Raw genomic sequence first — 57,671 nt, 5'->3', positions numbered from 1 at the left:
CGTATTCAATCATCCATTCAGGATGTTTAAAAAAGTCGTGTCCAGGACTTAAAAGATTTTTATTTAAATCGAAAGTAGCGCGATACGGATTTAGCCAAGCGTGAAATTCAAATCCGCGATTGTGCGCTTGTTCGATCATCCACTCTAAAGTGTCGTAATATGGGTTTGGAGCCAAGCCTTCTTTTCCAGTCAAAAATCTAGACCAAGGCGCAAATTCAGAAGGATAAATAGCATCGCCAACACTTCTAATCTGAACAATTACAGCATTATAATTTAGTTTTTTGTAAGCTTCTAAAATTTCAAGATAATCAGCTTTTTCTTTTTCTACGTTGTCTGTTGCTTTTTGTGGCCAGTCAATGTTTACGACTGTTGCAATCCAGACACCTCTAAATTCATTTTTAGGATGCGTTGTGCTTTCCTGAGAAACAGATTTCCATCCAAAGAAAATTAAAAATAGGAGAGAGTATAGTAAGTGCTGATTTTTATGCATTTCAATCTTTATTTTAACAAGAACCAAAAATAGGCTTAATTTTTTTTCTGCCACGAATTCACGAATTTTTTTTAATCAAAGTTTTTCCGCTACGAATTCACGAATCATTTTATATAATCCAAGTAAGTTAATTCGTTTAATTAATCATGTTTTTTCCGCATAGATTTTTAAATAAATTCGTGAATTCGTGGCTATCTTTAATCAGGGAAAGAAATTTTCCCCATTGTTACTGATGGAATTCCTTTTTGCGAACCAAAATTATAATTTCCGCCAGCAACAGTTTCATTGGCCAAAACAGCAAACAAAACGGCTTCTTTTGCATCGCCTGAAATTCCGAGAACATCGCTTTTTTCAAATTTACAAGATAACAATTCCTGTAACCAGCTCACCAATAACGGATTTCGTGCGCCACCGCCAGACATATAAATTGTAAACTCTTCGATTGGTGTTTTAGTATTTTCTACAACAAACAAAACCGCTTCTGCAATCGTTTCTGCACTCAGGCGTGTTAAAGTTGCCAGCAAATCTGATGCCGAAATATTCTGTAATCCTAATTTTACTAAAGCTGAATTTACAAAATCGTGATTAAATAATTCCTGACCAATCGTTTTTGGGAAACTTTGTTTGAAAAAAGGATCACCTTTTAATTCGCTTAAAAGTTCTTGATTTACCGTTCCTTGTTTAGCAATCTCTGCATCTTTGTCGAAGCTTTTTTCAGGAAAAAACTGTTTGGTGAAAATATCGATTAAAGTATTTGCAGTTCCGGTATCGGTTACAAAAACCTCCTCAGCATTTTGTGAAGCTGGCAAATAAGTAAAATTTGCAATTCCGCCCATGTTCAGCATAATTCGGTTTTCACCTTTTTTACTGAATAACAAATAATCGCCATAAACTGCCAAAGGCGCGCCTTCGCCACCTGCAGCAACATGTTTTTGTCTGAAATCTGATAAAGTGATAATTCCCGTTTTTACCGCAATATGATCGCCATCGCCTATTTGCAAAGTCGCGTTTGGAAATTTTTCCTGTTGATGCAAAAACTTTGGCGCATGCAAAACCGTTTGTCCGTGTGAGGCAATCAAATCGACTTCGCTTGCGGGAATATTCCATTTGCCAAGACAATCGTTGATCATTCCGGCATGCAGGTTTGCAATCCATTCGTTTAATAAAACCAAATGTTGAAAATCGATTGTTTTTTTAGCAAATACTTTTCTGATTTCAGTTTTAATATCGTCATTATAATCGATGGTTTCAAAGTGCTGGATTTTTACAACCGTATTTCCGCCTTCTCCCGAAACTTCGCAAAGCGCCAAGTCTAGTCCGTCAAGCGAAGTTCCTGACATTAAGCCTATTATTTTTCGAGTCTCTTTTTGAGCAATTTCGTAAAGAGCTTTTATATTTTTATTCATTTCAAGTAATCTTAAAAACGCAATTAATTTGGAAACGCTAAAATGGGATTATTTTACATATAAATTTATAAAAAAGGTAAATTATTGTTTCAAGTTGCAAGAATTAACAAAAATATGATTGGGATGAAATATTTATAGCGAAAATAATGAAGTTTAAAAGAGTCCGTCGGAATGAAATATTGATGTTTGAAAAATGCTCTTCTGTTGATACTCAATGTAGATAATCTGAAATGTTGAACTTTTAGGACGTTTAATAAGATGCAATAAAAGACTTCGAGTCCAATGCGTATGAAATTTTTGCTTTAAAAAAGTAAGAAAAAGAGATGTAAAAAAGAGTTTATATTTATATTTACGAAATTAAACGAATAAAAAAAGAAGAATAAATTTGTAAATAATAGTATTAAAAAAGTGTTTTTAAATGAAAAAGATATCTCTCTTAATGGCAATTGCTTTAATTTTTTTCTCATGTGATAAAAAGGCAAAAGAAAATCAAGACAATAAAACTTCAGAGTCGCAAACTACTGAAGAAGTTCAAAAAAAAGAAAATGCTTCGGCAGGCAAAATTAATATTGAAGACATTCCTTATTCAAATAGTGATCTTGGTGAATTTCCGTTTTTTACTCTTCCTAAAGGTTTAGTGAATCAAAACAAACCTTTACAAAAGAATTTCGATGTTTGTTTTTTTCCTGTTAATGGTATTATGACTCCTTTTGAAGGAAAGCTTTATAAAACAAATGTTGTTAGCGCCGAAAATGAGGAATTCTCTAAAATGTATTTTGAAAAAAGTCTTGAAGATTATCTAAGTTCTATTGGAGCTGTTAAGGTGTACGACGGAGAAATAACTGAAAGTGAATACAACCGATATCAAAAGCAAGACCCTAATAAAGGAAATGAGGGTGATATGGGATATGCCGATGAGCAAATTAAATTTTATGTAATTCGCACTAAGGATAAAGGAAATATCTATATCCAATTTTCAGCCAATAGTGCATCTGGAAAACTAAACATTCTACAGGAAGCAAATCTGAAACAGACTATTCAAAAAATTACAGCTGATGAAATTGTGAAAGATCTGTCTGAAAAAGGAAAATCTATTCTTTATATCAATTTTGAAATTAATAAAGCCGATTTGACAGAAGATGGAAGTAAAACAATAAATGAAATTTTTCTTGCGCTTAAAAAAGATCCATCGTTAAATATTTCAATTGAAGGGCATACAGATAATACTGGTGATGCTCAAAAAAATAAAAAACTTTCGTTAGATCGTGCAAATTCGGTAATGAATGCATTGGTTTCAAAAGGAATTAATAAATCAAAATTGACAGCAAAAGGATTTGGCTCTGAACATCCATTAGTTTCAAATGATTCTGAGGAAAATAAAGCAAAAAATAGACGCGTAGAATTAGTCAAAGTTAAATAAACAGCTTTCGAAGAAAAAAACAGAAACCCTCGATTTTTAAAATCGAGGGTTTCTCTTTTTAAATTTTACTCCAGCTCCAAATAAGGATTTAAAGTTTCAGCCAATTCATTGAGCCAGTAAAAGCTGTCTCTTAATTTGATGATTTCGCTTTGAAATGTTTCATGTTCGCTCAAAACGCATAAAGCGAGTGTAAAATTTACTTGCCTTAATGTTTTTGCCATTTCAACAGGATCGATTCTGTCGTTGAAGAAATTCAAAAGCTTGATTTCGGTTTGTTTTGAAATTGTGTTTGCATTCATAAAGTCGTAGTTTTAAAATAATAAAACCCTTGTAAATTAGTGGTTCTAACGCCTACGACAGCGCCACGGTCGTTTCCGATACCGTCCACATAATACAAGGGCAAAGCCTATTTAGTTCTTAAGGTCGTAGTTTAAGAGTTGTAAAAGTATCAAAAAAAACGACAAAAAGTAAGAAAAATAATATATTTTTAAAATTCACAAAGTAAAGTTACAGGGTATTTTTCTTCACGAAATATTTTCATATGATTATCAAGATCAGAAAATATGTTTTCAAATCTATCAAAAGAAGATTCATAACCATAACTTCCATCTTTTTTGAAACTTTCTTTAATTTTAAGTGCACCAATAACTTCAAATTTATCTTTAAAAGATATAATATCTCTATGAGTTACTAAATGATAGCAAAGTCCAAATAAAAAATTATCTTGATTAGCATATTCCCAAATTTCATCTACATTTGGTTGTTGCTCTAAAATGGTTTTCCAATTATAAGTTGAAGGAATTTTTCTGCCAGAAATGAAACAAGATTTTAAATCTTCAACAGTTGGCTTGTTTATGCCTTTATATGTTGTGACAGCCAAATCATATGAACATTGTCCTCTTTGTTGTGTAACTTTGGCGCAAATTACGGCATAATAATTATTGTCTGAAAGTTGGAAAGTTAACAAATCATTTGGCTGAAAATATAGATTTTTAATAATCCTGTATTTTTTTCTTTTTCTAACTTTTAAATTTGGCTGACTTATTTTCTTTAAAAGTTTATCAAGCTCTTTTTGTCTTTTTTTGCCTTCATTGGCATCGCATTCCTCAGTCCAGATTTTTACCCCAGCTTTTATTTCAATAACACGTTTTACTTCTTCAAGAATTTCTTCGGTTAATTCACCAATTTCCCAAAAAGCAAGTGCATAAGAAGTTACAAAAATTTCGTGATAGAAATCGGTATCGTCGCCATAATTTTCTATGATAAAAGGAATTTCTTTTTTAATGGTTTCTATAGTTGCGTCGCTGTCATATAAATCCATTATTGATTCGTAAGTATCTCGAGCTAAATCACCATCGATTATTTTTACGCCGTCTGTTGCCATTGTATTTTTGGAATTATTTTAAAAAGAAAATCAGGCTAAATATAAAAAGTTTTGGATATTTGTTTTTAATTATGATCGAAAAAATCTTAACCGACTACATTACATTTATTAGAAGCTTCGAAGCTTTATTAAAAGATAAATACCAAAAAGACATAAATCCATGTTCGTTTTCAATTACTTTCTTTGAAAGAGTAGGTTCAATTGAGGGGATTGAATATTATTTTCATGGAAGTGGATGCACCGCTAAAAAAGATGGAATTATTTATACTTATGATATTTCAATAAATGAAATTACTTTCACACAATGGGATCTTACAGAGCTTATTAGAACTCATCCAGAATATCAGAAACTAAATTATAGTGAAGATTATATCGAGTATGAACTTTACCAACTTATAAATAAAGGAATTTTAGAATGGTTGACTTTCGAAAGGATTGAAGGAAAGGCTTTTGGATGTGTTTTTAAATGTTATAGAGTTGTTCAGGAATCTTTTTTTCTTCAATAAACCTTCTTATGAAACCAAATGCCCTAGCCCTAATGGGAGCGGCATCCTTTTGTGGTGGGGTTCACCACAAAAGATATAGCGGACAGCAGGAAATAGCTTCTAATTAGAATTCCAAAAAAGAAATCCCAAATTCCAATTCAAAAACAATCTCAAAGAAAACCTTTGTCACTTTGTAACTCTGAACCTTTGAACCTAAAAAAATAACTATTTTTGTATTTCAAAAGAAAGCAAGAATGTCAATACTTAAGGATTTAGAGCAATTAGCCAGCGAACTCGAAGGCACACTTTTATACGATGATCTTCATAAAACACTTTATTCGACAGATGCGTCGGTGTATCGGATTCTGCCAAATGCGGTGGCTTTGCCTAAATCTACAGCTGATATTAGCAAGTTAATTCGCTTTGCGGGAAAACATAATATTTCGATTACGCCAAGAACTGCAGGAACTTCATTGGCAGGACAAGCGGTTGGAGACGGACTTGTGGTGGATGTTTCTAAACATTTTACCAAAATATTGGGTTACAATGCTGAGAAAAAAACGGTTACGGTTCAGCCAGGCGTTATCCGCGATGAATTGAATTTATTTTTGAAACCTCATGGTGTTTTCTTTGCGCCAATTACATCGACTTCAAACCGCGCCATGATTGGCGGAATGGTTGGAAATAATTCCTCTGGAACAACTTCAATTCGTTACGGTGTTACGCGTGATAAAATTGCTGAGGTAAAAGCGATTTTGAGCGACGGAACTGAAGTGGCTTTTGGCGAATTGACTTCAGCGGAATTTATCGAGAAAACCAAAGGAGATTCTTTAGAAAATAAAATCTACAAAAGCGTTTACGACGAACTTTCGGTAAAAGAAAATCAGGAAGAAATTATAAAAGAGTTTCCGAAACCAGAAATTCACAGACGAAATACGGGTTACGCTGTTGATATTCTATTAAAGTCAGAATTATTTGGCGGAACTGAACCCACAATAAACCTTGGAAAATTGCTTTGCGGAAGCGAAGGAACCTTAGCTTTTACAACCGAAATCACTTTAAAAGTTGACGATTTACCGCCACCTCACAGTATTATGGTGGTGGCGCATTATCATACGATTCAGGAATCTTTGGAATCTGTTGTGGTGGCTATGAAACATCATTTGTACACTTGCGAAATGATTGATGACACGATTTTGGATTGTACGAAAACGAATCGTGAACATATTAAAAACCGTTTCTTTTTGGTTGGCGAACCAAAAGCAATTATGCTTTTTGAAGTCGCTTCGCACACTTTAGAAGATGCCGAAAATCAAGCGAATGATTTAATTGCCGATTTAGAGAAACACAATTTTGGATATGCTAGCGTTAAGTTATTTGGAGCTGATATTGACAAAGCCAATGAATTGAGAAAAGCAGGTCTTGGACTTTTAGGAAGTATTGTAGGTGATGATAAAGCAGCTGATTCTATAGAAGATACAGCAGTAGAATTAAGCGATTTACCAGCGTATATTGCAGAATTTTCGGCAATGATGTTACGCCACGGACAAGAAGCGATTTATTACGCGCATGCGGGTGCGGGAGAATTGCATTTGCGTCCCGTTTTGAATTTGAAGAAAACGGAAGATCTAAAATTATTTAGAACCATTGCGACCGAAGTAGCGCATTTGGTAAAAAAATATAGAGGTTCGCTAAGTGGTGAACACGGCGACGGAATCGTGCGCGGTGAGTTTATTCCGTTTATAATTGGCGATAAGAATTACGAATTGCTGAAAAGAATCAAATTGGCGTTTGACCCGAATTCGGTTTTAAATATCGGGAAGATTGTCAACGCTTTGAAAATGGACGAAAATCATCGTGTAGTTTCGGGAAGGGTAGAACCAGATATTAAAACGTTTCAGGATTTCTCAGACAGTTTAGGAATTTTGCGTGCTGCTGAAAAATGCAACGGTTCTGGTGATTGCCGAAAAATGCCATCGGCAGGCGGAGCGATGTGTCCGAGTTATCGTGCAACTAGAAACGAGAAAGAAACGACTCGTGCGAGAGCAAATGCATTACGTGAATATTTGACATATTCTGAAAAAGAAAACAAATTTGACCAGAAAGAATTATACGAAGTTTTTGAGTTGTGTGTAAGCTGTAAAGCCTGCGCCAGCGAATGTCCAAGTAATGTGGACGTTGCGACTCTTAAAGCGGAATTTTTATATCAATATCAAAAAGCAAACGGATTTTCGACCAGAAATAAGATTTTTGCGAATAACGCCAAATTGAATAAAATGGGAAGTTTGTTTCCGTCGATTACGAATTTTATTTCGAATCAGTCTTTGGTGAAGAAAACAATGGGAATTGCGCCTGAAAGGCAAGTGCCGCTTTTGGCGAAAAAGACGTTTAGAAAATGGTATGAAAATAACAAACCTAAAAACGGAGATTTTACAAACGGACAATTGTATTTGTTTGTAGATGAATTCACGAATTATTACGACGTAAATATCGGAATTGATGCTTTTGAATTATTGACGAAATTAGGTTACGAAGTTTTAATCGTAAATCACGAAGAAAGCGGAAGAACTTATTTATCTAAAGGATTTCTGGAAGAAGCGAAAAAGATCACGGATATCAATATCAATATTTTCAAAGATTTGATTTCGAGCAATACGCCATTAATTGGAATTGAACCTTCGGCGATTTTGACTTTTAGGGATGAATATTTGCGATTGGCATTGGATAAAGAAAATGCAGAACGTATTTCGCAAAATGCTTTTACGATTGAAGAATTCTTCAAGAAAGAAATCATCGACGGAAAAATAACTCCAGATTCATTCTCAGATGAAGCGAAAGAAATTAAAATTCACGGGCATTGTCATCAAAAGTCATTAAGTTCTGTTGAAGCGACTTTCGCAATGCTGAATCTTCCTAAAAATAATACAGTTACGATTTACAATTCGGGTTGTTGCGGAATGGCGGGTTCTTTTGGTTATGAAAAAGAGCATTATCAAGTGAGTATGCAAATGGGAGAGGATACGCTTTTTCCAAAAGTGCGTAATACGGCCGAAAACGTAAAAATAGCTGCTGCAGGAACGAGCTGTCGTCATCAAATTTACGACGGGACAAAACGTGAGGCGCAACATCCGGTTAGTATTTTGAGAAACTGCCTTAAATTTTAGATTTTAGACTGTAGATTTTAGATTTTTTGCGACAGATTATTAAGATTAGAATGATTTTGTTTCACGCAGATTTGGCAGATTGAGCAGATTTAATTTTATTAAAGATTGGTGTAATCTTCTCACCAATAAAAATCAGCTATATCTGCTAAATCTGCGAGAGAAAAATATAAACACAGATAGAAAAAATAATTCGCGAATTCGTGGCGAAAAAAACTTCATCGAAAACAAAATCGTTTTATATATTTGAAATCAAGATAATTTTTGCATTATTTGCAAAATAAAACAAAAAGAACTGAATTAAATTAATTTATAACAGCAAAACATTATATGGCATTTTCAAGTTTATTCCGAAAGAAAACAGTACAGGATATTCTGAAGCAGGTTGCACAGAACGAAACAGACGGTCATAATGCATTAGGAAAACACTTGACAACTAGGGATTTAACGGCTTTTGGAATAGCGGCTATTGTTGGAGCGGGAATTTTTAGTACTATTGGAAAAGCCAGTGCAGATGGAGGACCAGCTGTAATTTTCTTATTCTTATTTACTGCTTTGGCGTGTAGTTTTGCTGCTTTTGCTTATGCAGAATTTGCTTCGATGGTTCCAGTTTCAGGAAGTGCTTATACCTATTCGTATGTTGCTTTTGGCGAATTAATTGCTTGGATAATTGGTTGGGCTTTAATCATGGAATATGCCGTTGGAAATATAACCGTCGCCATATCGTGGAGTGATTATTTCACGGGACTTCTACAAAGTGGTGGCATTCATTTACCACAATGGATTCAGATGGATTACCTAACTGCTTCAAACGGATTTAACGATGCCGAGGCCTTAATGCGTGGTGGTAAATCATTCGAAAATTTAAGTGTTGCTTTACAGCAAGCGCATACTGCTTGGACAACTGCGCCAACAATTGGATCTTTTCATTTCGTAACCGATATACCAGCATTATTCATCATTATTCTGATTACAGCTTTGGTTTACAGAGGAATGAAGGAATCTCGTAACGCCAGTAATTTAATGGTTGTAGTAAAACTTTGTGTGGTTCTTTTAGTTATTGCAGTCGGGATTTTTTATGTAGATACAGCAAACTGGGATCCGTTTGCTCCAAATGGTGTTAGCGGAGTTTTAAAAGGAGTTTCTGCTGTTTTCTTTGCTTATATTGGTTTTGATGCGATTTCGACCACTGCCGAAGAATGTAAAAATCCGCAACGTGATTTACCACGCGGAATGATGTGGGCAATTATTATTTGTACGATTCTTTATATAGCTATCGCTTTGGTTTTGACAGGAATGGTAAAATATCATGAATTAAATGTTGGAGATCCTCTTGCATTTGTTTTCGATAAATTAAATTTAAAATGGATGTCTGGAATTATTGCTGTAAGTGCAGTAGTAGCTATGGCGAGCGTTTTATTGGTTTTCCAGATGGGACAGCCACGTATCTGGATGAGTATGAGCCGTGATGGTTTATTGCCAAAGAAGTTTTCTACCGTTCACCCAAAATTCAAGACACCATCTTTCGCAACTATTGTTACAGGATTTGTAGTAGCAGTTCCAGCGTTATTCTTAAACCTGACAATGGTAACCGATTTATGTAGTATCGGAACTTTATTTGCTTTTGTGTTGGTTTGTGCTGGAGTTTTAGTTTTACAAAACAAACCTGAAATTCCAAGAGGAAAATTCAAAACACCTTATATCAATTCAAAATTTATTCTGCCAGCTTTAATGATTGCAGGATTGTATTATGCTTTTGCTTTCAACAATAAAGCTACAATGGCGTTTATTAATAACGATCCGCAGATTTACGATGCAACATCAATTGTGACTTCTTTAGATAAATCAGAATCAGAGCAGGTTTTTAACTATTTAGAGAGTATCGAAGTAAACAATAAAACAGCTGAAACTTCAGATTTAGAACATTTATTGGGACAATACCAAGACGACGAAGTAAAATATGCTGAGGTTGTAAAAGGATTGCCAATTGCTGATTCTGCAAAATATGAGTCAGGATTTAGCTTATTCAAACACAAAATTCCAATGTGGATATTCTTATTGGTTTTGGTTGGATTAGCTGTTTGGGCTTTCAGAAAAAATCTGTCTTTAATTCCGCTTTTAGGATTAATCTGCTGTCTGTATATGATGGCCGAATTAAGCGTTTGGAACTGGATTTATTTTACAGTTTGGTTAATAATCGGATTGCTGATTTATTTTGGCTACAGTCGAAAAAATAGTAAATTGAATACTGAAAATATAGTTTAAAAAGTAAAATTTTTATAGAAAAGCCGTTCTGAGTACTTCATAACGGCTTTTTGTTTTTTGGATTTTTTATAGAAATATTCTTATGTTTTAAAAACACTTTTCCTTAAGTTTGTTTTCAGTAAAATTTTAAATTTAATTAGTAATACATGGGTTTTCTCGATAAAATATTGGGCAAAAAAGAAGCTTTAATACAATCTAATGCTGATTTTTGGAATTGGTTTTTAAAACATGAAAAAGAATTTTTTAAAATTGTAAAAGACAGACAAAACATCCATCAAGATTTTTTTGAAAAACTGGCGCCAAAACTGGATGAAATTCACAGCGGAATTTATTTCTTGACAGGAATGTTAGACGATAACACAGTCGAGTTAATCTTAACGCCGGACGGAGCAATTAGAAATATTTATGCAATTGAAGAATTGGTAAATGCAGCTCCTAAAATTGAAGGCTGGAAAATTACGGCATTAAAACCAGCATCGGATATCAAAGATATAGGAATCGATTACGAAGGATTCCAATTCAATAAAGACAATTTGAGATTTTATCCAAATATTCATGAAGGATATCCAGACGAAATAGACTTAACAGTTATTTATGATGATTTCGTTGAAGAAAAACGTCAAGCTATAGTAAACGGTGTTTATATTTTCTTAGACAATTATTTAGGAGAACTGCATTCTGTTACTTTGATTGATAACATGAAAATAAATGGTTCTAATGCTATTTCGGAAGAATTAATTCCGATCGAAAAATTAAAAGATTACCTGATTTGGAGAGAAAAGGAATTCGTTGAAAAATACGAAGGCACGAGGCATAATACAGAAAATGACAGCTACGCTAATTTTGAAGGTAAAAAACAAGATGGCTCAATAGTTTTAGCTTTAATCAATACAACACTTATTCAGTGGGATAAAAAAGCATCACACCCATGGATTTTTATTGTGACAATTCCGTTTGACGACTGCGATAATGGCGGACTTCCAGATGAAAAAACCTATAAATTATTAGATAGTATTGAAGAAGAAATAATACAAATTTTGCCAGATTCTGATGGATATTTGAATATCGGGAGAGAAACAGCTGACAATAAAAGAGAAATCTTTTTTGCTTGTAAAGATTTTAGAAAACCAACCAAAGTTGCCGATGACTTAATCAAAGAATACGATGGCGTTTTTGAAATTAGCTACGAAATTTATAAAGACAAATATTGGCAAACATTTAGACATTTTGAGTCAAGATAAAGTACAAAAAGCCGTTTTGAAGTTATTCAGAACGGCTTTTTAAATTAAAGTAATCTTATTTTTTTACAATCTTTTGCATAGTTTCTACGCCATTTTCTAGACGAATAGTAATAAAATACAATCCAGAACTTAGACGGCTTACATCAATAGTGCTAGTATTAGATTTTCCTTCCTGAACGATGCTTCCTTGTGCAGAAATTATGGTATACTCACTTATTGCAATGGTAGAGTTTACTTGCAAGGTCTGGCTTACAGGATTTGGATAAAGGCGTACAGCAAAGGTTTCTTCTTCTTTTTGGGTATCGGCATTAATTGCCATTTTTGAGGTAGTTGATCCCCATGTGTAAGAGTAGCCATCAGTTTTATTTAGCAAGTCGGCAGTTTGATTTGCTGAACCGCTTGAGCCATTATTGAAAATTACATTTATAGAAGTTGGTCCCGAAATGGTGTATTTGTAAAAACCATTTGTATCGGCTGTCATTGTTACGCCTGGCCACGTTGTATTAGCAACACTTCCTGTTGGAACAGCATTCCAGTAATGTACTTTTGGAGCGCCTGTCCAGTTTGTTGGAGGTTTAAAATAAACAGTAAGCGTTGGAACGGCAGCAAAAGTGTAAACTTCTGTTTTTACAGATGAAGCTACTCCCGCTAAGTTGACCACAAATGCTTTTAAAGTTGTATTTGCCGTAAAAGCAAATGATTTACTTCCAATTGCCGACGTAGAGCTTGTAGTAGGAGTTGTTCCATCTAAAGTATAATACAAAGTTGAAGTCGTTTCATTTGCCGTTAGAATAACATTAACAGTCGTTCCTGTTGTAAATGTTCCGCCAGGTTTAGAGTTTGTAAAATCTGGAGCAATAACAGGACATCTATTGGCTGGTTCACCACTTAGCCAACCAGAATCATAAAATTTAATTCCTGCGGTAGTGCTTAAATCTCCAGTTTTTAAATTTCCATCATTAAACAATAAATTGGAAGCGCTTACTGTTGACGGAAAAGTATATTTATACCAATCTCCGCAATCTTGAGTCATTGCAACTCCGGGATAAGTTACAGCAGGGGCAGTTCCTGTTGGTGACCAATAATAAATTTTAACAGCAGAATTCCAATTAGCTGGTTTTTTGAAATATACAGTAAAAGCAGCTGCGGTACTAAAAGTATATGTTTCTGTTTTTATGGCAGAATTAATTCCTGCGGCATTTTTGACAAAAGCTTTGAGCGTTGTTGTGCTGTTTATTGCAATTGTTTTTGAACCCACAGAAGATGAGGAAGCTGTAGTTGGAACTGTTCCGTCAAGAGTATAATAAATTACCGAAGCACTTTCGTTTGCTGTTAAAGTTACGTTTAAAGTGGTTCCTGTAGTAAAATTTCCTCCTGCTTGCGAAAATGTAAAATCGGGGGCGACAGAAGGGCATCTATTTGCTGGTTCACCGCTTAACCAGCCATTATCATAAAATTTGATTCCACCAGTTGCATTTAAATCACCCGTTTTTAACGAACCATCATTAAATAATAAATTGGAAGCGCTTACCGTAGATGGAAAAGTGTATTTGTACCAATCTCCACAATCCTGAGTCATTGCAACTCCTGGATAAGTTACTGCAGGAGCGGTTCCTGTTGGCAACCAATAATATATTTTTACAGCAGAATTCCAGTTGGCAGGTTTTTTAAAATAAACTGTAAATTCAGGAATTGCACCAATAGTATACGTTTTGGTGACAATATCAGATTGGTTTCCATCCTTGTCTACTGCAAAGGCTTTTATAGTTGTAGTTTGTGTAATATTAATAGTTTTTGTAGACTCAGCAACTGCCGAAGTTAGAGTTGGAGTAGAACCATCAAATGTATAATACAATTTAGGTTTTGGGTCTGTGCTATCTGTTGCTGTAATGGTAACATCTATAGCTGTAGTTGAGTTTCCAGCTTCTGGAGTAAAAGCGATTTTTGGAGCAACATCTAAATTTTTCCCAACCCAAACATGCTGAATTTTAGATTTAGTGGTATTTCCTTTTTTATCGGTTACTTCGACATAGTAGTCTAATAATTTTTCTGATATTCCTGCAATTTCAGCAGAATATTGATTAGCAATTACATCTGGAAGCATGTATAAATCTGCCTGCGGATTATTGGTAACATTTCCTTTCGGGAATACTCGTTCAGCCATTGGCAGCGTTATCCAGCTTCCTACTTCATTACCACCCGCATATGTTTCATTTTGATTGGAGTTAAGATTATTTTTTCCATCGGCATCAATTCTATATTTTAATTCTGCCTTTTCAATACCGCTCACATCATATGCAAAAGTATAGACAGTAAAATCTGCAGAGTTTAAGAAATCTTTGTAAGCGTAAGGCGCTCCATATCCTTTTTCGCCAGGATTGTACGGCCAGCGTTGCGGAATAAATACAGATGGTTTTGTATTATCTACTCCAGGATGAGCATCCAAAGTAGGTTTTGCAAATTGTACGCATCGATTAACAGCAAGTGTCGTTTTTATTTCAAGATCTTCTGCTAATCCATAATAAGCATTTCCACTGTCATAGCCCGCCATTAAGAAATGCCATGCTTTTTCAGCAGGACTTATAGCCGATGTCGGGTTTACAATCTCGCTCATTCTTAAATTGCTTCCTTCCAGTTGCTCGGCCATAATAGCATGATTTTCTCCAGCTGTTGTTATAGCTTGATTCATCATATCTTCAGTCCATCCATTTGGGTTGAATTTTTTTGAAACTGGATCAAAGAAAGGCCATAACCAATTGGTAAACTGTGGATGTCCAAAATCGCCATCGGCATTTACCCATGCACCATCTTCAACGTGCACAACTGCCGATTCGGGAACTGGATTATCATATAAATATTGCGGAATCGTAGTTGCAATATTCCCATTGGCAGATGATGCGTGAGAGAATCCTGTTACCGATTCGTTGTAATAAGACGATCCGCCACCCCAAGCATTATCGCCATCATGAGCAAATAATACAAGTGGAGGTCGAGGTGAAGTGGATGCCTTTGCAACAATTGGCGCAATTAAAGAAGTGCCAATTGTGGCATATCCATCTTCGTAGCTTTCATAATCAGCCATTGGGACTACCGTGATTTTATATTCCTGAGCAGTTTCTGGATCAACATATTTTGCTTTGTAAGGAAGATAAGAGTATGGCACAGCAAACTGTCCGCCACGAGCATCTTTCTGAGCAGAAAACCAAGTACCACCAAGAGTTTCTACCTGATCTGCTTTATTTGGAAGATCACACATAGTTCCGCCAGAACCATACTTTATAGGATAATCGGCCAAGGTTCTCGATAAATGGCTATTTGCAATTACAGACCATTCTATACCACATTCTGTAAGGGTTTTTATAATTCTTTCAGAAAAAGCACATTCTGCTGGCCAATATCCTTTAGAATCATGAGATCCAAATAATTGAGCGCTATAATATTGATGTGCTTTTATTTCTTTCTTCAAAGCTTCGTCGCTTAACAAAGGAGAAAGTGCATGATGCATCGTAAAAGAAACTACTTCCATACGAGAAAATCCGCCAGAAGTTTTCCAAGCTTTTGCATCTTTAATATTCTGTGTCCAAGAATTCGAATAGCCCCATTGATTTGCTTGGGCCAATTCGTTAACATTTTCCATCAAAGAACCGCCATAAGTAATTTGTGCCCCAGCTTTGGCCAAATCGCGAATCGAATTAATAGCATTTTTTGGCGCAAATTGATAGGCAGCAACTCGATCGCCTGCTCCAAAAATTTCTTCAAGATTGTTTGTTGGGTGAGCCAGTCCGTTTTTGTCATTATTAGCACCAGACATTTTTAAATCTTGAGACTCTTTTACGATTTGGTATCGGTTTGGATTTTTTTTGCTCACATCTCCCCAATAAGTTGGCTGGTGCAAATGCCATAAATAAGAAGTGTTTACTTGCGCCTGCAGAAATGCAATGGGGAAAAAAAGCAGGGTGTAAAATAAAAGTAGGTTTTTCTTCATAATTTCATTTTGTTTAGTTAAGTGGTTAAATTTTTGATAAAAGTATATTTTATTAACATTGAAAATATATAATAATTTGTAATTCAATTACTACAACGTTTTAGTGTTTAAAACTTTATCTGAAATAATGAGTTAACAAACTTTAATCATAAAATTTGTTAGGTTTTAATAAGAAATCTGTTTTTTGTGTTTTTAAGTTGTTGTAAATGAGTTTGTAAATAAAAAAATCCGCTAGAGAGATCTCCAGCGGATTCAAACAAACTAATAAAAAATGTGCAAATTTATTATAGAGGAATGTTTTGTTTTTATAGTGAATGTTTTTCTCGCGCAGATTGTGCAGATTTAGCAGATTATCATTGTAGATTTCGATAATGCATCGGCATAATTCGCCAAATCTGCGTGAGAAAAGTTTTTAATGAATCTCTTTAATAGCTTCCTTACGAACCTTTCCAGCATTCAAAATTCCAAGTTCAACCATACATTGTTTCATCATTTGGTAAGTGCGGTCAATATCATTATCCAAACCAATAGAAAAACGAATTAAACCGTCTGTTAATCCCATTTCTTTCTGTTCTTCCAATGGAATTTCGCTCGAAGTTGAGGTTCCAGGCGCACTAAAAAGCGTTTTGTAAAAACCTAAACTAACAGCCAAATAACCTAAATTGCGTTCCTGCATCAATTCCATTAATTCATTTGCTTTTGCTAAAGTTCCGACATCAATTGTCAGCATTCCCCCAAAACCATATTCAGGATTAATCATCGTTTTGTACAATTCGTGACTTGGATGGCTTTTTAAACCCGGATAAACCGTTTTTAAACCGTCTTTCTCAAACTGATCAGCCAAAAAATGCGCATTATGACTGTGCTGTTTGATTCTAATATGAAGTGTTCTCAAGTTTTTCATGACACTTGCCGAACGCAAACTATCCATTGTTGGCCCCAAAAGCATACTCGCTCCAGAATTTACATTCTTCAATGAATTAATAAATTCTTTAGAAGCACAAGTTACTCCGCCAACCGTATCACTGCTTCCGTTAATATATTTGGTCAAACTATGAATGACGATATCAGCGCCTAATTTTGCAGGAGAAACAGATAAAGGAGAAAATGTATTATCGACCACCAGTTTCAAATTATACTTTTTAGCAATTTGCGCCAAACCAGCAATATCAGCCACTTCAAGTAACGGATTGCTAACTGTTTCGCAATACAAAACTTTGGTTTTAGAAGTAATCGCAGCTTCTACAACGTCTAGTTTAGTGATATCAACAAAGCTTGTTTCAATTCCGAATCTTGGTGTAAAGTTTTTAAGGAAAGCATAAGTTCCACCATAAATAGTTCTGCTCGAAACAATATGGTCGCCCGCACCGCACAATTGCAAAAGAGTAGGAGTGATTGCGCCCATTCCCGAAGCCGAAACATTTGCCGTTTCTGTTCCTTCCATCGCCGCTAAAGCCTGGTCTAAATATAAATTACTTGGAGACGAATGGCGCGAATACAAATAACAGCCTTCCATGTTACCTTCAAAAGTATCAAACATAGTTTTGGCCGAAAGAAAAGTATAAGTCGAAGAATCAGAAATCGACGGATTCACACCGCCAAATTCACCAAAGTACTGCAAATCTTGAATTTTATCTGCTGGGTTGAAGTTTTTCATATTAGTTAGTTTTTTTGTTTTGTTTGCTTCGTCCATTCGGCTTTCAGCCTCGGGTCAAGTTTCAGGCTTCAAGTTCCAACAACCTGAAACTTGAAGCCTGAAACTTGAAACGGATAGCAGGGCTAGGGCATCCATTTTCAAAAGAAATTCTATTCAAAATAAGATCTAATAAGAAAATTAATCAACTGCTAGTTTAATAATTAGATTTTAAAACTATAAATATGATTTTATAATGATTTTTAATCTAAATTTGATTCTAAAATTGCAATTCAGTAGATTTTATTTCTTTTTAATAGCCATCAACTATCAACCAAAAACCATCAACTAAAAATGACTTTAGACGCTACAGATAAAAAACTCTTGGTTTTACTTCAAACCGATAGTAAAAAAACAACCAAAGAATTATCCTTAAAACTAGGTCTTTCTGTTACAGCAGTATATGAAAGAATCAAGAAATTAGAGCGCGAAGGCATAATAAAAAACTATGTTGCCTTAGTCGATAAATCTAAAATTGAGAAAGGTTTTGTGGTTTTCTGCCACTTAAAATTGATCCAGCACACTAAAGAATTCTTAACTAAATTCGAAAGCGAAGTCATTAAACTCAACGAAGTTTTGGAGTGCCATCACGTAAGTGGTGATTACGATTATATTCTGAAAGTCTTAGTAAAAGATATGGAGGCGTATAGAGAGTTTTTAGTCACAAAATTAACGTCATTACAGCATATTGGAAGTACACAAAGCATGTTTATGATTAGTGAAGTGAAGAACTCTACGGTTATTTCTTTTTAAGGAGTTACAAAGGTTCAGAGTTACAAAGGTTCAAAGGTTTTTTTGTAGAGACGCACTGAAGTGCGTCTAACGTCCAGTTTGTCATCCTGAGGAACGAAGGATCACACACGGAACTCTACAAAGATTGGTGATTTTGCATGTGGAACTTCTAGTGTGATTCTTCGTTCCTCAGAATGACAAGCTTGCATATAAACTTTGCGGCGCTGCTCCCGATAGTCATCGGGATTGCGGGATTATACAATCTTAACATTCTTTTCTACTAAAACAGGCTAATATTTCACACAAAAAACATTGAAATTTAAACCTTAAACAGAACTTTATTGCTTAATTTTGTAACCGCTAAAATAAAAACAAATTACTATGAGTTCATTTGACGTAGTCATTATAGGTTCAGGTCCTGGAGGATATGTATCAGCAATTCGTTGCGCACAATTAGGTTTCAAAACTGCCATTGTAGAAAAATATAATTCATTGGGTGGAACTTGCCTTAACGTAGGTTGTATTCCTTCAAAAGCATTATTATCTTCTTCTCATCATTATGCTGAAATTGCTCATTTTGCAGATCACGGAATTGAAGTTTCAGGAGATGTAAAAATCAATTTAGAGAAAATGATCGCACGCAAACAAGCTGTTGTAGATCAAACAGTAGGTGGAATCAACTACCTAATGGATAAAAATAAAATTACTGTTTTCAATGGTTTAGGTTCTTTCGTAGATGCAACTCACATTGCTATTGCAAAAGCTGACGGAACGTCTGAAACTATCGAAGCAAAATATACTGTAATTGCTACAGGATCAAAACCATCTTCTTTACCATTCATCAAAATTGATAAAGAAAGAATCATCACTTCTACTGAAGCTTTAGCTTTAAAAGAAGTTCCAAAACACTTAGTTATCATTGGTGGTGGAGTTATCGGAATCGAGCTTGGACAAGTTTACTTACGTTTAGGAGCTCAGGTTTCTGTAGTTGAATTCATGGACAGAATCATTCCTGGAATGGATGGTGCTCTTTCTAAAGAATTGACTAAAGTGTTGAAAAAACAAGGAATGAAATTCTACGTTTCTCACAAAGTAAAATCAGTTGAAAGAAACGGTGATGCTGTTGTAGTTCAAGCTGAAAATGCAAAAGGAGAAACAATCACACTTGAAGGAGATTATTCATTAGTTTCTGTTGGTCGTCGTCCTTATACAGACGGATTAAACGCTGACAAAGCTGGAGTGAAAATTTCAGATAGAGGACAAGTTGAAGTAAACGATCATTTACAAACTAACGTTCCGAATATCTATGCAATCGGTGATGTTGTTCGTGGAGCGATGTTAGCGCATAAAGCAGAGGAAGAAGGAGTAATGGTTGCTGAAATTTTAGCAGGTCAAAAACCACATATCGATTACAACTTAATTCCTGGTGTAGTTTACACTTGGCCAGAAGTTGCAGCAGTTGGACAAACTGAAGAGCAATTGAAAGCTGCAGGAGTGAAATACAAATCTGGAAGTTTCCCATTCAAAGCTTTAGGACGTGCAAGAGCAAGTGCTGACTTAGACGGATTCGTAAAAATCTTAGCTGATGAGAAAACAGATGAGGTTTTAGGAGTTCACATGATTGGAGCACGTACAGCAGATTTAATTGCTGAAGCGGTTACTGCAATGGAATTTAAAGCTTCTGCTGAAGATATTTCAAGAATGAGCCATGCGCACCCAACTTTCGCGGAAGCGGTAAAAGAAGCAGCTTTAGCAGCAACTGAAAATAGAGCTTTACACGTATAATTTTTGCGTTGAATCATATTTAAAACCGTCAGAGCAGTCTGGCGGTTTTTTTATGCAATATTTTTAAGCGTTATATAATATAATAATCAAAAATAATTTTGTAAATTAGATGTGTAGTTCAGGTGCTATCTTTATGATAATTAAAAAGATAGTGTTATGAAAACTAAATATGTAGTTCCAGTTTTGATTGGAGCAGGAATCGGAATCGCGTTGTACTCATGCGGAGGAGGAATTCCAAATAAAGCAAAAGCTGTAACAAACTTTGACAGCGCAAAATATCTCGGAAAATGGTATGAAATTGCCAGATTAGATTACAAATGGGAAAGAGATTTGAACAATGTAACTGCCGAGTATTCTTTGAACGAAGATAAAACTATAAAAGTCGATAATAAGGGCTATAATGTCAAAAAAGACAAATGGGAACAAAGTGTCGGGAAAGCTAGATTTGTCAAAAAGGACAATATTGGTATGCTGAAAGTCTCATTTTTTGGTCCTTTTTATTCTGGTTACAATGTCGTAGCAATCGATCCTGATTACAAATACGCACTTGTAGCTGGAGAAAATTTAAAATACATGTGGATACTTTCTAGAGAAAAAACAATTCCAGAAAGTATAAAAGCAGACTTTCTTATCAAAGCTCAGGAAATTGGGTATAAAGTAACCGATCTAGTTTGGGTAAAACATGATAAGACAAATTAAAAATAAAAAGTCCGTCAGTGTTATATCTGACGGACTTTTTATTTTGAGTCAAAAGATGTTTAGGCAGTAAAAACACTTTTGTAATTATCCCAGTATCTGTAGATCAAGAATAAATTTCCTAGAAAAAGAAGAGCCGCAATAGGCAAGCCATCTGGCGTAAGGAAATAATTGATAAACAAAATATTTACCGTAATCGGTAAGATCAAGATGTTTGCTAAAGTTACATAACGCCCAGTTACAAATGCAATTCCACAAAGCAATTCGATAGATTTTGCTAGAGGCATTAAATACGTAGAAGCCATTAAACCAACATTAAAAGCTTTAAAGTCTCCTGTAGTTTCTGGTTCAGGCATAAGGTGGAAAAAATAACTGATAGAGGCGAAAAGCAGCAAAAGACCGATTAAAACGCGGACAATAATTGTGGCAATTTTCATAATACTTAGGATTTTTTAAGGGTTAAAAAATATAATTAAGTTATTGGAAAAGATGCAATCTAAAGCTCAAACGAGAATCTCAAATTATTTTTTTTGAGGTTCTTTTTTAAGGATTTTACAATCAAATTAATGCTGTTTTAGGATTAATCTAAATGTATATCAAATATAACGAATTTTTTCTTATAAAAAGTATCTGTTTTTAACAGTTTTGTAATGCAATTCAAAACGTTGGATTATTTTTTTGTTTTCTGCTAATGAAATAATTTTGTCGTAATTTTGACCTTTAAAATTACCATTTTTGAGAGTTTCCATCCGTAAAAATATTGCCAATCCGAAACTGTTTAAAGAACAGCTTTTAAGTTGGGCGCAGCAATTTCGCGAAGTCGTTTTTTTAGACAGTAATTCTTATCCGCAGCAGTATTCTAGTTTCGACTGCATATTCGCAGTAGATGCTTTTACGTCTTTAAAAACAGATTATTACAATGCTTTTGAAGATTTAAAACAATATCAGCAAAACACAAAAGACTGGCTTTTTGGATATCTTTCTTATGATTTAAAGAATGATATTGAAAATCTTCAGTCAAATAATTTTGATGGTTTGGACTTTCCTGACTTGTTTTTCTTTCAGCCTAAAAAAGTTTTTATTCTAAAGGGAAATGAACTCGAAATTCAATATTTAATGCTTTGTGATGATGAGGTTGAAGAGGATTTTAATGAGATAGTCGAAAGTCAAACTGAAACATTTGTCACACTGAGCGGAGTCGAAGTGAAGCAACGTATTTCGAAAGAATTGTACGTTGAAAAAGTAAATAAAATGCTTCATCATATTCATATTGGGGATATGTACGAAGCAAATTTCTGTATGGAATTTTATGCCGAAGATGCTGTTATAAATCCGTTAGAAAAGTTCCAGAAATTGAATGAAATTTCACAAGCGCCTTTTTCAGTTTTCTTTAAAAATTACAGACAATATTTGCTTTCTGCTTCACCAGAGCGATATTTGAAAAAAGAAGGAGATAAGATTATTTCACAACCAATCAAAGGAACTTCTAAGCGTTTTGCAGATCCGATTGAGGATGAAAAATCAAAGAATATTTTGGCTTCTGATGCTAAAGAACGAGCTGAAAATATTATGATAACCGATTTAGTTCGAAATGATTTGTCGCATACGTCTCAAAAAGGTTCGGTTGAGGTTGAAGAACTTTGTGGGATTTATTCGTTTTTACAAGTGCATCAGATGATTTCTACTATAACTTCAAAATTAGATCCGCAATATTCTGCAGTAGATGTTTTGAAAACAACATTTCCAATGGGAAGCATGACAGGAGCTCCAAAGATTTCAGTTATGGAAATTGTCGAAAAAATAGAAGAAACCAAAAGAGGATTATATAGCGGTGCGGTTGGTTATTTTACTCCAGATGGCGATTTTGATTTTAATGTTGTAATCAGAAGTATTTTATACAATCAGGAAAATAAATATATTTCTTTTTCGGTTGGAAGCGCTATAACATCACTTTCAATTCCAGAAAAAGAATACGAAGAATGTTTGCTGAAAGCAAAGGCAATGCACGAAGTTTTGCAGTAATTTTTGTTTGCCACGAATTCACGAATTTTTTCTTCAATTCGATAAAAAAAAATATAGCCACAGATTAAAATGATTAAAAAATCTGTGAGAATCTTTTTATCCCGATAGCTATCGGGAGAGGCAAAAAAAAGAATTCGTGAATTCGTGGCAGAAAAAAACAACGCTTAACATTTCGTTTAAAAATAGATCGAATTTAATTTTTTACTTTTATCAGATGTTTTCAAAATTTCAAAATCATATCGTTTCAAGATTTGCCTTTTTAGCCGAAAAAAAACTTTTTCTGGCTGTAAGCGGTGGACTAGATAGTATGGTTTTGCTGCATTTAATGAATCAATTGCCTTATGAAATTGCGGTTTTGCATTGCAATTTCCAGCTTCGCGGATTAGAAAGTTTTGGAGATCAGGAATTTATTAAAAAGTATTGCGATCAGAATAATATCCCGATTTTTACGACTCATTTTGATACAGAAGCTTTCGCTAAAGATTACAAACTCTCTACGCAAGTTGCTGCACGGGAACTTCGTTATAGTTGGTTTTATGAATTATTAGAAGAAGAAAACTTCGATTATATTCTAACTGCACATCACGCCGATGATAATCTAGAAACTTTTATCATCAACTTAACTCGCGGAACTGGTTTAGAAGGTTTAACTGGAATTCCGGAACAAAACGATAAAATTATTCGTCCGTTGCTTCCTTTTTCGAGAGAAGAAATTTTGAAATATGCTCAGGAAAACAATATTGAATGGAGAGAAGACAGTAGTAATGCTTCAACTAAATATCTGAGAAATAAAATCCGTCATAATTTGGTTCCTGTTTTAAAAGAAATCAATCCGAATTTTTTGGATGCTTTTCAGAAAACACAATCTTTTCTTCAAGAATCAAAAGAAATGGTTGAAGATGCATCAATCATGATTTATCAACAGGTAGCAAAAGAAGTTGGTGATGATATTCATTTTGATTTAAAACAGCTAAAAAAACTTCCTAATTATAAATCGTATTTATACCAATGGCTGAAAGAATTTGGTTTTTCGGCATGGAATGATATTTATGATTTGGTTGAAAGCCAATCTGGGAAACAGGTGTTTTCAGAAGAATTTAGATTACTGAAAAATAGAGAAATATTGATTTTGAGTCCGCTTGTTGAAATCTTAGAAAAAGAAGAATATGAGATTGATGCAAATGAGACAGAAGTTAATTTTCCCTTAAAAATGAGTCTTTGTAACGTAGGTCACACAACATTCGGCTCAAATAAAGTTATATTTGTCGATTCCGATAAAATCCACTACCCTTTGATATTACGTAAATGGAAAGAAGGAGATGTTTTTCAGCCTTTTGGAATGCGTGGAAAGTCAAAAAAAGTTAGTAAACTTTTTAAAGATGAAAAGCTGTCATTGATCGAAAAGGAAAAAACATGGATTTTATGTTCTGATAATCAAATAGTCTGGGTAGTCGGAATGAGACAGGATGAACGTTTTAAAATAGAAAAAGCCACAAATAAAATACTTAAAATAGAATTACAATAATGAACTTTACTCAAGCCCATCAGTCGATAACTTCGAAAAGTATCTGGAATAAAATCAATGTTTTTTTACTCTTTTTCTTTTTTGCATTAGCAAGTAACGCTCAAATTTTAGAACCAGTAAAATGGACTTCTAAAATGGAGAAAAAAGGAGATAAAGTTATTTTGATTTTTGATGGAACGATCGAAAAAGACTGGCACATGTATTCTCAGTTTACGCCAGATGGCGGACCACTTGCTTTGGAAATTTCGTTTAAAAACCAAAAAGGAAATTACGAGTTAGTTGGAAAAGCAAAAGAAGGCAAAACAAGAACAGCTTTTAACGATGTTTTTGGTGTAGACGAAACTTTCTTTGAAGGCAAAGCACATATCGAACAAGAGATAAAAATCATAAACCCAAATTTAAAAACGGTTGATGTAGAGTTTGATTTTCAAGTTTGTAAAGAAGTTTGTATCAATTCAAATAAAAAATTCTCAATTGCAGTACCTTCAACTTTTAAAATGGATGAAGTTCCAGTTGTAGCAGAGGCAAAATTAGACGAAACAAAAGTTGTTGGTTTGGCGGTTGATACTGTTAAAAAAGAAGAAGCCGTACAGCCAAAAGTAGAGAAAACGGCTGAAACTGCAAAAGAAGAAATTCCTGTATCAGCGCCGACAAGAAGTTTATGGTCAATCTTTTTTCTTGCATTTTTAGGTGGTTTTGCCGCTTTATTTACACCTTGTGTTTTTCCAATGATTCCAATGACGGTGAGCTTTTTTACTAAACAAAGTAAAACTAGAGCAAAAGGAATTAGAAATGCGATTTTTTATGGACTTTCAATTATCGCTATTTATGTAGTATTAGGTTTGCTTGTAACTAAGATTTTTGGGGCCGATGCTTTAAATGCGTTATCTACAGATGTTTGGTTTAATTTAGTTTTCTTCATTATTTTGGTCATTTTTGCAACGTCGTTTTTAGGAGCATTTGAAATTATGCTTCCAAATTCGTGGGCAAACAAAGCAGATCAACAAGCCGATAAAGGTGGTATCATAGGTATATTGTTTATGGCTTTGGCATTAGCTATTGTTTCATTTTCGTGTACAGGACCAATTGTTGGGACGCTATTAGTTGACGCAGCTTCAAACGGAGGAATTGCTCCAATTGTTGGAATGTTAGGATTCTCTTTAGCATTAGCGCTTCCGTTTATGTTATTTGCAATGTTCCCAGGATGGTTAAACTCTTTGCCAAAATCTGGAGGATGGCTAAATACTGTAAAAGTGGTTTTAGGGTTTTTAGAATTGGCTTTAGCATTCAAATTCTTATCAAATGCCGATTTGGTTTTACAATTGCATTTCTTAGAAAGAGAAGTATTTATCGCAATCTGGATTGCTATTTTCGGAGCAATGACGTTGTATTTGTTCGGAAAAATTACTTTGCCTCACGATAGTCCGACGAATCATATTTCTGTTGGAAGATTGTATTTAGGATTATTGACATTAGTATTTACGATGTATTTAATTCCTGGACTTTGGGGAGCGCCTTTAAAATTAATTAGTGCATTCCCGCCGCCGCCGCAGTATAGTGAAAGTCCGTTTGGAGTGGGAGGATCAAGAAACGGAGCAGTTTCTTCAGAATCTATTAAAGGACTTCCAGCGGGAGCAGAATTAGGGCCGCACGGAATTATGGTTTTCCACGATTACGAAGATGGTTTAGCTTACGCAAAAGAAATCAATAAGCCAATTATGCTCGATTTTACAGGTTATGCTTGCGTAAACTGTAGAAAAATGGAAAATAATGTTTGGTCAGAGCCAGCAATTCTGCCGATTCTTAAAAATGATGTAGTTTTAATTTCTCTTTACGTTGATGATAAACGTGAATTGCCAAAAGAGAAACAATTTACAACAGCATCAGGAGACAAAATCATTACAGTTGGCGATAAATGGACAGATTTTATGATTTCTAAATATAAAACCAATACTCAGCCTTTGTATGTGATTACTGATTTGGAAGGAAATAATATGAATACTTCTAAGCCTACAATAAGTTATGTAAGTGCCGATGAATATCTTAATTGGCTGAAAGAAGGAATTTCGAATTTTAAGTAATTAAGAGAAAAGATAATAGAAGCAAGATAATAGAAGCGAGAGGATGATTCAGAAATCTTAAATCTACATTCTAAAATCTAAAATATAAAAGGGATTTAATTCAAAGCAAAAAGCACTCTAAGTCAAATTTAGAGTGCTTTTTTATTTATCAAGCGAAAGTGAAAATTAATTTATTACAAGAATTCTCCGTGTTGAGAGATGTCTAGTCCAAGTTCTTCTTTTTCTTCTGTAACTCTTAGAGGAGTAATTTTATTTACGATAAAGAATAATACATAAGAACCTATAAAGGCAAAGATTGAAACTGCAACTAAAGCAGTCAATTGGTTGATGAATAAAGTTGGAGTTCCGAAGATTAAACCTTGATTATCTCCAACAGCTGGGTTGATTGCTTTTGATGCAAAAACACCAGTTAAAAGCATACCTACCATACCGCCAACACCATGACAAGCAAATACGTCAAGAGCATCGTCGATTTTTCCTTTAGGGAATTTGCTCACTACAATGTTACTTACAATTGCAGAGAATAAACCAATGAAGATTGCGTGAGGAATACTTACGAAACCAGCAGCAGGAGTAATAGCAACAAGACCTACAACAGCTCCGATACAAGCTCCAAGAGCAGATAATTTATGTCCTAAGATTTTATCAAGGAAAACCCAAGCCATTGCAGCAGCTGCAGCAGCAACAGTAGTTGTTCCTAAAGCTTGAGCAGCAAGACCATTTGCTCCTAAAGCAGATCCAGCGTTGAAACCAAACCATCCAAACCAAAGTAAACCAGTTCCTAATAATACATAAGTAATTCTAGCAGGATTTACTTTTTGAACTTTTCTTTTTCCTAAGAAGATAGCTCCAGCCAAAGCAGCCCATCCAGCGCTCATGTGAACTACAGTTCCTCCAGCGAAGTCAAGAACTCCCATTTTGAAGAAATATCCATCAGGATGCCATGTCATGTGCGCAAGTGGAGCGTATATTAATAATATGAATAAAACCATGAATAACAAATAAGCCCAGAAACGAATACGTTCTGCAAAAGCACCTGTAATTAATGCAGGAGTAATGATGGCGAATTTTGCCTGAAATAATGCGAATAATATAAATGGAATTGTTGGTGCAAGGCTCCATGCGGTATTGGTTCCAACTCCTGCAAAGAACAAATTCTCAGATGGATTTCCGATAATTCCTCCAATTGTTGGTCCAAAAGCCAATCCAAAAGCAACAACTGTCCATAGAATAGTAACAATTACCATTGCCATAAAACTTTGAAGCATAGTACTAATTACGTTTTTCTTACCTACCATACCTCCGTAGAAAAATCCTAATCCAGGTGTCATTAACAATACAAAAGCTGTTGCAACGATCATCCAGGCAGTATCTCCTGTATCAAACTTTACTGCTTCTGCAGGAATTGGGTTGTCTGCAATGATAAAGTTTGAAATAAAGCTTAGTACCAAAATCGTGATAAGAATCACACTTAAAATAATTTTTCGCATAGTTATTTAGTTTTAAAATTTTTTATAAAAGTATAAAATGATTTAATACCCCCTAAAAAAATAGGGTTACATGTTTAATTTTTGTTAAATTTAAAATTTAACCCCTATGATTTTGCGTGAATTTCTTAAAACAAACTTAAAATTTACAATTTGGCAACATTTTTTTTTCACTTACCACCATTTTTGATAATTTTTGGGGTAATTGATTGCTATTTTTTGTAGGATAATAGATATTTGTTGTTTAAAAAATGTCTCTTACAGGTTGTAAAGGATATTTTTTAATCTTTTTAACAATTTTGATGATTATAATATAAGAATGGGAAATAGAAGCATTAAATGGGGAATAGTAGGGCTCGGAAATATTGCAAGTCAGTTTGCATCTGATTTGTTATTGATTGAAAATGCTGAACTGACGGCAGTTGCTTCAAGAGATCTTACTAAGGCAGAGCAGTTTGGTGAAAAATTTAATGCTTTAAGAATGTATAATTCTTATGATTTGCTTTTTGAAGATTCGGAAGTTGAAATTGTTTACATTGCAACTCCTCATAACTCGCACGTTGAACTATCTATAAAAGCATTAGAAAATGGCAAACATGTTCTTTGCGAAAAACCAATGTCTTTGTCTTATAAAGATGCTCAGAGAATAATAGAAGCTTCTAAAAAGCATAACAGATTTTTTATGGAAGCATTCTGGACTAGATTTATTCCGTCTGTTCTAGATGTTCTACAAAAAATTAATAACGGAATAATAGGAGACATAAATTATATAAAAGCCGATTTTGCCTTTCACGGAAGTGAAACAGAAAATAAAAGACTATTTGACAAAGAACTGGGAGGAGGAGCACTATTTGATATTGGTGTTTATCCTTTATTTCTGTCTTATCTACTATTAGGAAAACCAAATGAAATTGCGGCAAAAGCAATCAAACATAAAAATGATATTGATCTCCAGACTTCTATGATTTTGCAATACGAAACGGCACAATCTGTTTTGCACGCGTCTATAGTTTCTGAGTCTGATATGAAAGCCATTATTTCGGGGACAAAAGGACGAATAGAATTAAATGCTCCGTGGTATGTTGCTGATGGTTATTCTTTATTTATAAATGAAGAAAAAGAAGCTACTTTTACTTTGCCAACTTTAGGAAAAGGATATTCACATGAAATTATCGAATGTCAAAATTGTATTCTGAACAATGAAATCGAAAGTAAACTTTGGTCGCATCAGAATTGTTTGGATTTGAGTGAGATAGTAGAGGTGATTAAAAATCAAATTACGCTGCCTTTTTAGAATTAAATTATTTTGTAATAAAATATTTACAATTAATTATTTTTTCATTAGTTTTAAAAACTATTAATGAAAGATAATTATGTTAGTAAAAGTTTACGGAAGTGCCGTATTTGGGGTTGAAGCCACAACGATTACAGTTGAGGTTCATATGGATAAAGGAATTGGTTATCATTTAGTTGGACTTCCAGATAATGCTATAAAAGAAAGTAGTTTTAGAATTGCGGCTGCTTTAAAGAATAACGGATTTAGTTTTCCGGGAAAGAAAATTACAGTCAATATGGCGCCTGCCGATCTTCGAAAAGAAGGTTCTTCATACGATTTGACATTGGCAATGGGGATTTTAGTTGGTTCAGATCAGATTAAAGCGCCAGAAATTGAACGCTATATTATTATGGGCGAACTTTCTCTAGACGGAAGTTTGCAACCCATTCGCGGTGCATTGCCTATTGCAATCAAAGCAAAGGAAGAAGGTTATAAAGGATTTTTTCTCCCGATTCAAAACGTGAAAGAAGCGGCTATTGTAGCAGGTTTAGATGTTTATGGTGTTGAAAATCTAAAAGAAATTGTTGATTTTTTTGCTGGTAAAGGAACGCTCGAGCCAACTGTAATTGATACACGAGCGGAATTTTACAAAACACTTGATTTCCCTGAACATGATTTTTCAGATGTCCGCGGACAAGAAAGCATTAAACGCTGTATGGAAATTGCAGCGGCGGGCGGACATAACATAATTTTGATTGGCCCGCCAGGAGCAGGAAAAACGATGCTGGCCAAACGTGTTCCGAGTATTTTACCACCAATGACCTTGCGCGAAGCTTTGGAAACTACTAAAATTCATAGCGTTGCAGGGAAATTAAAGGAAGTCGGATTGATGAATCAGAGGCCTTTTAGAAGTCCGCATCATACTATTTCTAATGTTGCTTTGGTTGGTGGCGGAAGCTATCCTCAGCCTGGTGAAATCTCGATGGCGCACAATGGTGTTTTATTTTTGGATGAATTGCCAGAATTCAAAAGAGATGTTTTAGAAGTCATGCGTCAGCCTTTAGAAGATCGTGAAGTGACAATTTCGAGAGCCAAATTTACCATAACCTATCCGTCGTCTTTTATGCTAGTGGCGAGTATGAACCCAAGTCCGAGCGGATTTTTTAATGATCCAAGTATGCCAAATACTTCTTCGCCACACGAAATGCAGCGTTATATGAGTAAAATTTCTGGACCTTTATTGGATAGAATTGATATTCATATAGAAGTTACTCCAGTTCCGTTTGAGAAATTATCAGACGAACGAAAAGCAGAAAGCAGTGTAGAAATTCGCAAACGAGTAACGGCAGCACGAGAAATTCAGACCAAACGATTTGAAACCGTAGAAAATGTCCATTATAATGCGCAAATGAGCAGTAAACTAATTCGGGAGTTTTGCGTTTTAGACGAACCTTCAAAAGAATTGCTAAAAACAGCGATGGAAAGATTAAATCTTTCTGCACGTGCTTATGATAGAATTTTAAAAGTCTCTAGAACTATAGCTGATTTAGATCATTCAGAAAATATCGTTTCTTCGCATATTGCCGAAGCGATTCAATATAGAAGTTTGGATAGAGAAGGCTGGCTGGGGTAGATTGTTTATTGTGAAATGTGAAATGTGAAATGTGAAATGTGAAATGTGAAATGTGAAATGTGAAATGTGAAATGTGAAATGTGAAATGTGAAATGTGAAATGTGAAATGAAGGCTTTAATATCTTACATCTCACATCTCACATTTCACATTTTACAATATAACAAGGTCTATTCTTTACTTTTCGGATAAAAGAATTTAAACGAATTAGAAACGGCTGTATGTAAAATTGATCCGTGATTTTCTTCTGGGAAATAATCGAAGTACGTTTTTACATTTTTGCTTTTAGATCCTTTTAGTTTTTCTGCCAGTAAATTAGCATCAACTTCCATAACATGCGGAATTGCTGTTGGAGCTAATCCTTCTTTGCCAACCGCAATATAAATTTCAGTTGGTTGTGTAAAATTTTCTTTCAGCATTTCAGAATCCAAATCTAGCAATGAGCCATTGTTCCACCATAAGCTCGGACTTACAATCACATACTTATTAAAAAGAGTTGGCTTTTTGAGTAAGATTTCAGTTCCTAATAATCCGCCAAGAGATTGGCCAATGATGGTTTTAGAATCATTTGTCTTGTATTTTTTCTCAATAAAAGGCTGTAATTCTTTTTCGATAAAAGCAATAAATTGATCAGAATGTCCAGTTGTAGGAAAGCGAGTTTTATCATTTTCAACAGTAGTAGGAAAAGTAAAATCGCGTCTTCTGTCAACAGTTGCAATTCCGACGACAATTGATTTTGGAACCTGATTGATCCATTCAAAACTATTAAACTGAACCAATCCCGAAATATGAATAAAATCTTCATCTGCAGAACCGTCTAATAGATAAATGACAGGATATTTTGTCGCTTCGGCAGGATTATAGCCTTCAGGAAGATAAATGTTTAAAATTCTTTTTTCGTTTAATTCTTTTGACTGAATTTCATCAATAACGCCTAAAACGAATGGTTTTGAAATTTCGTTAGTTTTGGTTTGTTTTTTTTGGCTGAATAGCAATGTGGAAGAAAAAAGCAAAAATGCGAGAGCAAAAAAATTGTTCATTATAAAATGATGTAAAATGTTTTTATAAAATTAGTTTTAATTAAGAGATTTCAAAACTATTTAATTGTAAAAAATCTTTAAGATTCTATTTTTAAACACCATTGCATTGTTTTTAAATTATCAATTTCAATATCAGATAAATTTTTGGTTTTATATTCTGTAAATCCTTTTTTTAAAATTTGATTTCCATAATTTTTCTGCATCCAAAAAGGAAGTTCAAAAACACTTTTATTCCAGTTTTTTAAAGTGAAATCTAGAATCGAACTGACATTTTTATCTGTTTTGGGATTAATTTCTTGAAGAATTAGTCCTGCATATTTTTGGTCGTTGTAAATGGTGTCGCTACGATTCTCATTTCCAAAAACTTTCAAAACTCCTTCGATAATTATTTCGTTATTTACGTTTTTCAATATTTGAATTAACTGTCTAATTCTCAGATCTCCATTTTTTTTAGTTTTATCTACAGATTCAAAAATTTCATTTCTGAGATCTTCTGGGCTGGAGGGGAATTTCATTAATTTTTGAAATTTTGTGGTAAAGATTCTTGTTTTACTTCTTGTTCAGGCTTGTAATAACTGCTTCTATTTGTAGTTACAATTAAAACGCCAGCTTCGCCGTAATTACCATAGATTCTGATTCCAGCTTGTTTTTCAAGAGCAATAATTTTTTTTATTTCAATTTTAGAAAGCACAAGTCTTTCTTTTTCTAAATCTTCAAAGCGATGCGGAATTCCGTCAACTACGACAATCGGATGATCTGTAATTTTTCCAGCTTTGGCAAGATTTGTAATAGAATCTGAAAGGTATAGTTTGTCTTGCCCTTCATCAGAAAGTTCGTATCTGTTTTGAGAAAAAACTGCAGCTGAAATGAACAAAAACAAGAAAGTAAAGAATTTCATCATTTTTTTAGTTTTTTAGATCATAAAATTAATTTTCGAATCGAAAATACAAAAAAAATCCTGCAAAAATGCAGGATTTAACAAATGGTATTAAGTATTTTAAATTTATTTTTTTTCTGCAAAAATAGCATCTAAACCTTCCATAGCAATAGTAAAGCCTTCTTTGAAACCCATTTGGATAATCATTTCCAAGTCGGAAAGTTTTTCATGTTTAATTACAATATCAACAAAAGTAGCATTGTCTTTTTCAGAGAAAGTCACATCCCAATCAGAACGCGGAAACTCTTTGTTTAAATTTCCTTCGCTGTCGCTAAAAGCATCTAGCCATTTTACATTTGTCTTCGGGTTTATCGAAGTGTAATCAGCAATTGCCCAATGTTTTTCACCTTCTGGTCCAACCATGGCGTATAATCTTCTTCCGCCTTCTTTAAATTCCATGCTTTTCGTTTCAGATTTCCACGGAGCTGGTGCCCACCATAAATCCAAAATTTGAGCTTCTGTCCAAGCAGACCAAACTTGAGATAAAGAGGCGTTAAATTCGCGTTTTACATTTACAGTTTTATTTTCTTTATCTACAGTAAAATTCATTAAAAGATTTGATTTCATTTTCTTTAGATTTTAAATTCGTTACTAGTTAATTAAGATCAACAGATTTTATTTTTTGGCTAAGATTTTGTCCAAGCCTTGCATTGCAGAAGTAAATCCTTCTCTAAAGCCCATTTCAATTATTTTTTGCAGTTCTTCAAAACTGTCACGTCTAATTAAAATATCAACAATTGTCGAATTGCCTTGTTCAGAAAAAGTGATGTCCCAATATGAACTTCCAAATTCAGAATTCGGATTTCCTTCTGCATCAGAAAAAGTAGCAGAGTGTTTAAAGTTTGTTTTAGGAGAAATCGAAGAATACACAAAATAACTCCAGCTTTCTTTACCATCAGGCCCAACCATGGCATACAATCTTTTTCCGCCTTCTTTAAACTCCATGTTTTTGGTTTTAGATTTAAACGGAGCTGGTGCCCACCACAAATCTAGAATTTCGGCTTCTGTCCAAGCAGACCAAACGTTTGACAATGGTGCATCAAATTCGCGTTTTACATTCACCGTTTTATTTTCCTTGTCTACAGAAAAATTCATTAATAAGTCAGTTTTCATTTTCTTTAGATTTTAAGTTAAGTAATACCTGATCCAATTGGCTAAAACGCTGTTCCCAAATTGCTTTAAATTGCTCTAGCCATTGATCAACTTCTTTCATTTTATCAATTTTGAGCTGATAATAAATTTCTCTGCCCAATTTTTTTTCTTCCAATAAATCACATTCATTCAATATTTTAATGTGTTTAGAAACCGCTTGTCTTGTAGTTTGAAACTGCTCTGCAATAGCATTTGGAGTTAATGCAGTTGAAGAAATCAAAACTAATATTGCTCTTCTCGTCGGATCGGCAATAGCTTGAAAAATATCTCTTTTCATTTTTTTGAATATTTATTAGCAACTAATCAGTTGCAAATATACGCAACTTTTTGGTTGTGCAATTTAAAAAGACATTTTTTTTAATGAAAAAGTTTAAAGCAAAAAAAAAGGCACATCAAAAATGCGCCTTTCTTTTTATAATCATGTTATATAATTACCGTCTAAATTTATTTTTTACAATGATATCTTTCAGCTTAGCTTTCAGATCTTCACCTGTATCATAGACCATTTGTTCATTGTTTGGAAACGCAACAGCACGTTTGTCAAAATACCCAAGATAATTATCGTCACAGGCATTTCTATTTCCTTTGTAAGTGGAATAAACATTCTCAAAAACATATTCACTGCTTATTGGGAAAGTTTGCACCAGCTGATTGCTTTTTAAATCGATATAATCAACTTTTGCCGTTACCAGACAAGACTTAAACTGTCTGAATTCATAAACTGTTGCGCGAAGTGTTTTATAATTATCCACTTTAATTTCTTTGCCTAAACTATCCTTTACAGGTCTTCCGCGGCTGTCCAAAAGCGTTTTTACACCATCTTTAACTTGTCTTTCCTTAACAAATTCTTTCTCTTTAATTTGTTCTGGCGAAATCGCAATTTGTCTGAAACTCAAAATTAGACTATAATCGTATGTTACATTTTTTTGTCTTGCGCTGTGGTAAACCGTCCATTTATCATTCAAACCGTAGGTTTTAAAATCTAATAAATCTTCCTGAAGCATTTTCGGAATCACCATTTCGGTTTCGTTTTTGGCATAAACATCTACAAAATCAGTTCCTTTAAACTGAGCATCGTCCATCAGTTTTTTGGTGTTTTTGTAGCCAGGGTTAATGCTTTCCAAATAAGCAAAATCGTCGTATGCTTTTCTGAAATCCAATTTGTTGTTTGATTTTAAAAGCGTAGAAGCGTTTTCATATAAATACTTAGAAAGCGCATTTTTACTGTTTACAATCTCATTCGAATAATTATCAAACGGAAAATTAGCATTTCTTCCCAGCTTCAATAAAGGCAAAGGCAAAATTGGTCTAATTTTTTCTTGACGATTATTCAGCTGTACATAAGTATTATAAATGCGTTCAGCATTTGCAGGATTATTTTCTTTATTCAGCATTTCCAAATTACGCAAATCGCGATCTTTGGCTTTTGCAAAAGCTTCTTCAAGCAGATAAACATAATCTTGTTTTCCTTTAGAATCTTTTTTGGTACGAAGTGCCTCAACCGCGCGATCAATTGCACCGTCGTAATTTCCATCGCTAAGCATTGATTGTGTTGTTTTTACCCCACAAGAAGAAAGGGCTAAAAACAATATAGAAACGAAAAAAGTAATTTTTTGCATAGTGTGTTTTTTGAAGTTGCAAATATATTTTATTTAACTTTCAACAACTATGCCTTTTTCTAATTTATTTAAGGAGCAGAAATGCAGTTTTCAAAATAAACATCTGTCCCGCTGTATGGTATATCTTTTGCATCTGCTATCGCAGACACATCTAATCTTCCCATGTTTCGATCAAGTTATCATTCCATAATTTCTGAGCAAACTCCTTAAAAACTTTTTGACCTTTTTTAAAGTTTTCATCAAACTTGAATTCGCCGCCTTGAAATTGCTTTTCACCATTATCTGCAACTCCTATTTGAACTTTATTCTCGCCGCGCATTGCATATTTTGTGTTTCCTTCGTACATAATAATTTTCATCTCAGACGGACTTACATCTCCGTGGCAAACGGTTTTATACATAAGCCAGACTTCAGCAATTCCGTTGTTGTTCAAATCTGTAACTTGAAATGTGTCTTTAATAAACGAAGCAACAAGATCGACAGGACAATCTGAAATGAAATCGTAAACTCGCCAAGTTTGCTTAGCTTGATTTTCTGAAATGATATAATGGTAGGCAAATAATTCGGCATCAGAGCCATCTGTTTCGTGTACGAACTTTTTATTGATGTGGTAACCTGTTTCAGTAGTAATTACGATATTATCTCCTGATTTGTCTTTCCAGCGAACAGCATTTTTAATATGACCTTCATATTGTATTGATTTAGGAAATTGAGTTGAATCAATTTTTTCAACAGTTAAAACAAAAGGTTCTTCTGTTGATTTCTCAGTTGACGCAGAAGTTTTAATTTCCTCTTTTTTATCTGATTTGCAACTTGAAAAAAGAACGATAGCTAATAATAGGATTGTAATTTTTTTGATGAAACGCATTTATACAATTTAATAGTTGAGTAGTTTTTTTATTTAAAGAAAAATTAATCTATCAGCATACCGCTTTCTTCGTCAAATACTTTTCGTTCTTCTTCACTCATTCGGTCTCTTAAAACACGAATGGTATAACCTCCATATAGTTTGCCTTTTATAAGATACATCCAGTCACTAATTTTAGAAGTTTCAATATCGATTTTGTCGCCTGCTTTATATTCTGTAATGTATTCGGGATCACTGTTTAAAATTCCAGAATAATTTCCATCGATATACTTAATTTCTCCAATCCACATATGTTCTATGCCTTTTGAATTAGAAAATTTAACTTTTAAAGAATGGCTATCGGCATTAAAATTAGACAATCCTTTATTGAATTCATCTAGAGTTTTATTTGCTTCCAAAATTGCAGCATTCATTTCTGGATCTTCACTTTCTACGCTGTAAATTGTTGGTTCGCCTTCTCTTTCTATTTTATTAGAATCTTTGCAGCTTGTTAGACAAAAAAGGCTTATTAGTATTAAAATATAGCTTTTCATTATTATACTACTGTTTGATTTTTAGTTTGTTATTTGTTTTTTAATTAAAACAATCTGCCCTAAATGATAATAGCTATGTTCAATCATGGCTTCGATATTTCTTTTGTAAGTTCCGTATTTGTTATCTACAAAAACTTCATTGAGGTTTTCGTCGGACATTTTTTCGATGAAAGAAGCAAACTCTTCGGCGTCATTCCAAAATTGATTTAGAAAACTATTCCATTGTTCTTGCGAAAGAATAGGAGGAAAGTCAAAGCTAAATTGATCTTTAATATCTAATGTTCCACCCTTAAAAACCTGATTAATTCCTCTTATATAATAATGAACATGTTGAGCGAGAGCTGCAACCGTATTTAAATCCTGAATCGAACTAACTGCAATTTTCCAATCCAGATTTTCTAGCTGATCTTTAAAATTGGTGTTTGCAATCCAAGTTCCGTTTAAAATGACTTCTCTAAAACGATTTGCAATTTCGGTTGTAGTTTTCATATTCAAAATAGTTTAGAAGTTAAATTACGATTAATTTATTCCTGCTGAATCCATTCGTATTTTCCATTTTTAAGATAAATAACGCCGCCTCCGCAACTTTCTTCGGCGTGAATGAAGATTCCGTCGTTTGGCAATTTTATTTTGTCTTCTTCTGCAACTTGTTCTTCGCCAATGATTTCTCCGTCTTCATTTACATTTTCAAAATAAACCTCATTTTTGGGCGCTTTTTCAAATATTCCTGCCCAATCAATTTCGTCAAAACCTTGTCCTAAAATATCATTTCCAAAGCCTAAATAATCAGTTCTTTTTCCGTTTCCGAAAGTTATTTTTAGACCGCTTTTATCATTTTTGGTACTTCTGAAAATTTCTACAGTTTCATCTAAATTATCTCCGTCAAGATCACATAAGATTTTATTGGTTTTATGTTTTGTAGATAACACAATCGTATCTGCTTCTTGTGTTTCTAGTTCTTTCTTTTCAGTTGCTTTCAAAGAATCTTTTGGAGCAATTTTAGAAGTTTCTGTTTTTGCTTCTTTTTTACAAGAAATAGTAAGTACAGACAAAAGGAGTAGAGTTCTAATTTTCATATTAGGCTTAGATAAATTTTAAAATGCTAATATAAAAAATTACGTACGAAAATAGATTGCTTTTTATTGTAGTTAAGCAGTCTTTCAGTTCATTTTTAATTTAGAGATTCAAAAAGAGCGAATTGTTTTAATATTAAAACTGCTATCGAATTTTTGAAGATTGAAGTCTTTCTCTTAAAAGTGCTCCTAAGAGTGGCAATATTCCAATTATAATAATTTCGATTAAATAGAATCCAGTTCTTTCTATAAAAGAAGGGTATTTTAAAAAGTTAGGGAATATTGTAAAAAGGGGCCATTCAAAAGGAAATATATATAATTGCATACCAGTCCAGACATAACTTGATTCTATGTTCTTATTTGGAAGCTGATTTGGACTAATAATAAGAGAAGCAATAAAAAAGATTATACCAATTAAGCCAAGAATACAGTATTTTATTTTTTTATTGTCCTTTATTATAGTAATAAATCCTGAGTAGATATATATTATCAAGGTTATAAAGAAGAATAAAAAAACCAAAAAAGGATTAGTCACCGCTAGCATTGTAAATATAAAAATGCAAACTAGAACATGAGCTAGAATTATATTTTTCATTTTTTCCTAATCTTCATCTGATATACAATTTCCCAGAAAATAATAGAAAAAATGGCATTGGCAAAAATGGCGGTTTGGACATTCTCAGTGAATGTTCTAAACAAAAGCATTTCTCCTGCTTTTATAGCCAAAAATACACTTAAAAATGCAATTAGGAATGAACAAATAATATTTAATAATAAGCTCCATTTCAAAACAAAACAAGCATAAATAATATTTAAGAATGTATATCCAAAACTTACAGTAATAAAAAAATTACTATTTAGTCTATCGGAAAGTTCAAACAAAAAGGAAGCAGCAAAAAAATACACTATAAGCATTATCAAATAGATCAAGATTCTAGCTTTTAATTTCATTTTTGCTTTTTCTTTTTTAGTAAAATTTCAAAAAATTATTTGGATTTCCTAATCTTCACCTGATACACAATTTCCCAAAAGATAATTGAGAAAACAGCATTAGCAAAAATGGCCGTTTTAACCTGATACGGATCGTAATTGACAAGCAGATGCAAATTGGTAAACTGTAAGGCCAAAAACATAGCCAAAGCTGCAATTCCGACAGCGCAAAGTACATTAAGCAAAGGTTTCCATTTTAGGGCTGTAAAAGCATAAATAAGATTTAGAATACCAAAGCCAACTCCTAAAGTTACAAAACCATCACCTTTAAATTTCTCATTTAATTCAAGAAAAAAATGCGTAGAAGTAAGGTATAAAAAGAAAAGAATAGAATAAATTAGGATTCGTACTTGTGGTTTCATTTTGTATTATTTTTTATCGAGCAAAATTAAGCATTTAAAATGAAGCTCTGATTAGGATTTTATGGTAAAAGCGTTTCTATTTTAGTTTCCGATTTTTCTTTTAGCGGACTATCTGCCTTCAAACTCCAAATGATAAGAAATTTTCCTTTTACAACATATTCTTCCGGATGTTCGTCTGTTGGCTCGCCTGCTTTTCCCCAAAGTAAACCTTGCAGAAAACGATCGCCTTTAAAAATATGATCAAACTCAAAATACATAATAGAACCGCGATCTGCTTTGCTTTTAAAACTCTGAATGGCTTTACTTTTTATAGTTCCAACAATGTTACTGTAGGTTTCAATATCGTTGTAAAAACTACAAGCTTGTGGCGTTATGCAAATATTGCCATCGCTTACCATATAACCGCCTTTTGGAATTTCTTTTGGTTTAAGTTTTAAATCGGATAGGGTTTGGCTGAATAAATTTGTTGTAAATAGTAGGAATAGTGTTGATAGTAGGATTGTAGGTTTCATTGCTTTTGGGGATTATTTAAAACTATTGAGAGTAATTTTAGAAATTATTATTTTATTCAGTTTTATAAATTTATCATTTGCCAAAATTTCTAGACCTTCTTTATTTCCAAACTCTGTAAAAAACCAATTTTTGCCATCGTCAATAGAAGTTGCTAAAATATTCCAGACCAATTTTTGATTCTGATTATCAGCTTTTACATCAAGTTCCCATTTCATCAGACATTCTAGTTGCTGATTATGATTGATTATTTGAGATGTAACAATAGACTTTCCTTTCAAATAGGTAAGGTTTATTTTGCTTTGCAGAAAATCATCCTGTAATTTCTGACCTGCCTCATTATAGTTTTGCCCTTTTAGTGTAAACGGATGCAATGAAAATGCGAATTTTTTATAATTTTTATTTACTAAATCTGCAATTTTACTATTAGCTTGACTTATTATTTGGCTATTCAGGTTTTTATCCGATAACGTAATATCTTTTTTGGGCTTAAAATTTTGAGAAATTAAACTTTTGACCACCATAGATATCGTATCTAAATTTGAAGTTTTATTTTCTTCTTTTGGAAAAAAGTAAGTTGACTTCCTTTCAACTTCATTATAAACCAATACCGAATGAGTGTTTTTAAAATTATTTCCGCTAGGTAGTTTAATTAAAAAGAGAGTGTATTTTGTTGTGCCAATACTGTCTACGTAGATTTTATATTCACAATCTTTACTTTTTTTTTCGTACTTAATATCGTAATTTGAGAATGATTCTTCTAAAGTAAATTTACTTTGTGCTATAATATTTGATATTGCAAAAAAAAGTAGTCCTACTGCTAAAATTTTTTTCATTGAACTTGTGGTTTATTGGAGTTAAAAAGCTGTTTTATTTTTAAAACTTTGAATGTTTTTTTTTATTTGCCAAGTTTAATTTTAAAATTCTAATTAACTTCTAAAAACATTAATCGTTTTTGATAAAATTAAATACAATTGAAAGGCAGTTATAGAGACCGTAATAAGTGTGAGATAAGCAGAAGAATTAATAAGTTTATTGTTTTCTACCTGTAATTGTTTTGCAATATTTACTCTTCTGTTATTTAAGGTTTTTAAAAAATGCATTAGTACGATTGACCAGCTAAACATTAAAAGGATAAAAAAGGCAAAACCGTTTGGCATTCCTTCGATGTTTAGTAAAGTATAAATTTTGGTAAAAACTATTGCAATTACAAAATAGACTAATACATACAAAAGTATTTTTTTTAACCCATTTTCAGATTTTAGAAAATAAAAAATAGAGCAATTTAATAAGACAATAAAAAGGGCAAGAAGAATATATGACATTTTGTTTCTGGGCTTAAAAAAAGCACAAAGTAAATCTCTGTGCTTTTGTAAAATTTATATTTCTAAGGAATTATTTCCCTTTTAGTAATTTTTCTAAATATTCCACTTTGTCTTTTTCAGCCTGAACCAAACGTTCGTAAAGTTCTACAACTTTGTCAAGTGGATTGAAATTGCAATTATTATTAATTCCTTGTGCACCACTAATAGAGCTATGATCGTGAAAGTTATTAAAAAAATTAAAAACAGATTCTTCAGAAAAATTTTCAATTGCTTCTTTAGTTACGCCTAAAGCTTTTGCAATTTCGATAAGTCTTTCTTCATCTACAGCTTCACTTGCTTCAATGTTAGAAACAGTTTGCTGGCTTAAACCAATTGCAATTGCAAGGGCTTCTTGCTTCATTAAGCTCTCTGATTCGGCTAATGTTTCTGCCGATATGTTTTGGTTTTGATGTCGTGCTCATAATTTCAAAGGTATTTAATTTTTTTGATTTTATTGAAGAGTAAATATATGATTTTTCTGAGGTGAATTGTTATTTAAAGTTTTAGTTTTTAAGTTACGATTATCCACAATCTTGTCATTTCGACGTAAGGAGACTCGAGCGATAGCGAACAGGCGAAGCAAATCTTCACAAGTAGCTCCGCAAAGAAAACCAAATTGCTCAAAAAGTAACCGCAATATTTGTCATTTCGACGTAAGGAGACTCGAGCGATAGCGAACAGGCGAAGCAAATCTTCGCAAGTAACTCGGCAAAGAAAATCAAATTACTCAAAAAAGTAACCATAATATTTGTCATTTCGACGTAAGGAGAAATCTTCACAAGTAGCTCCGCAAAGATTGGAAACATTATTCAAATAAATAATTTAGAAAATCCAAATCAGGATTAATGATTTTTATTAATTCGATTTTTTTTTTCTCTTCGCCAGTCTTTTATTTCTTTTTCACGAGCAATTGCTTCTTGAATTCAAGTGAATTTTTCGTAGTATAACAAATAAGTAGCATTGTATTTTGCAGTAAAGGTTTTGTTTCCCGTTGTATTGTGTTCTTTGTGCTGACTTAAGCGAATTTTTAAATTATTTGTTACTCCTGTGTAGAAAACGGTTTTATATTTGTTTGTAAGAATGTATATGTAGTATGTGTGATAGCCTTCTTGTTGATGCATTTTTTTTCGGCTAAAGATAAAATTTAATTTAAGGTTTTTCTTTCTTTTTTTATGTTTTGTTTTTGATATACTTTGTGGAGTTACTTGCGAAGATTTCTCCTTCGTCGAAATGACAAAACTGTGTGGTTACTTTGTGTAGACTTCGACTTCCCTCAGTCTGATAATTAGTATCAATAGAAAAAATCTGCTCAAATTTGTAGAATCTGCGTGAAACAAAAAAGCAAAAAAATCCCGCCTCAATTAAGAAACGGGATTAAAGTGATATTCTCTTTTTTTCTATTGTTAAACCGTTGCGGCAATTTCTTGTGGCAACGGAATTTGATTTTTAAGCAAATCTTCAAATGTTTCAGCTTGGCGAATCAAGATTCCTTGACCGTTCATCCAAAGAACTTCGGCTGGTTTGTATCTTGAGTTGTAGTTCGAAGACATTGAGAAACAATATGCTCCAGCATTTCTGAATTCTAAAATGTCACCTTCGGTGATTTCTGCGATTCTGCGGTTGTTGGCGAAAGTATCCGTTTCGCAAATGTATCCTACAACTGAGTAAAAACGCTCTTTTCCTTTTGGATTAGAGATGTTTTCAATATGGTGTGAAGATCCGTAAAACATTGGACGAATTAAGTGGTTGAAACCACTATCGATTCCAGCGAAAACTGTTGAAGTTGTTTGTTTTACTACGTTTACTTTTACTAAGAAATGACCTGCTTCGCTCACTAAGAATTTTCCTGGTTCGAAAATCAAAGTTAAATCTCTGCCATATTCAGAACAGAAAGCATTGAATCTTTTTGATAATTTTTTACCTAATTCTTCGATGTCTGTTTCGATATCGTCTTTTTTGTAAGGAACTTTGAATCCGCTTCCGAAATCTAAGAATTGTAAATCTTTGAAATGTTTAGCGGTATCAAACAGAATTTCAGCAGCATACAAGAACACTTCGATATCTAAAATATCAGATCCTGTGTGCATGTGAATTCCAACGATGCTCATTTTTGTGTTTTCAACAATTCGCAAAATATGCGGAATCTGGTGCACAGAAATTCCGAATTTACTATCGATATGTCCAACAGAAATGTTAGCGTTTCCGCCCGCCATTACGTGTGGATTGATACGAATACATACCGGAATATGTGGATGTTTTGTTCCGAATTGCTCCAGAATAGATAAATTGTCGATATTGATTTGTACACCCATTGCGGCAACTTCTTCGATTTCTTCTAGAGAAACGCCGTTTGGTGTAAAGAAAATTCTTTCGGGTTCATAGCCAGCATGAAGTCCTAATAAAACTTCCTGAATCGATACAGTGTCTAAACCAGACCCCATGTTCTTTAATAACTGTAGAATCGCAACGTTTGACAATGCCTTCATGGCGTAATTAACTCTTAAGTTTTCTACCTTAGAGAAAGCTTTAGTTAATCTGTTGTACTGAGATTGGATTTTTTCAGCATCGTAAACATACAATGGACTTCCAAATTGGTCTGCTAACTGCAGTAAATCTTTTGCTTGCATTTTTAAATCATTTTGGGCAAAGTTATTACACTTTTATCTATCAGCAAATAATTTGTAGAAAAATAACAAATTATAACAAATTGTTTTATTTTGAACAAAAAGTTGCTGTTTTTGGAATTTTATAACCTTTTTAGAGGTGCTATCCCGATAACTATCGGGACTAAGATGCTAAGGTACTAAGTTTTTTTTTAGCCACGAATTCACGAATTTGACTAATTCTAAAATGCTGTTGAAATTGTTTTGCTATGAATTTCACGAATTAAGAGAAATTTAAAAAATAGAAATTAGAGAAATTTAAAGGAAAGAATAGTTTTAAACATCATGTAAATTAGAGTAATTCGTGAATTCGTGGCTAAAAAAAATTATAGCAAAAACAAAACCCCTGAATATAAATTCAAGGGTTTGTTGGTAGTTATGTTGTTTATCGGAAAAGATTAATAAAATGCAAGGAAAAAAACTTAGAACCTTAGCACCTTAGTATCTCAGAACCTTAAATTATAAGCTCGGTAAATCTCCTTTTCCTTTAGTAGGCAAGTTTGTAGATCCCATAAGGAATAAATCTACTTCTCTTGCAGCTTCGCGACCTTCTGAAATAGCCCACACGATTAATGATTGTCCTCTTCTCATATCACCAGCAGTGAAAATGTGAGGTACGTTTGTCTGATAGTTATGCGCTTTATAGTTGCTTCTCATATCAGTTTCGATTCCTAATTGCTCGCTTAATGTTTTTTCCGGACCTGTAAATCCAAGAGCCAATAAAGCTAAATCGCAAGGCCAGATTTTCTCAGAACCTTCTTTTTCGATCAATTCAGGACGTTGACCAGGAGTCATTTTCCATTGTACTTCAACTGTTTTTAATCCAGTTAATTCGCCTTTATCGTTAGAAATGAATTCTTTTGTATTGATCAACCAGTTTCTGTCGCAACCTTCTTCGTGAGAAGAAGATGTTTTTAACTGCAACGGCCAGAAAGGCCATGGAGTTGACTCGCTTCTTCCAACTGGAGGTTTTGGTAAAATCTCAAAGTTAGTAACCGATTTAGCTCCGTGTCTGTTTGAAGTTCCGATACAGTCAGAACCAGTATCTCCACCACCAATAACGATTACATCTTTACCAGTTGCTTTAACTTGATCTGGAATTGATTCTCCATATAAAACTTTAGTCTGTTGTGTTAAGAAATCCATTGCTTGAACAACACCTTTGCTTTCGATTCCTTTAGTTGGCAAGCTTCTTCGTTCAGTTGCTCCTCCGCATAAAACGATAGAATCGAATTGGTTTAATTCTTCAACACTGAAATTAACACCAACGTTTACATTAGTTTTGAAAGTGATTCCTTCTGCTTCAAGAATAGCTACACGACGATCGATAATTCCTTTTTCTAATTTGAAATTCGGAATTCCGTAACGTAATAAACCTCCAATTGCATTGTCTCTTTCAAAAACAGTAACGGTATGACCAGCTCTGTTTAATTGCTGAGCAGCAGCCAATCCTGCAGGTCCTGAACCAATAACGGCAACTGTTTTACCAGTTCTCTTTTTTGGTGGCTGAGGTTTGATCCATCCTTCAGCAAAACCTCTTTCTACAATGCTTTTTTCGATGTTTTCGATAGAAACCGGATCTTTGATGATTCCTAATACACATGACTTCTCACATGGAGCAGGGCATAAGCGTCCTGTAAATTCAGGGAAGTTATTAGTAGATTGTAAAATCTCTAATGCACTCTGCCATTCTTCCTGATGCACCATGTCGTTGAAGTCAGGAATTAAATTTCCTAACGGACAACCACTGTGGCAAAAAGGAATTCCACAGTCCATACATCTTGATCCTTGTTCTTTTAATTTATCTTTTGGTACCGGAATAGTAAATTCGTTGTAGTTAGAAACACGTTCTGCTACTGCTAAATTACTTTCGTCGGCTCTGTTATATTCTTTAAATCCGCCTATTTTACCCATGACATTTTAATTAGATTTAGTTGTGAGATGTGAGATGTAAAATGTAAAAAGTGAGTTGAATACTCAAACCTTAGTACCTTTGCATCTTTGTACCTCAGAACCTTTTTTAACCAGCTATTAGTTCTTCTATTTGTTTTTCTTCTGCAATTCGTTGTAATGCTTTTTTGTAATCAGTTGGCATTACTTTTACGAAGTGCTGTTGTTGGTTTTCCCAGTCTGCTAAAATTCTTTTTGCTAATGGACTGCTTGTGTACAACGAATGGTTTTTGATTAGTTTTCTTAGTTTCGTAAGATCTTCTTCTTCCATTGGGTCGAATGCAACCATTTCCATGTTGCAAACTGTAGAATCGAATTTCTTGTTTGGATCGTAAACATAAGCTACACCACCGCTCATACCAGCTGCGAAGTTTCTTCCTGTTTTTCCTAAAACTACTACTGTACCACCAGTCATGTACTCGCATCCGTGATCTCCAATTCCTTCAACAACTGCTGTTGCTCCAGAATTTCTTACACAGAAACGCTCTCCAGCCATTCCATTAATATAAGCCTCTCCGGTAATAGCTCCGTAAAGGGCAACGTTTCCGATAATGATATTGTCTTCAGGGTTGAAAGTCGCAGTAGGAGGTACTTTTACAATTAATTTTCCTCCAGAAAGCCCTTTTCCTAAATAATCATTACAGTTTCCGTGAATTTTAAATGACAATCCGTTTGTTGCGAATGCACCAAAACTTTGTCCGGCAGAACCTTCAAAATCAACTAAAATAGTGTCATCAGGTAATCCTTGCGCGCCGTAGATTTTTGAGATTTCGTTACTCAAAATAGCACCTACAGAACGGTCTGTATTTTTAATTTTAAAAGTTACTCTTGTTTTCTCTTTTCTATAGATAGACGGAATCGCTTCTTTGATGATGTCAAAATCCAATACATTTTCAAGTTGGTGATCTTGAGTTGTTGTATTATGATTTGGCTCTGTTTTCGCTTTTTCCGGTTTGTATAGAATTGTTGACAAGTCTAAACCATTTGCTTTATAATGTTTGATGGCTTTGTTCACATTTAATTTTTGTGACTGACCAACCATTTCTTTTAAAGTTCTGAAACCTAACTGTGCCATGATTTCTCTTAACTCCTCAGCAATAAAATACATGAAGTTGATTACGTGCTCTGGAGTTCCCTTGAAATTTTTTCTCAATTCAGGATCCTGAGTTGCAATACCAACTGGGCAAGTATTTAAGTGACAAGCTCTCATCATGATGCATCCAGAAGCTACAAGTGGAGCCGTTGCGAAACCGAATTCTTCAGCTCCTAATAAAGCAGCTATCGCCACGTCACGACCTGTTTTCAACTGTCCGTCACACTCTAAAACTACACGGCTTCTTAAATCGTTCAAGATCAAAGTCTGCTGAGCTTCAGCTAAACCAAGTTCCCACGGAATACCTGTGTGCTGTAAAGATGTTAATGGTGCAGCTCCCGTTCCTCCGTCATAACCAGAAATCAAGATAACGTCAGCTTTTGCTTTGGCAACACCGGCAGCGATGGTTCCAACTCCAACTTCAGAAACTAATTTTACGTTGATACGAGCTTCACGGTTTGCATTTTTCAAATCGTAAATCAACTGAGATAAATCCTCAATTGAGTAAATATCGTGGTGAGGAGGAGGTGAAATCAAACCTACATAAGGAGTAGAGTTTCTCGTTTCAGCAATCCAAGGCACTACTTTTTCTCCAGGTAACTGACCACCTTCTCCAGGTTTTGCTCCCTGAGCCATTTTAATCTGGATTTCTTTAGCGTTTGTCAAATAGTTGATTGAAACACCAAAACGTCCTGATGCAACTTGCTTAATTGCAGAGTTTCTAGAATCCCCGTTAATTTCTTTCTGGAAACGTCTTGGATCTTCTCCACCTTCTCCAGAGTTACTTTTTCCTCCAATTCTGTTCATTGCAATCGCTAAGTTCTCATGCGCTTCTTGGCTGATAGAACCGTAAGACATTGCTCCAGTTTTGAATTTCTTTACAATTTCTGTCCAAGGTTCTACTTCGTCAATAGAAATTGGATCTAAGTTGTTGAATTCAAATAAACCTCTAATCGTCATTAAGTTTGAGCTTTGCTCATTAACGGCATTTGAGTATTCTTTATAACTTTCTGGGCTGTTTAAACGAACTGCCTGTTGTAATTTAGAAATAGTGGTTGGGTTAAACATGTGTTTTTCACCGCCACGTCTCCATCTGTGAATACCTCCAATTTCAAGAGAAAGCAAGTTTGCGATTTTTGAATTTGGGAAAGCTTTTTGGAAACGTTTTTTTACTTCTTTCTCTACTTCCATTAAACCAATTCCTTCAATTCTTGATGGAGTGTAAGGGAAGTATTTAGATGTAAATGTTTTGTTTAAACCTAAAATCTCGAAAATCTGAGCAGCTCTGTACGAATGTAAAGTAGAGATACCAATTTTGTTCATGATTTTCACGATTCCTTTTGCAATTGCTTTGTTGTAGTTTACAACAGCGTAATCCGCTTTTACTTTTGTAATGAAACCTTTTTCAACTTGATCGTGAATGATTTCGTTCACCATGTAAGGATTGATGGCACTTGCGCCGTATCCGAACAATAAAGCAAAATGATGAGGTTCTCTAGGTTCAGCAGATTCAATGATGATTCCGAATTTAGAACGAACCTGTAAAATGTTTAATGAATGGTGAATGTAAGAACAAGCCAATAACATTGGAATTGGAGCTAATTCTTCGCTTACACCTCTATCTGATAAGATAATGATGTTGCATCCTTCTTCAACTGCTTTAAAAGTAGCCTGAACACATTTTTCTAGAGCTCTTTCTAAACCGTTAACTCCTTTTTCTATTTTATATAAAGTAGAAATAGTAGCTGATTTGAAATCTGGGTGATCTATATTTCTAATTTTATCCAAATCCTCGTTAGAAACAACTGGATTTTGGATTTTTAATTTTTTACATTGTTTTGATTCAATTTCGAAAATATTGAAATCTCCACCAATCGCTAAACTGATGTCAGTAATGATTTCTTCACGAATACCATCCAAAGGCGGATTAGTTACCTGAGCAAATAATTGTTTGAAGTAATTGTACAACAACTGTGGCTGATCTGAAAGAACTGCCAAAGGTGTATCATTACCCATAGAACTAATTGCTTCAGCTCCGTCGCTACCCATTGGGTTGATGATTGTTTTTAAATCTTCAATAGTATAACCAAACAAACGTTGTCTTGTTAAGAAATCTAATTTTTCAACAGGAGTAGGGTTGTTTGTGTAAGGAACGCTAGCCAATGGCAATAAGTTTTCGTCAACCCATTGTTTGTATGGACGTTTTGTAACGATCGCTTTTTTAACTTCTTCGTCTTCGATGATACGGCCTTCATTCATATCAACTAAGAACATTTTTCCTGGCTCTAAACGACCATGTTGGATTACATCTTCTGGATCGATGTCTAATACACCAATTTCAGATGACATAATTACGAATCCGCTTTTCGTTAAGGTGTAACGAGAAGGACGCAATCCGTTTCTGTCTAGTAAAGCACCAATTACGTTACCATCTGTAAACGGAATAGAAGCAGGACCATCCCAAGGCTCCATGATACAAGCATTGTACTCATAGAAAGCTCTTTTCTCTGGAGACATTGTTTGGTGTTTTTCCCAAGCTTCAGGAACTACCATCATCATTGCCTCTGGAAGCGAACGGCCAGTCATTAATAAAAGTTCAATCACCATATCCATAGAAGCAGAATCTGATTTTCCTTCTAAGATAATTGGGAATAATTTTTTAATGTCTTCTCCGAAAACTTTGCTTTGCATAAGCTCTTCACGAGCACGCATACGGCTTACGTTTCCACGAAGTGTGTTGATCTCACCATTATGACACATGTATCTAAATGGTTGAGCTAAGTCCCAAGATGGGAATGTATTGGTAGAGAAACGTTGGTGTACAAGCGCTAAACGCGTCACCAAGTCTGGATCTTTTAAATCTATATAATAACGGCTGATGTCTTCTGGCATCAATAGACCTTTATATATTATAGTAGTTGTCGATAAACTAGTAAAATAGAACATGTGGCTTTCTGAGGTTTTAGATCCTCTTACGGCATGTTCAGCAATTTTTCTAGCTGCAAAAAGTTTTGCATTAAATTCTTGTTCAGTTAAATCCTGTCCGTTTTTAGAAACGAAAACTTGTTTAATTGTTGGTTCTTTTTCTGCGGCAATTTCACCTAGATTTTCAACTTCAACGGGTACATCTCTCCAACCTAAAACTTTTAAGTTTTGGTCTTTGATAGTTGCTTCAAATGCATTAATACAAAAAGAAACCTGGTTTTTGCTTTTTGGTAAAAAAACCATTCCTACTGCATACTCACGCGCTTCTGGGATTTCAAAGTCACAAACTTTCTTAAAAAAATCATGAGGAATGTCGAATAAAATTCCGGCTCCGTCACCAGTTCTTCCATCAGAACTTACGGCACCACGATGTTCCAATTTAATTAAGATGTCTAATGCTTTGTGAATAATATCATTTGACTTAATACCATTCAAATTACAAATAAATCCTGCACCACAATTGTCGTGTTCAAATTCAGGCAGATAAAGCCCTTGTTCTTTAACTCTCATTCTTGATATTTTTTTTACAAAAATAAAGATTTCATTAAACATAATGTATTGAAATAGTGTTTTTGCTTTCATTTTTGCTGTAATATTAGAAAAAGCATTCTTAATTATTAATATTATTATATAAGGCATCCCGAATTGCTAAAAATATAATTACTCTTAAAATATATTAGGAAAAATCGTCGGCAAGCCAATAAAATCAATGAATTTTTTGTTAAATATCAAACGTTTTATGTGAATTGTGTTAACATTAACAAATTGTTCCGTTAACGATTTGTTTGCTTTGAAAAATTATCAACGCCTAATACCTATATATAACATTTATTTAATTGAAAAAGATTTTACTATTAAGTTGTATTTTGTTACTTTTGTCGCACTTTTATTCTGAAATAAATTCAGAACCAGACAAATTCTATATTATGAACATACACGAATATCAAGGAAAAGAAATTTTAGCGAGTTACGGAGTACGCGTACAACGCGGAATTGTGGCTAACAATGCGGTTGAAGCTGTAGCTGCTGCAAAACAATTAACTGCCGAAACTGGTACAGGATGGCATGTAATAAAAGCACAAATTCACGCAGGTGGTCGTGGAAAAGGTGGTGGAGTTAAGCTGGCAAAAAACTTACAACAAGTTGAAGAGTTAGCAGAACAAATCATCGGAATGCAGTTGATTACACCTCAGACTCCGCCTGAAGGTAAAAAAGTAAATAAGGTATTAGTTGCAGAAGATGTTTACTATCCAGGTGAAAGCGAAACTTCTGAATTTTATGTTTCTGTTTTATTGAATAGAGGTACTGGACGCAACATGATCATGTATTCTACTGAAGGTGGAATGGATATCGAAGAAGTTGCTGAGCACACTCCACACTTAATCTTTACTGAAGAAATTGATCCATCTGTTGGATTGCAAGGTTTCCAAGCTAGAAGAATTGCTTTTAACTTAGGGCTTTCTGGAAATGCTTTCAAAGAAATGGTTAAATTCATCGACGCACTTTACAATGCTTACATTGGTTCTGATGCTTCTATGTTTGAAATCAACCCAGTTTTAAAAACTTCTGATAACAAAATCTTAGCTGTTGACGCTAAAGTTAACATCGACGATAACGCTTTATACAGACAACCAAAATATGCTGAAATGAGAGATATCCGTGAGGAGAATCCAATCGAAGTTGAAGCTAAAGAAGTTGGTCTTAACTATGTTGACCTTGACGGTACTGTAGGATGTATGGTAAACGGAGCTGGTCTTGCAATGGCAACTATGGACTTAATTAAATACGCTGGTTTTGAGCCTGCTAACTTCCTTGACGTTGGTGGAACTGCTGATGCTAAACGTGTTGAAACAGCTTTCAGAATTATCTTGAAAGATCCAAATGTAAAAGCTATTTTGATTAACATCTTCGGAGGAATCGTTCGTTGTGACCGTGTTGCTCAAGGTGTTGTTGATGCTTACAAAAACATGGGTGACGCTATTAAAGTGCCAATTATCGTTCGTTTGCAAGGAACAAATGCTGAAATTGCAAAAGAATTAATTGACAACTCTGGTATGCCAATCTTATCTGCAGTTCAATTCCAAGAAGCTGCTGACCAAGTTAAAGCTGCTCTTTCTTAATTTAAATAAGAAATCAAATTATATAGAAAATCCCTCCATTTTGGAGGGATTTTTTTTTGTGATTTAACCGCAAAGGGCGCTAAGTTTTTTGTCAAGGATTGTGAGTACAAACGCAAAGTTCGCAAAGCTGTATGTTGAAAATAGCCACGAATTCACGAATTATTTTCAAAGATTGTAAAAAATAAAATTCGTGAATTCGTGGCTAAAAAACTTTGCGAACTTTGCGTAATTCTTTGTGCTCTTTGCGGTTAAATCATTAAGTTTATTTCAAAACTGTAGATAGTTCCACAATTTCAAATTCTGGATCATGTGTTATAAATTCTCTGATCAATGCAGCATGACCAGCACCGACTAAAATCATTATTTTATTATCTGTACTTTCCGTTAATTTCTGAATTAAAGAATACATATATAAGTTTCTTTTGTACCAATTTGAAACTAAATGCGCTCCAGTAAAATCATCTGGATTTCCAGCTCTATTTGCTACTTCCAAATACCATTGGATGTTTTTATTTTCGGTTTCTTTTTTATTGTAATGTAGCATGAGTTCTTGTAACGAGCTTTTTGTTATTCTTTCATTATGATCTTTTTCATTCCTTTTTTTCCACTCATTATTTCTTTTCAATAAATCCTGTTGATTTGCTTTTTCCATTGACATCATTAAACTGTCATAACGAAAAGAAGTGTAGAGATTCATTCCGTATAATTTTTTATGATTTAGTTTTTTAGCGGTGCGAAGTGCCAATTGTGTTATTTCGTTTTTATTAGTTTTAAAAAGACTGTCGGTGTTTTTATTGTAAAACTTATCTAAATCGGCTTGTTCGTTAAATTCCCATTCGACAAATATTTTATCGGGACCAAATTTTTTGATTTTGTCACTCATTATTTCGAGTTCCTTTTGGCTTTTCTCAGACAAGATATCAAAACTGTTTAGTTTAGCAACATCAAGACCAGGATTGGCGTAATGAAATGTTCCAACCAATAATATCTGTTTTTTCTTAGTTTGAGCAAAAGTTAAGTTTAATGTAATAATTGTTAGTAGTAAAATGATTTTGTGCATGACGTTTTGTTTTTAAATTCATGACAAATGTATTCTCTCTTTTGACCTCTAGTTTTTGTTTTTGATGAACCTAGGATTTCATTTTATAAACAGATGAAATTTGCAGAGTAATAATTTCATGTAAAGTTTTTGATAGTTCATCCCTAAAAACGCATGTTTTAAATAAATCTAATTTTCTATTTAAGGCTTAATTGTATTTTTGAGTCAATTATCAAAAAAACTATGAAATCAAGAATCCCTTTTTACTATCACATTGTTTTTTTCTTTTTATTATTTCTAACGTACATTTTCTGGGATATTGGACTTAATGATAAAAAAGTAGAAATTGTAATCAAAGGAATATGTTATGGAATTACGCCAACTCATTTGTTAGCAATATTTTGTATTTACATTCTCAACTTTTACTATTTCTGCGAATGGTTTTTAAATAAGAAGAAATTACTTTTTTACATCCTGACAATTCCAGTTTCGCTATTGCTTTTTGCGGCTGTTCGTTATTTTTTGCAAGAAGTCGTTATGTATAATATTACCGGAATGCACAATTACTATGAAGAAGCTAGAGAAATAGGTTATTACATAAAAGATAACTTTTTCTTTGGATTGCCAGCTGTCTTTTTAAGTGCTTTGACCTTTTTATTTTGGCAATTTCAAACCGCTCAGCATCAAAATCAAGAATTGCTTTTAGAGAATAAAAAAGCAGAATTTCAAATGCTAAAAGCACAAGTTAGTCCGCATTTTTTATTTAATACTTTAAATTCTTTTTATAGTCAGTTGGTTATAAAAGAAGATGAAATGGCAGATGATATTTTGGTGCTTTCTGATTTACTTCGGTATGTTATTACAGAAACAGATAAAGATGAAGCGATACTTTCAAAAGAAATTCAATTTATTCAGAACTATATTCATTTGCAAAAGAAAAGGTTTGAAGATCAGTTGTTTTTAGATTTTAAAGTGGAAGGAAATTATTCAAACGAAAAAATCATTTCGTCGGCTTTGATTCACTTTGTTGAAAATGTTTTCAAGCATGGAAAATTTAATAATGAAGAAGAAAAAGCTATTATTTCAATTCAAATAAAAAACGATTTTCTAGAAATTTCAACTTTCAATTATTTTATCGAAGGAGAAAATTATTCGTCAACTGGAATCGGTTTTGATAACTTGACAAAAAGGCTGGAATACACCTATAAAAACCTATTTATTCTTGAAAAAACAGAAGAAAATAATACCTTTAAAACTTACTTAAAAATACCGCTAAAGAAATAATTTATGGCTTTTAAATGCATAATTGTCGACGACGAACCGCCTGCAACTCGAATATTGGAAAATTACATTGGTAAAGTAAATTTTCTGGAGAAAGTTGGCGTTTTTAATGATTCATTAAAAGCATTAGAATTTCTAAATTCACAATCTGTAGATGTTATTTTTCTAGATATTCAAATGCCTCAATTAACAGGTTTGCAGATTTCTAAAATCATTTCTAAAGATATAAAAGTAATTTTTACAACGGCTTATCCCGATTTTGCTTTAGAAGGATTTGAATTAAATGCAGTTGATTATTTACTAAAGCCAATTGCATTCGAACGATTTTATCAAGCCGTCTCTAAGCTAAATTCTGAACCCAAAATAGAAGTTTCAAGTACCAGTAATAGTACTGCACCAGATTTTTTATTTATAAAAACAGATGGAAAAAATAAATTTCAGAAAGTTTTTTTGAATGATGTTTTATACGTAGAAAGTTTACAGAATTATGTTTGCATTCATACAGTAAAGCAGCAGATTATTACACATTCGTCATTAAAAAATGTTGTCGAATCATTACCAGAAAAGGATTTTATTCAAATACATAAATCGTATGTGGTTTCATTGCAACATGTAGAATCCACAGATAATTTTTCTGTTTTTATAAATGGAAAAGAATTGCCGATTGGTGCAACTTTTAAAGAGGCTTTTTTTGATAAAATAGAGGAGAATAAGATTTAAAAAGATAGCCACGAATTCACGAATTTTTATTTTCAAAGATTATCAAAAATAATTCGTGAATTCGTGGCTAAAAACTTTGCGGTAAAATTATTTCTTATTCTTGCCGTTTTTGAAAACCACTTTTTCTACAACAACCGGTTTTCCATTTCCTTTTGGGAATGATTTCTTTTTAGGTTTTCCAGCTGATGAACCTGACTTTGATGCACTTTGATCTCCTCTGTATTTTTCTGAATCTTTTGGAGTAGCTTTGAATTCTGGTCTTTCTTTAGACGTTTCCTTCTTCGGAATTTCAGCTTTATGTTTTGCTAAAACGTCATTTGGATTTTTCGGATTTTCTTTTGTTCCTCTTAAATGAATAACCAATCCGTTTAAAAAGTTTCTTAAAACCTGATCGCCACATTCCATATAATTTGGATGATCTTCGGCTCTAAAAAAAGCTCCTAATTCAGACTTTGAAATTCTAAAATCTACCAATTCTAAAATTTCAACTATTTGGTCATCACGGAGCATCAAAGCCACGCGAAGTTTTTTAAGTATATCGTTGTTTGTCATAATTTTTGTTTCAGGTTTTTTTCTGTTTCAAGTTTTAAGTTTTCAATCTAAAACTAAAACTCCTAATTTATTTTACAAAGGTAGTTTTTAAAATGATTAAAATCTAGAATTGAAATCATTTAAAGTTGCAACCAATTTATCCAAATCTTCTTTTAAATGATTTGCTGTAACTACAATTCGATTTAGCGGTTCGGCTTCTTTAGTATATCTGAAACTTGCTATAATGATTTTTTCCTGTTTTAATTTTTCAACTAATTCATTCGATAAAAGATAAATTAAAGGATAGTTTTTATCAAATAGGATCGTGCTGTTTTTATTTAAAATCGTATCGATATAACTCAAATTATTTTTCAATTTTTGATGTTGCATTTTATAAATTTCTTTAGCATCAAAAAGCGTCTGTACAAAAGCGGGATTCATTCCGGCAGCACTTGTAAAAGTTTCAATTTCTTTTATTGATTCTATGAATTCAGAATCAGATGCAATCACTCCGCCCGTTAAGCCGAAAGCTTTTCCGAGAGATGAAACCAATATTTTTCTTTTAATCGGAAAATTAATTGAAGCATAAATTCCAGAACCATTTTCGCCGACAATTCCTAATGAATGCGATTCATCAATAACCAATGTAATTTCTTTTTCCTTTGAAATTTCTTTTATAAAAGTTAGATCGATTGGTTTTGTTTCAAAAGAAGGAACACCATCAGTTAGAATCGTTATGTTCTCAGATTTTGAATCTAATAAACGGTCATTCAGTTTTTTATTTATAAAAACAGCCTCACTATTTTCAATTTGAATAGCGGAATGAATTTCATTTAAATGATAAAAACAGTCGGTTTGTTCTTTTAATTTTTCTAAAACCAATTTTCCAGCCAGCATTCCCGAAGAAACGGTAACAGTACTTTCTGAGCCAATATGAGATGCTAAAAAGCTTTCGCCCGCATCATAAGCCGTTAATTGAATATTCGCAGTTCTAGAACTTCCGTAAGTAGTTCCCCATTTTAAAATGTTCTGAACGACTAAATTCTGAAATGTTGTATTTGTTGGAAGACCCAAATAGGCAGTTCCGCCAAAATACAAATATTGTTCTTGGTCAATTTCGATTACTCGATCTGGAAATTTTTCGACTTTCATTTTATAAAAGTGTAACTCCTGTTCCGTTTAAATCAGAATAACTTACGACACCGTCTTTTATAGTAACACCTGTTGCAATATCTTCTGCTAAAAGTAACGCACCGTCCATATCTACATAATCCAATTGAGGAAGCAAATGCGCAATAGCAGAAATCCCAACAGTAGATTCTGTCATACAGCCTACCATTGTTTTTAAACCTAGTTTTTTAGCTTCTTCAATCATGCGTTTTCCAGGCGTTAAACCACCGCATTTTACCAGTTTTACATTCACACCATGAAAATGATTGAAACATTTTGCTACATCTTCTTCAATAATACAGCTTTCGTCTGCAATTACAGGAAGAGCAGAATGTTTAAAAACTTCTTTATGACCTTCCCAATTGTCGGCTTTCATAGGCTGTTCTAGAAATTCAACACCTAGTTTTTTTAGTTCAATCGAATTATTGATGGTTTCTTCAACTGTCCATCCGCAATTGGCATCAATTCTAAAAATGGCATTGGTATGTTTTCGAAGCGCTTTTACAATTTCGATATCTTCTTTGGTTCCTAATTTAATTTTATAAATCGGCCATGGAAGTTCCTGCATTTTAGAAATCATTTTATCAATAGAAGCAATTCCGATTGTATAATCTGTCATTGGATTTTTTTTGGTTGTGTAGTTCCATAATTCGTAAAGCTTTTTGCCTTTTTTGCGAGCATACAAATCGTTATAAGCTAGATCTAAGGCGCATAAAGCAAACATGTCATCTTTTAAATAGGGATGAATTTTTGCCCAAAATGCCTGTGGAGTTTCATTTTCTGTGTTTTCAATAGTAGATCTGATTTTTTCTAAATCCTGCATCATCATTGGAGCAGTTGTATTGTAATACGGATTTGAAGTTGCTTCTCCAAAACCCGAAAAGCCATCGCTTTGCAATTCAACAA

General features: G+C 33.6%; 46 protein-coding genes and 3 pseudogenes (2 of these 49 only partly in view). 16 read left to right on the top strand and 33 right to left on the bottom strand.

The window, feature by feature from the left end:
• Positions 1 to 490, bottom strand: partial view of a glycoside hydrolase family 10 protein gene (locus LPB248_RS05310; RefSeq protein WP_177210530.1) — the 5' end (the start) only. The gene continues 1,085 nt to the left of window position 1, outside the view; 490 of the gene's 1,575 nt are visible here — the first part of the coding sequence; the start codon lies at positions 488 to 490; its stop codon lies off the left edge, out of view.
• A 197-nt stretch (positions 491 to 687) separates the two neighbouring features.
• Positions 688 to 1,896, bottom strand: coding sequence for an anhydro-N-acetylmuramic acid kinase (locus LPB248_RS05305; RefSeq protein ID WP_177210529.1), 1,209 nt, complete (start codon positions 1,894 to 1,896; stop codon positions 688 to 690).
• Between the two features lie 418 nt (positions 1,897 to 2,314).
• Here LPB248_RS05305 and LPB248_RS05300 point away from each other — a divergent pair, with 418 nt between their 5' ends.
• Entirely contained in the window at positions 2,315 to 3,316 is a 1,002-nt protein-coding gene (locus LPB248_RS05300) for an OmpA family protein (RefSeq protein ID WP_177210528.1), read from the top strand.
• Positions 3,317 to 3,381: 65 nt separating this feature from the next.
• Here the strand turns inward: LPB248_RS05300 and LPB248_RS05295 are convergent, their stop codons facing one another.
• Complete coding sequence (locus LPB248_RS05295; protein ID WP_111423893.1) at positions 3,382 to 3,615, bottom strand: hypothetical protein; 234 nt, start codon at positions 3,613 to 3,615, stop codon at positions 3,382 to 3,384.
• A gap of 188 nt (positions 3,616 to 3,803) precedes the next feature.
• A complete protein-coding gene (locus LPB248_RS05290) occupies positions 3,804 to 4,700 on the bottom strand; it encodes a hypothetical protein (protein ID WP_177210527.1) in 897 nt (298 codons plus the stop codon).
• A 71-nt stretch (positions 4,701 to 4,771) separates the two neighbouring features.
• Here LPB248_RS05290 and LPB248_RS05285 point away from each other — a divergent pair, with 71 nt between their 5' ends.
• The 4 genes from LPB248_RS05285 (at position 4,772) to LPB248_RS05270 (ending at position 11,852) form a co-directional block, all read left to right on the top strand.
• Entirely contained in the window at positions 4,772 to 5,206 is a 435-nt protein-coding gene (locus LPB248_RS05285) for a DUF6896 domain-containing protein (RefSeq protein WP_177210526.1), read from the top strand.
• Between the two features lie 233 nt (positions 5,207 to 5,439).
• Positions 5,440 to 8,349, top strand: a complete 2,910-nt coding sequence (locus tag LPB248_RS05280) for an FAD-binding and (Fe-S)-binding domain-containing protein (RefSeq protein WP_177210525.1) — start codon at positions 5,440 to 5,442, stop codon at positions 8,347 to 8,349.
• Between the two features lie 327 nt (positions 8,350 to 8,676).
• Positions 8,677 to 10,611: an amino acid permease gene (locus tag LPB248_RS05275; RefSeq protein WP_177210524.1), complete on the top strand. Its 1,935-nt coding sequence runs from the start codon at positions 8,677 to 8,679 to the stop codon at positions 10,609 to 10,611.
• Positions 10,612 to 10,757: 146 nt separating this feature from the next.
• Complete coding sequence (locus LPB248_RS05270; RefSeq protein WP_177210523.1) at positions 10,758 to 11,852, top strand: DUF695 domain-containing protein; 1,095 nt, start codon at positions 10,758 to 10,760, stop codon at positions 11,850 to 11,852.
• A 55-nt stretch (positions 11,853 to 11,907) separates the two neighbouring features.
• Here LPB248_RS05270 and LPB248_RS05265 read toward each other — a convergent pair whose 3' ends face one another.
• Together LPB248_RS05265 and LPB248_RS05260 are read right to left on the bottom strand one after the other, a co-directional pair.
• Positions 11,908 to 15,837, bottom strand: coding sequence for a starch-binding protein (locus LPB248_RS05265; RefSeq protein WP_177210522.1), 3,930 nt, complete (start codon positions 15,835 to 15,837; stop codon positions 11,908 to 11,910).
• 412 nt (positions 15,838 to 16,249) lie between these two features.
• A complete protein-coding gene (locus tag LPB248_RS05260; RefSeq protein ID WP_177210521.1) occupies positions 16,250 to 17,494 on the bottom strand; it encodes an aminotransferase class I/II-fold pyridoxal phosphate-dependent enzyme in 1,245 nt (414 codons plus the stop codon).
• Between the two features lie 330 nt (positions 17,495 to 17,824).
• Between LPB248_RS05260 and LPB248_RS05255 the strand changes: the two genes are divergently transcribed.
• From LPB248_RS05255 to LPB248_RS05245, 3 genes are all read left to right on the top strand, one after another.
• The gene (locus tag LPB248_RS05255) at positions 17,825 to 18,283 is read left to right on the top strand and encodes an Lrp/AsnC family transcriptional regulator (RefSeq protein ID WP_177210520.1); all 459 of its coding nucleotides are present in this window, start codon (positions 17,825 to 17,827) and stop codon (positions 18,281 to 18,283) included.
• A 360-nt stretch (positions 18,284 to 18,643) separates the two neighbouring features.
• Positions 18,644 to 20,047, top strand: a complete 1,404-nt coding sequence (gene lpdA / locus LPB248_RS05250) for a dihydrolipoyl dehydrogenase (RefSeq protein ID WP_177210519.1) — start codon at positions 18,644 to 18,646, stop codon at positions 20,045 to 20,047.
• 156 nt (positions 20,048 to 20,203) lie between these two features.
• Positions 20,204 to 20,746, top strand: coding sequence for a lipocalin family protein (locus LPB248_RS05245; RefSeq protein ID WP_177210518.1), 543 nt, complete (start codon positions 20,204 to 20,206; stop codon positions 20,744 to 20,746).
• Positions 20,747 to 20,805: 59 nt separating this feature from the next.
• On the opposite strand, the gene LPB248_RS05240 is transcribed toward LPB248_RS05245, so the two are convergent.
• Positions 20,806 to 21,180: a DoxX family membrane protein gene (locus LPB248_RS05240; RefSeq protein WP_177210517.1), complete on the bottom strand. Its 375-nt coding sequence runs from the start codon at positions 21,178 to 21,180 to the stop codon at positions 20,806 to 20,808.
• Positions 21,181 to 21,478: 298 nt separating this feature from the next.
• Between LPB248_RS05240 and LPB248_RS05235 the strand changes: the two genes are divergently transcribed.
• The 3 genes from LPB248_RS05235 (at position 21,479) to LPB248_RS05225 (ending at position 26,371) form a co-directional block, all read left to right on the top strand.
• Positions 21,479 to 22,765 (top strand): anthranilate synthase component I family protein, encoded by a 1,287-nt coding sequence (locus LPB248_RS05235; RefSeq protein ID WP_177210516.1) that lies wholly within the window; start codon positions 21,479 to 21,481, stop codon positions 22,763 to 22,765.
• A 214-nt stretch (positions 22,766 to 22,979) separates the two neighbouring features.
• Positions 22,980 to 24,290, top strand: a complete 1,311-nt coding sequence (gene tilS, locus LPB248_RS05230) for a tRNA lysidine(34) synthetase TilS (RefSeq protein ID WP_177210515.1) — start codon at positions 22,980 to 22,982, stop codon at positions 24,288 to 24,290.
• Positions 24,290 to 26,371 carry a protein-disulfide reductase DsbD family protein gene (locus LPB248_RS05225; RefSeq protein ID WP_177210514.1) on the top strand — a complete coding sequence of 694 codons (2,082 nt, stop codon included), beginning with the start codon at positions 24,290 to 24,292 and terminating at the stop codon, positions 26,369 to 26,371. The genes tilS and LPB248_RS05225 overlap by 1 nt, the downstream gene beginning before the upstream one ends.
• Before the next feature lie 173 nt (positions 26,372 to 26,544).
• Here the strand turns inward: LPB248_RS05225 and LPB248_RS05220 are convergent, their stop codons facing one another.
• Positions 26,545 to 27,861: an ammonium transporter gene (locus tag LPB248_RS05220; RefSeq protein WP_177210513.1), complete on the bottom strand. Its 1,317-nt coding sequence runs from the start codon at positions 27,859 to 27,861 to the stop codon at positions 26,545 to 26,547.
• A 316-nt stretch (positions 27,862 to 28,177) separates the two neighbouring features.
• On the opposite strand from LPB248_RS05220, the gene LPB248_RS05215 reads away from it, so the two are divergent.
• Positions 28,178 to 29,152 (top strand): Gfo/Idh/MocA family protein, encoded by a 975-nt coding sequence (locus tag LPB248_RS05215; RefSeq protein WP_177210512.1) that lies wholly within the window; start codon positions 28,178 to 28,180, stop codon positions 29,150 to 29,152.
• 79 nt (positions 29,153 to 29,231) lie between these two features.
• Positions 29,232 to 30,767, top strand: coding sequence for a YifB family Mg chelatase-like AAA ATPase (locus tag LPB248_RS05210; RefSeq protein WP_177210511.1), 1,536 nt, complete (start codon positions 29,232 to 29,234; stop codon positions 30,765 to 30,767).
• A gap of 168 nt (positions 30,768 to 30,935) precedes the next feature.
• On the opposite strand, the gene LPB248_RS05205 is transcribed toward LPB248_RS05210, so the two are convergent.
• The 21 genes and pseudogenes from LPB248_RS05205 to gltB all read right to left on the bottom strand — a co-directional run bounded on the left by LPB248_RS05205 (position 30,936) and on the right by gltB (position 50,414).
• The gene (locus LPB248_RS05205; protein WP_177210510.1) at positions 30,936 to 31,805 is read right to left on the bottom strand and encodes an alpha/beta hydrolase; all 870 of its coding nucleotides are present in this window, start codon (positions 31,803 to 31,805) and stop codon (positions 30,936 to 30,938) included.
• 77 nt (positions 31,806 to 31,882) lie between these two features.
• The gene (locus LPB248_RS05200) at positions 31,883 to 32,320 is read right to left on the bottom strand and encodes a hypothetical protein (protein WP_177210509.1); all 438 of its coding nucleotides are present in this window, start codon (positions 32,318 to 32,320) and stop codon (positions 31,883 to 31,885) included.
• On the bottom strand, positions 32,320 to 32,706 hold the full coding sequence (locus LPB248_RS05195) for a hypothetical protein (RefSeq protein ID WP_177210508.1): 387 nt from the start codon (positions 32,704 to 32,706) through the stop codon (positions 32,320 to 32,322). Before LPB248_RS05195 ends, LPB248_RS05200 begins: the two co-directional genes overlap by 1 nt.
• 102 nt (positions 32,707 to 32,808) lie before the next feature.
• Positions 32,809 to 33,309 (bottom strand): SRPBCC domain-containing protein, encoded by a 501-nt coding sequence (locus tag LPB248_RS05190; RefSeq protein WP_177210507.1) that lies wholly within the window; start codon positions 33,307 to 33,309, stop codon positions 32,809 to 32,811.
• A 48-nt stretch (positions 33,310 to 33,357) separates the two neighbouring features.
• On the bottom strand, positions 33,358 to 33,855 hold the full coding sequence (locus LPB248_RS05185; RefSeq protein WP_177210506.1) for an SRPBCC family protein: 498 nt from the start codon (positions 33,853 to 33,855) through the stop codon (positions 33,358 to 33,360).
• Positions 33,845 to 34,171 carry an ArsR/SmtB family transcription factor gene (locus LPB248_RS05180; protein WP_177210505.1) on the bottom strand — a complete coding sequence of 109 codons (327 nt, stop codon included), beginning with the start codon at positions 34,169 to 34,171 and terminating at the stop codon, positions 33,845 to 33,847. Before LPB248_RS05180 ends, LPB248_RS05185 begins: the two co-directional genes overlap by 11 nt.
• Positions 34,172 to 34,325: 154 nt before the next feature.
• On the bottom strand, positions 34,326 to 35,513 hold the full coding sequence (locus LPB248_RS05175; protein WP_177210504.1) for a hypothetical protein: 1,188 nt from the start codon (positions 35,511 to 35,513) through the stop codon (positions 34,326 to 34,328).
• A gap of 151 nt (positions 35,514 to 35,664) precedes the next feature.
• Positions 35,665 to 36,372, bottom strand: a complete 708-nt coding sequence (locus LPB248_RS05170) for a M949_RS01915 family surface polysaccharide biosynthesis protein (protein ID WP_177212507.1) — start codon at positions 36,370 to 36,372, stop codon at positions 35,665 to 35,667.
• Positions 36,373 to 36,425: 53 nt separating this feature from the next.
• Positions 36,426 to 36,914, bottom strand: coding sequence for a YegJ family protein (locus tag LPB248_RS05165; protein ID WP_177210503.1), 489 nt, complete (start codon positions 36,912 to 36,914; stop codon positions 36,426 to 36,428).
• Positions 36,915 to 36,935: 21 nt separating this feature from the next.
• The gene (locus LPB248_RS05160) at positions 36,936 to 37,403 is read right to left on the bottom strand and encodes a DUF1572 family protein (RefSeq protein WP_177210502.1); all 468 of its coding nucleotides are present in this window, start codon (positions 37,401 to 37,403) and stop codon (positions 36,936 to 36,938) included.
• A gap of 35 nt (positions 37,404 to 37,438) precedes the next feature.
• Positions 37,439 to 37,990: a hypothetical protein gene (locus tag LPB248_RS05155; RefSeq protein WP_177210501.1), complete on the bottom strand. Its 552-nt coding sequence runs from the start codon at positions 37,988 to 37,990 to the stop codon at positions 37,439 to 37,441.
• Positions 37,991 to 38,578: 588 nt separating this feature from the next.
• Positions 38,579 to 38,938, bottom strand: coding sequence for a hypothetical protein (locus tag LPB248_RS05150; RefSeq protein ID WP_177210500.1), 360 nt, complete (start codon positions 38,936 to 38,938; stop codon positions 38,579 to 38,581).
• Positions 38,939 to 38,973: 35 nt separating this feature from the next.
• On the bottom strand, positions 38,974 to 39,339 hold the full coding sequence (locus LPB248_RS05145; protein WP_177210499.1) for a hypothetical protein: 366 nt from the start codon (positions 39,337 to 39,339) through the stop codon (positions 38,974 to 38,976).
• A gap of 59 nt (positions 39,340 to 39,398) precedes the next feature.
• On the bottom strand, positions 39,399 to 39,851 hold the full coding sequence (locus LPB248_RS05140) for a hypothetical protein (RefSeq protein ID WP_177210498.1): 453 nt from the start codon (positions 39,849 to 39,851) through the stop codon (positions 39,399 to 39,401).
• Positions 39,852 to 39,863: 12 nt separating this feature from the next.
• A complete protein-coding gene (locus tag LPB248_RS05135) occupies positions 39,864 to 40,685 on the bottom strand; it encodes a hypothetical protein (protein ID WP_177210497.1) in 822 nt (273 codons plus the stop codon).
• A gap of 93 nt (positions 40,686 to 40,778) precedes the next feature.
• Positions 40,779 to 41,081 (bottom strand): hypothetical protein, encoded by a 303-nt coding sequence (locus tag LPB248_RS05130; RefSeq protein WP_177210496.1) that lies wholly within the window; start codon positions 41,079 to 41,081, stop codon positions 40,779 to 40,781.
• 163 nt (positions 41,082 to 41,244) lie between these two features.
• Positions 41,245 to 41,635: pseudogene (locus LPB248_RS05125) on the bottom strand (helix-turn-helix domain-containing protein).
• Between the two features lie 383 nt (positions 41,636 to 42,018).
• A pseudogene (locus LPB248_RS05120) lies at positions 42,019 to 42,334 on the bottom strand (GIY-YIG nuclease family protein).
• Between the two features lie 282 nt (positions 42,335 to 42,616).
• Positions 42,617 to 43,843 (bottom strand): annotated as a pseudogene (lysA, locus tag LPB248_RS05115) (diaminopimelate decarboxylase); the annotation flags it as partial.
• Between the two features lie 492 nt (positions 43,844 to 44,335).
• A complete protein-coding gene (locus tag LPB248_RS05110) occupies positions 44,336 to 45,790 on the bottom strand; it encodes a glutamate synthase subunit beta (RefSeq protein ID WP_177210494.1) in 1,455 nt (484 codons plus the stop codon).
• Between the two features lie 106 nt (positions 45,791 to 45,896).
• Complete coding sequence (gene gltB, locus LPB248_RS05105) at positions 45,897 to 50,414, bottom strand: glutamate synthase large subunit (RefSeq protein ID WP_177210493.1); 4,518 nt, start codon at positions 50,412 to 50,414, stop codon at positions 45,897 to 45,899.
• Between the two features lie 416 nt (positions 50,415 to 50,830).
• Between gltB and sucC the strand changes: the two genes are divergently transcribed.
• On the top strand, positions 50,831 to 52,024 hold the full coding sequence (sucC, locus tag LPB248_RS05100; protein WP_066035083.1) for an ADP-forming succinate--CoA ligase subunit beta: 1,194 nt from the start codon (positions 50,831 to 50,833) through the stop codon (positions 52,022 to 52,024).
• A gap of 262 nt (positions 52,025 to 52,286) precedes the next feature.
• Here sucC and LPB248_RS05095 read toward each other — a convergent pair whose 3' ends face one another.
• Positions 52,287 to 53,084, bottom strand: a complete 798-nt coding sequence (locus LPB248_RS05095; protein ID WP_177210492.1) for a DUF5694 domain-containing protein — start codon at positions 53,082 to 53,084, stop codon at positions 52,287 to 52,289.
• A 222-nt stretch (positions 53,085 to 53,306) separates the two neighbouring features.
• Here LPB248_RS05095 and LPB248_RS05090 point away from each other — a divergent pair, with 222 nt between their 5' ends.
• Positions 53,307 to 54,347, top strand: coding sequence for a sensor histidine kinase (locus tag LPB248_RS05090; protein ID WP_177210491.1), 1,041 nt, complete (start codon positions 53,307 to 53,309; stop codon positions 54,345 to 54,347).
• A 3-nt stretch (positions 54,348 to 54,350) separates the two neighbouring features.
• Positions 54,351 to 55,064, top strand: a complete 714-nt coding sequence (locus LPB248_RS05085; protein ID WP_177210490.1) for a LytR/AlgR family response regulator transcription factor — start codon at positions 54,351 to 54,353, stop codon at positions 55,062 to 55,064.
• Positions 55,065 to 55,151: 87 nt separating this feature from the next.
• On the opposite strand, the gene LPB248_RS05080 is transcribed toward LPB248_RS05085, so the two are convergent.
• From LPB248_RS05080 to LPB248_RS05070, 3 genes are all read right to left on the bottom strand, one after another.
• The gene (locus LPB248_RS05080) at positions 55,152 to 55,616 is read right to left on the bottom strand and encodes a DUF1456 family protein (RefSeq protein ID WP_177210489.1); all 465 of its coding nucleotides are present in this window, start codon (positions 55,614 to 55,616) and stop codon (positions 55,152 to 55,154) included.
• 96 nt (positions 55,617 to 55,712) lie between these two features.
• Positions 55,713 to 56,747, bottom strand: coding sequence for an aminotransferase class I/II-fold pyridoxal phosphate-dependent enzyme (locus tag LPB248_RS05075; RefSeq protein ID WP_177210488.1), 1,035 nt, complete (start codon positions 56,745 to 56,747; stop codon positions 55,713 to 55,715).
• A 1-nt stretch (position 56,748) separates the two neighbouring features.
• On the bottom strand, positions 56,749 to 57,671 hold the 3' portion of the coding sequence (locus LPB248_RS05070; RefSeq protein WP_177210487.1) for a dipeptide epimerase. 88 nt of this gene lie beyond the right edge of the window; the window shows 923 of its 1,011 coding nt (coding positions 89-1,011); its start codon lies off the right edge, out of view; the stop codon is at positions 56,749 to 56,751.

The sequence above is a fragment of the Flavobacterium sp. LPB0248 genome, from assembly GCF_013388355.1.
Classification (GTDB): domain Bacteria; phylum Bacteroidota; class Bacteroidia; order Flavobacteriales; family Flavobacteriaceae; genus Flavobacterium.
Note: the sequence above shows the minus strand (reverse complement) of the source record. Positions and strands in the feature narration are given on the sequence as shown.

Bases quoted from the DNA above. Each gene is read 5' to 3' on its own strand.
- LPB248_RS05275 (WP_177210524.1), top strand. From the start codon at position 8,677: ATGGCATTTTCAAGTTTATTCCGAAAGAAAACAGTACAGGATATTCTG.
- LPB248_RS05300 (WP_177210528.1), top strand. From the start codon at position 2,315: ATGAAAAAGATATCTCTCTTAATGGCAATTGCTTTAATTTTTTTCTCA.
- LPB248_RS05205 (WP_177210510.1), bottom strand. From the start codon at position 31,805: ATGAACAATTTTTTTGCTCTCGCATTTTTGCTTTTTTCTTCCACATTG.
- LPB248_RS05225 (WP_177210514.1), top strand. From the start codon at position 24,290: ATGAACTTTACTCAAGCCCATCAGTCGATAACTTCGAAAAGTATCTGG.
- LPB248_RS05095 (WP_177210492.1), bottom strand. From the start codon at position 53,084: ATGCACAAAATCATTTTACTACTAACAATTATTACATTAAACTTAACT.
- LPB248_RS05175 (WP_177210504.1), bottom strand. From the start codon at position 35,513: ATGCAAAAAATTACTTTTTTCGTTTCTATATTGTTTTTAGCCCTTTCT.
- LPB248_RS05150 (WP_177210500.1), bottom strand. From the start codon at position 38,938: ATGAAATTAAAAGCTAGAATCTTGATCTATTTGATAATGCTTATAGTG.
- LPB248_RS05075 (WP_177210488.1), bottom strand. From the start codon at position 56,747: ATGAAAGTCGAAAAATTTCCAGATCGAGTAATCGAAATTGACCAAGAA.
- LPB248_RS05305 (WP_177210529.1), bottom strand. From the start codon at position 1,896: ATGAATAAAAATATAAAAGCTCTTTACGAAATTGCTCAAAAAGAGACT.
- LPB248_RS05240 (WP_177210517.1), bottom strand. From the start codon at position 21,180: ATGAAAATTGCCACAATTATTGTCCGCGTTTTAATCGGTCTTTTGCTG.
- LPB248_RS05165 (WP_177210503.1), bottom strand. From the start codon at position 36,914: ATGAAAAGCTATATTTTAATACTAATAAGCCTTTTTTGTCTAACAAGC.
- LPB248_RS05195 (WP_177210508.1), bottom strand. From the start codon at position 32,706: ATGATGAAATTCTTTACTTTCTTGTTTTTGTTCATTTCAGCTGCAGTT.
- LPB248_RS05280 (WP_177210525.1), top strand. From the start codon at position 5,440: ATGTCAATACTTAAGGATTTAGAGCAATTAGCCAGCGAACTCGAAGGC.
- LPB248_RS05295 (WP_111423893.1), bottom strand. From the start codon at position 3,615: ATGAATGCAAACACAATTTCAAAACAAACCGAAATCAAGCTTTTGAAT.
- LPB248_RS05255 (WP_177210520.1), top strand. From the start codon at position 17,825: ATGACTTTAGACGCTACAGATAAAAAACTCTTGGTTTTACTTCAAACC.
- LPB248_RS05200 (WP_177210509.1), bottom strand. From the start codon at position 32,320: ATGAAATTCCCCTCCAGCCCAGAAGATCTCAGAAATGAAATTTTTGAA.
- LPB248_RS05210 (WP_177210511.1), top strand. From the start codon at position 29,232: ATGTTAGTAAAAGTTTACGGAAGTGCCGTATTTGGGGTTGAAGCCACA.
- LPB248_RS05135 (WP_177210497.1), bottom strand. From the start codon at position 40,685: ATGAAAAAAATTTTAGCAGTAGGACTACTTTTTTTTGCAATATCAAAT.
- LPB248_RS05080 (WP_177210489.1), bottom strand. From the start codon at position 55,616: ATGACAAACAACGATATACTTAAAAAACTTCGCGTGGCTTTGATGCTC.
- LPB248_RS05290 (WP_177210527.1), bottom strand. From the start codon at position 4,700: ATGGCAACAGACGGCGTAAAAATAATCGATGGTGATTTAGCTCGAGAT.
- LPB248_RS05220 (WP_177210513.1), bottom strand. From the start codon at position 27,861: ATGCGAAAAATTATTTTAAGTGTGATTCTTATCACGATTTTGGTACTA.
- LPB248_RS05145 (WP_177210499.1), bottom strand. From the start codon at position 39,339: ATGAAACCACAAGTACGAATCCTAATTTATTCTATTCTTTTCTTTTTA.
- lpdA (WP_177210519.1), top strand. From the start codon at position 18,644: ATGAGTTCATTTGACGTAGTCATTATAGGTTCAGGTCCTGGAGGATAT.
- LPB248_RS05245 (WP_177210518.1), top strand. From the start codon at position 20,204: ATGAAAACTAAATATGTAGTTCCAGTTTTGATTGGAGCAGGAATCGGA.
- LPB248_RS05270 (WP_177210523.1), top strand. From the start codon at position 10,758: ATGGGTTTTCTCGATAAAATATTGGGCAAAAAAGAAGCTTTAATACAA.
- LPB248_RS05180 (WP_177210505.1), bottom strand. From the start codon at position 34,171: ATGAAAAGAGATATTTTTCAAGCTATTGCCGATCCGACGAGAAGAGCA.
- LPB248_RS05190 (WP_177210507.1), bottom strand. From the start codon at position 33,309: ATGAAATCAAATCTTTTAATGAATTTTACTGTAGATAAAGAAAATAAA.
- LPB248_RS05110 (WP_177210494.1), bottom strand. From the start codon at position 45,790: ATGGGTAAAATAGGCGGATTTAAAGAATATAACAGAGCCGACGAAAGT.
- LPB248_RS05140 (WP_177210498.1), bottom strand. From the start codon at position 39,851: ATGAAACCTACAATCCTACTATCAACACTATTCCTACTATTTACAACA.
- gltB (WP_177210493.1), bottom strand. From the start codon at position 50,414: ATGAGAGTTAAAGAACAAGGGCTTTATCTGCCTGAATTTGAACACGAC.
- tilS (WP_177210515.1), top strand. From the start codon at position 22,980: ATGTTTTCAAAATTTCAAAATCATATCGTTTCAAGATTTGCCTTTTTA.
- LPB248_RS05215 (WP_177210512.1), top strand. From the start codon at position 28,178: ATGGGAAATAGAAGCATTAAATGGGGAATAGTAGGGCTCGGAAATATT.
- LPB248_RS05160 (WP_177210502.1), bottom strand. From the start codon at position 37,403: ATGAAAACTACAACCGAAATTGCAAATCGTTTTAGAGAAGTCATTTTA.
- LPB248_RS05090 (WP_177210491.1), top strand. From the start codon at position 53,307: ATGAAATCAAGAATCCCTTTTTACTATCACATTGTTTTTTTCTTTTTA.
- LPB248_RS05285 (WP_177210526.1), top strand. From the start codon at position 4,772: ATGATCGAAAAAATCTTAACCGACTACATTACATTTATTAGAAGCTTC.
- LPB248_RS05085 (WP_177210490.1), top strand. From the start codon at position 54,351: ATGGCTTTTAAATGCATAATTGTCGACGACGAACCGCCTGCAACTCGA.
- LPB248_RS05265 (WP_177210522.1), bottom strand. From the start codon at position 15,837: ATGAAGAAAAACCTACTTTTATTTTACACCCTGCTTTTTTTCCCCATT.
- LPB248_RS05155 (WP_177210501.1), bottom strand. From the start codon at position 37,990: ATGAAAATTAGAACTCTACTCCTTTTGTCTGTACTTACTATTTCTTGT.
- sucC (WP_066035083.1), top strand. From the start codon at position 50,831: ATGAACATACACGAATATCAAGGAAAAGAAATTTTAGCGAGTTACGGA.
- LPB248_RS05260 (WP_177210521.1), bottom strand. From the start codon at position 17,494: ATGAAAAACTTCAACCCAGCAGATAAAATTCAAGATTTGCAGTACTTT.
- LPB248_RS05185 (WP_177210506.1), bottom strand. From the start codon at position 33,855: ATGAAAACTGACTTATTAATGAATTTTTCTGTAGACAAGGAAAATAAA.